This is a genomic window from Prevotella aurantiaca, from assembly GCF_015262605.1.
Classification (GTDB): domain Bacteria; phylum Bacteroidota; class Bacteroidia; order Bacteroidales; family Bacteroidaceae; genus Prevotella; species Prevotella aurantiaca.
The window spans coordinates 1-43397 of sequence record NZ_JABZSJ010000016.1 but is presented as its reverse complement, the minus strand read 5'-3'; the positions used below and the strand labels follow the sequence as shown (position 1 = coordinate 43397).

Below are 43397 nucleotides of genomic sequence, written 5' to 3'. Positions count from 1 at the left end.
CCATATTTCTGACTTATTATCTATAAAATATTGAGTAATAATCGGTTGTAAATACAGCGGTTGTAAAAAGATTTCTTTAATAGAAATTCCAGCATCGGTAACTTCAATATCTGCAAGTGCTTTTAATTATTGTACACGGTTGGAAAATATAAATGTGGCAGATGATAATCCATATTATAAATCGGTAGATGGAGTACTTTTCAACAAATCGATGATAGAAATTTTACGTTACCCACTGTATAAAAAAGGAGCTTATGAAATACCTCAGACAGTTATTGTTGTTGGCGAATATGCTTTTCATCTAAGTACAGGACTTACTGAAGTTGTTTTGCCATCTACTTTAAAGGATATAAAGAAATGTGGTTTCTTTAATTGTTCAAAACTTACAGAGTTGTATTTACCATCTAAAGTAGAAACAATTGGAAATAGTGCATTTGGTTCTTGTGCAAATCTCTCAAAAATAGTGATGTCTAATGGAATTATATCACTTGGCAATTGGTGTTTCGCAGGTTGTAAATCTTTAGAAAACATAGAATTACCAACTACACTTACAACTTTTGGAGAAGGAAGTTTTTCTGATTGTCCTAAACTAACAGCCATTTCAATTCCAGAAGGAACAACCATTATACCTGCTAGTTTTTGTGCAAACAATAAATTATTAGTTAGAGTCTCATTACCCTCTACTGTAACTAATATAGGCGACTATGCCTTTTATTCTTGTAAGGCAATGAGAAACTTATACTGTTATTCTGATAATCCACCAATATGTGGCATTTATCCTTTCTATGGTGTTGATAAATCGAAATGTACACTTTCTGTTCCAGAAACATCTATTGAGAAGTATAAAACAGATAATGTTTTTAAAGAGTTTACATCTTTCTGTGGTATACCAACGAACATAAATGTAACGACAGAGAAAACAAAACCAATAGCTATATATAAGCTTGATGGACAAATTGCACCAGCTAACTATTCTGGTATTGTTATAGAAGTGATGCCAAATGGTGTTATACGAAAAACCTTTATTAAATAAACAATTATAGGGAGATGTGTTATGAAACAATATAAGTTATTTGTATTTACAACAGTATATCTCTGTATTTTGCAGACTTCTTTGCTATCTGCGCAACAGCGTATTACTATGCAGAATGCAGTTAAAACAAAATTGCCAACAGTAATGTCTGTTAAAACAAATCGTAAAGTTCTGACCAAAACAGATACAGAAAATAATTCACGATATGTACAGAACTTCGACGATAAGGCAGCATTCGAAACATTTATGGTGGTTAATAAAAATAATGATGAGTGTACTTGGACTTATGATAGTCGTGTGAAAGCAGCGCGATATAACAATAGTAAAACACTTGCAGCTGACGATTGGCTTTTATCGCCTAATATCAAGCTCGATAATAAGCACGCTTATATGCTCAATTTTAAATATCGCGCAGGATTTTGGAGTTATACTGAAACTTTTGAAGTTGGGATAGGAACAGAAATTGATACAGAAAACTATAAAATAATAGTTCCACGTATAGAAACCGCAGTAGATTCATTTCAAAATAATGAAACAGAATTTACTGTAAAGGAAGATGGAGATTATAGAATAGGTGTACATGCTATGAGTAAAGCAGATCAATACTATTTATTTATTGATGATATTTCTATTTCAGAGAAAGCTCTTCTTGCAGCTCCTGCAGCAACTTCTATAATTGATATAAAGCCAGGACAACAAGGAACTTTAACTACAGATATTTCTTTTACAACTCCTACGAAAGCTTATGATGGTTCACGTATAGAATCGCTTACCAAAGTAGAAATATACAGGAACACAAAGCTTATAACTACATTCGAAAATCCTCGTCCAAATGTACAACTCCATTATACAGATAATTCTCCTACTCAAGGAATTAATCAATATTCAATAATTGCTTATAATAATGTAGGAAAAGGACTAGCTGCCGTAAAGGAAACTTTTGTAGGTATAGATATTCCTGCACCTCCAAAAGATATTATTCTAAAAGAATCTGATAATAGAATAACATTAGCCTGGAAAACTCCTACCGAAGGTGCACACAATGGATATTTCGATGCTTCAACGTTGAGTTATAATGTGTATACTAAAGAAGGTGTAATTTTGGAAAAGGGTATTAAGCATTCTGAATTTATTGATAAAAACATAGAATTAAAGGGGACACAAAAACTACTTTGTTATGGAGTTTCTGCAGTAACAGCAGGAGGAGAAAGTTTAATATCCCAATCTAATCCTATTGTTATTGGAGATTCTTATACAATACCATTCCATGAATCCTTTGCTATGGGGAAACCTACCGAGGAACATTTCTTTTGGGGTGAACAAAATGGAGAAAATGGATTTGTGTTTTCTACAACGCATAGTTATGATGATGAATATGGTTGCCTAGAATATTTACCAAAACGAAAGGGAGATAGTGCCTCCTTTAATACAGGTAAAATAGATGTACGTAATGTTAGAAATCCAGCTTTAATGTTTACATACTTTTGTTATCCCGGACATAAAATAAAGTTGAAAGTAATTGCAACATCTCCACAGAGAACCGATACTTTAGCTATTTATAATTATGCCGCTGTTGGTGAAACAAAGGAATGGAAGAAAAAAGTTCTTTTGTTGGATAAGTTTAAGAATGATGATTATGTAATATTAAAATTCTTAGCAGAAAGTTACAATACAGCTATACCTGTTTATATAGATGATATTAATGTTATTAATTATCTCGAATATAATGTAAAAGCCGAATTGAGATTAGTATCGGAGGCTAGGGTAGGGAAAGAAACAATGATAGGAGTAAAAGTAACTAATATGGGCAGTCAGCCAACAAAAGGAATGGTTGCTACTCTTTATGTCGAAGGAGAAAAATACGATGAACATGAATGTTTTGATTTACCTGTAAATCTCGGTAGTATGGAATTTTTCTATTACGAACCGAAGATTACTGATCCAGAAATGCTACATATATATGCTGTGGTAAGTTATTCTAACGATCAAGATTTAACTGATAATACCACGATAGTGGGTACGATGAAAGTGAAGTTTCCTAATTTTCCTCGAGTCGTTAATCTTAATGGGCAGCTCTTAAGTACAAATAAAGCACACCTATGGTGGACAAAACCAATAGAAGCCGAAGGAGGAAAAAAAGAAGAAGATTTTGAAAATTATGAACCTTGGTTAACAGATAAATATGGATTTTGGACTACTTTAGATGGTGATGAAGGAACAACGTATGGAATTAGAGGTTTAGAATTTGAACATAAAACGGAACCTATGGCTTTTATGGTGTTTAATCCAGAAGAACTGGGAGTGAATGTTGATGAGTATCCTCAATTTAAACCAGCAAGTGGCAAACAATTCCTGATAGCTATGTCAGCACAATCTTCATCTACACGAAAAGGACATAACGATGATTGGCTAATATCTCCAAAATTATCTGGAGAAGCACAAACTATTAGTTTCAAAGCTAAAAATATAGATATTCAATATCCTGAGAAATTTGAAATTCGTTATTCTGTAACAGACAAAGATACAGCACATTTTGTCCTTTTAACAACCATTGATAAGCCACTTAAGGATTGGACGCAATTCCAAATGGCTTTACCGAAAGGTACACGTTACTTTGCTATTCATTCAATAGCAACAGATAGTTATGCTTTGATGATAGATGATATAGAGTATGAAATGGCTCCAATTGATATTATTGCTTACAATATATATATGGATAAGAATAAAATAGGAAATACAGCTGGAACTTCAATGTTTGAACAAAACAATGTTCCTATTGGATTACATAGTTTTCAAGTATCAGCAGTATACGATGTAGGTGAATCTGCATTATCTAATGTAATTAATTTAGATATCCCCACAACTATTGTTAATAATATTCAGAAAAGCGATATTTCTATTGAAACTACGCATGGACAAATTTCAATAAAAGCAATACCTGGTAATTCTATATTTATTTATACACTAGAAGGACATATTTTCTATTCAGGATATATCTCTAAGACGGATAAAAAGATATCTATTCCGCAAGGTGTTTACATTATCCGAGTGGGTAAACAATTTAGTCAAAAGATTGTTGTTGATTGATTGTGATGTTGGTGATTATTAATTTTGAGTGGAAGTAGATTCTAAGTTATTTATTGACTATATTTACATTCTAATTGAATAGAAAATAATTCTAATTTCTTATCGTAAAAACATAATACTAATTAAATACAAAAAGCGGACTCCTAGGAGTCCGCTTCAATTTAATCAGTAACAATTATAAGTGTATTAGTCCAAAGTAATTACTTCGCTTGGACAAACACTTGCGCATGTGCCGCATTCTGTGCAAGCATCAGCATCAATTTTGTAGATGTCGCCTTCAGAGATTGCACCTACTGGACATTCATCAATACATGTACCACAAGCGATACAGTCGTTGCCAATTACATAAGCCATAATTATAAATCTTTTATTATATTAATAATGTTCTTGTATAGGATTGTTTTTCAATACCTACTTTTGTATGGTGCAAAGGTAAAAAATATTTTTCTAATACCTACAAATGATGATAAAAATTTGAAATATTTAGACTTTATACAAATAAAGATAACGAGTTTAGTGGATTAAAAAGTAAAGATGGAGGCTTTATTTTACAATAAGAAAAGGGAAAGGGCGTTATTACAATAGATATGAAACAACTTCTATACATTATATTATTATGGACAACGTCGGTCGTTAGCTTTGCGCAAGACCGCACAGTGCAGAATCGTCCCTATACAGACTTGCGCCCATTCCATTTCGGTGTTATGGTTGGAATGCACTTTCAAGACCTTGAAATACTGAATTCAGGGCCACAAATGGTAGATCTTGGCGATGGTAGTGGACCTGCACAGAAGGTTATTTCGGTAGATCAGGACCGCTGGGATGCTGGCTTTACGGTGGGTGTGTTAGGCGAATTGCGTCTTAATACAACGTTTCAGTTACGCGTTGCTCCTGCAATGTACTTTGGAACACGCCACCTTACGTTCAGAAATCTTACGGATTTAAATGCTAATGGGCAACCAACGGAGAAGACACAAGATTTAAAAACTGCTTATATCTCGTGTGCTTTCGACCTAATTGCAGCTGCTCCACGATTCAATAATTATCGTCCCTACCTAATGTTAGGTATCAATCCTATGTTAAATCTTTCGGGAAAGAGCAACGACTATTTGCGATTAAAGCGAGGCGATGCTTATTTAGAGTTGGGAGTAGGTTGTGATTTCTATCTTCCTTTCTTCAAGTTGCGACCTGAACTGAAGTTTATGTATGGATTATCGAACAGCTTAGATGCCAATCATATAAAGGATTTGCGCGATAAAAATACGCAGATGTATGCTAATTTTGCGAAAGAAACTCGTTCTAAAATGATTGCGCTAACATTCTATTTTGAGTAAGTTTATTAGTGGATATAAAGTAAAAGGAGTTAAGACGCTGTGTTGTCTTAACTCCTTTTTCTTTCCTATTTCTTCTTTTCTAAGTCTAAAACCATCTTTCCTACAAAGATAGCTGACTTTCCGTTTTGGTCGATACCCACTTTCTTGCCGTCCAAGTTCTTCACATAAACCAGCTCTTTTAAGAAAGAATGTGAGTGCCCGCCCAGTATTAAGTCGATTCCACGCGTACCTGCAACAAGTTCTTCGTCGCTAACTCCTTCTATGTTTATGCCTAAATGCGATATACATATAATAAGGTCGCACTTCTTTTTCTTTAGTTCATTAACACATTTCTGGGCACATTCTATCGGGTCAAGATACTTTAATGGACCATAATTAGCCGTTACAACTAACCCATCAAGCTGTGGAGACAAACCAAATACACCAATCTTCAGACCTTTACGCTTTAATATTGTGTAAGGTTTCACTATCTTTGCCAATTCTGTACCTGCAAAATCATAGTTCGCACATACTATCGGATAGTTCAAAGCCTTAAACATTCGTATCATATTATCAAGTCCAAAGTCGAACTCATGGTTACCTATTGTTCCCGCATCGTAGTGCATAAGATTCATTAGTCCTACTTCCACATCGCCTTTAAACATGGTAAAGTAAGGCGAGCCTTGGCAAAAGTCGCCACTATCGAATAGTAATAAGTTGGGATCTTTGGCTCTTTCCTCTTTCAACATAGCTATACGACGTTCAAAACCAGCCCGTCCTGCCCTCAACGTATCGGCAAGTGTTGTGTTGAAAGGCATTATCTGACTATGCGTATCATTTGTATGCAGAATGGTGAGCTGCTTCTTTTGTGCAAGTGCAATAACGCTAAACAAAAACAAGGTTATCAGTAAAATATTCTTTTTCATTGTTTCACTTCTTTTTTTATAGTACCACTTATCAACGTTACTTCACTATAACAGAAGGTCTATCACTTTCTTTACTAAAGTAAGAAATGCGGCCTTCTTTCGTGCTGTTAATGATTTTTCCTTCTGCTGTCATTGCTTTGAAGTAGTTCAAAATAACGAATCGAGAATTATTCGATGCTTCTTGAGGTGCATTGAGATCGGTTTTATCCTTAAAAGCCACCAGTTTGTCGTTGCCCTGTGCCAAATAGTCAATAGTAGCAATGCGATATTTGGCCTTTGGGTCAATCTGCTTTCCGTTCAGACTTGCATACTCAAGTTTGTCCCCACGGTCCAAAACTAATCTCACACCTTTACTAACACCTTCTCCACCAGTATGAGCAATTTGTCGAAAGAGCTCTAACACCTTATCGCCAGTAAGTGTTAGGAAACAGATTTTATTTTCAAATGGCGCAATATCATTCACATCTCCCACTGTAACATTGCCTTTGGGTAGTGCAGCACGAATGCCTCCCATGTTGTAAACTGCGAAATCTACTTTCTCGTTATATTCTTTTGCTGCCCATACCAGAATATCTGCGAGAAGATTAGATAAATCGCTTTCTGGTCGGTCAGCCGCCATATAGTGGTCAGAATGTGCCACTACTGGTCCCATAATACTATCTACTACATGCTTGTAGGGTGCTAAAAACGCTGCAGCCTTTTGGTCTTTAGCTTTGTCATAGCGGGAATCTATCAGTATTCTACTACGTTGTACGCCTGTAAGTTGGTATTTTCCTTGTTGTGCTGCACATGGTGTGTAAGTCAATAAAGCAGCCATACCACCTATTAAAAACATCTTTTTACTCATAATTTGTGCTTTTGTTCTCCCTGCAAAGATAGTAAAAACTTGTTAGTCAATGGTATTAGTACCTGTAGTTTTCGCTTGGTATAAGTGAAATATAGTTAAAGAAGATTTTAATAAAATATAGTTTTCGTCGTTAATCGGATAATTTATAGTAACTTTGCAGAGCTTTTCGGTATAACCGCTGGCCGTGGAAGAGTCATGAGCCATGTTGTATTGGAACGACAAACAATATTTAATTAAGAAAAAAATGGATTTAATTAAAATTGCTGAAGAAGCATTTGCAACCGGCAAACAGCACCCAGAATTCAGAGCTGGAGATACTGTTACAGTCGCTTACAAAATCGTCGAGGGTAATAAGCAACGTGTTCAGCTTTATCGTGGTGTAGTAATCAAGATTAGCGGTGAGGGCGAAAAGAAGCGTTTCACTGTTCGTAAGATGTCAGGCACTGTCGGTGTTGAGCGTATTTTCCCAATGGAGTCACCTAATATCGAATCTATCGAGGTGAACAAGCATGGTAAGGTACGTCGCGCTAAGCTTTACTACTTGCGCAATCTTACAGGTAAAGCTGCTCGTATTAAGGAAAGAAGAGTGGTTACTGCTAAGACTAACAAGTAATTCTCTCTTGAGAAATCCACAAATAAAAAAAGTTCAGAACTTTGTAGTTCTGAACTTTTTTTATTTTCATAATCGAAGCTTTCACTTTTTTCTTATTTCCTTTTCGTCCTTGTTTTCGTAGTTCAATTGCGCATCACCGTCGCCATGAATAGCAGCTTGCAAGTCCTTCCAGTTTTGGAAACCAGCAAATAATGCCAATCGATCTAGAGTTTTCTTCGATGGCTTTTCCTTTGTAATCATGTATCCCCATAGTTTTCGTAACGACTTCGACTCCAAGTTTATATGATACTGTTTCAACTTAGCTGAAACTTTTTCGTAGTCGGCTGTTAGGTTGATATGCTGCGGAAGTTTATGCTGAAACTCCACAAGAAAGTTTTTTAATGCTGTTCCCATGTATGTTATTCCAACATTATATTATATGTATGAACACAAGCTTGCAAACATAAAGTTAGACCAATGCTACACAATGCTATACTAAAAGTTGTTACAAAGCGCACAATGGCATAACACTTTTTTTTTATACCAGCTTATTAATTACTTCTTCACGTGAAGCAGGCAGGTAATCTATCACTGGAATTTCTGGCATAGTATAGCAACCTGCTACCAAACGCATAGTCGCACGCGCACAATTTACAAGAACCTGTGAGGTTAGAGCAGGATTATTGATGCTCATGTTAAATTCAAAATGCTGATTTTGAGTTTTGCCACTCACACCTTTTCGAATAAGATGAACTCCATGTCCCATATCGCGAACGTCGTCTACACTTGCTACTGCAAACACATGTGTTTCGTCATTAGCAAAATATGGGTCAGCTTTAATATTCCTTGTGACATCTTCAAGCTTTGCTCCATCTTCCAATTCAACGTAAACCATACGTCGGTGAATACCTTCTCCCAAGGGAATTGTTACAGAAAGCGCATTCTTAACACCTACTTTGCCACGCACACAAACGGAGTGTCCCATTGACATACCAGGTCCAAAGTTGGTATAAGAAAGACCTTTTGGTGCCAAACTTTCCATTAAAATGCGTACAACAGAGTCAGATCCTGGGTCCCAACCTGCTGCAATAACACTCACTTTACCCGCCTTTTTGCAGTTCTCCATTTGCTTTGTGCGGTACTCTAATATGCTTGTGTGTATATCGAACGAATCTACAGTATTGATGCCCATAGCTACAATACGTTCTGCATAGTCTGGACAGCTACGTGTTGGTGCTGCGAGTATAGCCACATCAACGTCCTTTAATTTTGCAATATCGTCTACAACTTCGTATGGAGTCAACTCCAAAGGTTTGTCTTTATCTCCTTGACGTCGTACGACACCTGCAATCTCAAAGTCTTTGGCAGCTTCTAGTGCTTCAATTGCATATTGACCAATGTTTCCATAACCCACAACTGCTGCTCTTATTTTCTTCATAACCTTTACCTTAAATGTTATTTTACCTATTTCTTACGACTTACAAAAGTACACCAAAAATATGATTTATTACAAACTATTTGTGGTTTTTTTTGCTAAAATTTTATCCCCTCTCAAATTTATAAAACAACTCGTATAACTTCTTTACATATAGAGAGTATGTAGCAAAAGGAAAATATTAAGTATTAAGATATAAAGATAAAAAGTAGTTACCAAGGCAAGTAAGCAGAAGCTTATCGAGTAAGGCTAAGCTTTAGACTGACACCAAAATCGTGAGTAGTTGTTGGGAAACTGCTTGAAGAAAGCAATGGCGCATTTACTTGTATGTCATAATAAATACTTGCTGTGATAAGACGGCTTAACGTATAATCGCCAATGAATGATGCTTTGAAAGCTGTATTTCCACTCGATGCTGCTGATGTAATTGATGCAATATCGCGGGTAATAGAAGCTTGTTTGCGATAGCTTAAATCTAACCTGAGATTTAAGTCGCGATTTATACCTCCATTATTTCTATTGTTCGTGCTTTGAGAATTGCTGTTCTGTTTATCTTGTTGATCGCCTTTTTTCTTAGTACTCTTTACCAATCTTGAGTTGCGACCACCAAATAGATTTACATTATTAATACGATAGCCAAAGCCAATAACCCAGTCTTTCGATATAGCTTCGTTTACCTGAACACTTGTCATAGAAAGCGACAGAACACGTGTTTGACGATATTCTAAACGAGCAGTAAGATTGTTTTCTAAGGTCACATCAATACCTAACAATGGAGCAAATGCTTCGTTTATACTTACTTGCGAAATATTATACATTGAACTTGGCATAGGCGCACCAGATGTAGCATCTTTCACAAATCCCAAACCATTCATATATTCTTGCCATGTGCTGAAGCTTTGATAAGAACCAATAGCAAAAATACTCTTATATGAATGATTGATATTTACACTCTTGAAAATGTTCTCGAAGATAGACAAACGTGAAAGTCCGCTGTATCGAATGGTCCAGTTAGGTAACAAACTCTTCAATTTAGGGAATATCTCCAGTCCGTTATTTCCTATGCTTGTATAAGTATTAAGGAAGGCAGGTATCATTACATCTGCACTATACTTATCTACTGTTCCTATGGCAGGATTAAATCTACCTCCTCCCATTGATGCTGGATATTCAGCCCCAATATAACGAGCCTCAACCTGGTTGCGATATCCATCAAGCGATTTAGCAAACTTCTCAAAAGTTGCACTATGATAACCATTATTAGCATTACCCAAGCCTTCAAAAGCAGAACCAATAGAGATAGTTGTCATTGTGAGTGTACCGCTTTGCGTGGTAGGAATTCCAACATACATATATTGAATGCTCTTTGAAACTGTTTCTGTACGACTAGCGTTGAGATCTATCTTAAAGTCGCGAATAGGTTCCAATGTTGCACGAAGCTGCAAGTCTTCTGTTTTGTTTGTTGTTGCTGGTGTAGCTATACTATCTGAAACTAGCAACCAACCATTATCTCTTGCCCGACCAATATAATCTTCATCAATAACTCCAAAGGCGAAATCAAGACCTGGTGCCAATATTCCACTTCTACGCATCTGTCCGAACGCATCACCAATAGTAGGCATAAATCCTGGCAAAGACATAGAGTATTGATCACGATAAGATATGCTGGCACTTCGTACCATCATCAAAGCTCGTGCAACACATTGTGCTGTTTTATACCAACCTTTATCGTCAAGCGGTTCTTTTGGCGTAACGGTAAGTTTTAAACGCATTATTGAGTCAGTCTTATTATACAATTTTACTCTATTATCGTCCATCTTTTTCCACTTTAGTTTTACAGAATGTCCATCTGCATCTTTCAGTGAAACAATAATACGTTTCGTTTTCTTCGAGTGCGAAACAACAATTGCAGTATCTGCAGGAAGGGTAACTTCTTGTTCGAAACTCTTTGAATTCTTAGGCAATGCCTTTTTCTTATCTTTATCGCCGTCTATCTTTTTCTTTGAGTCTTTTCCTAATTCCTTACTCAACTGATCAGCTAAGTTACCAGCGTCTACACGTCCCCTACTATCAAGTGTTCCACTTCTACTGATACTTGGACGCGACTTATTGAACCTCTCATTGGTTTTCTTCAAGAAAGGAATATGATTATATAGACGTTCTAAATTAAATGTCGTATTGATATTCAACGCTCGGTTGTTGGTTATCATATTTCCTAACGATGCACCATTTTCTAATCTTGTACCACGAACCCACGTATAAGTAGAATTGTAAGTAGCATCAGAATTTATCCAATCGAATATAGGCAGCATATTAAGCGGCAACTGATACGAAAGTGTAAAACTCTGCTGATAATCTAATGGTGTACCAAAATTCTTCAAACTTGTCCATACAGAATCTTTCCATGCTTCATATCGGTCAGCATAAAGATCTTTATTGATAGGTGTGTAAGGCTCTTCTATTTCAGCATGCGTAGCACTTTGGAAATTCATGTGCAAATTGCGTGTCAAATCCCATCGCACAGCAAAATCGCGATTCCATAAGAATTGTTCGCTAAAGGTTAACGGCAACATATTCATAGTTGTCGATTCCATATCGCGTTGTTGCAATTCGTAATAGTTACGGGTTATTTCTGTATTGAAAGCTATATTCTGTGGCAACCAGTTCAGTTCAAAGCGTTTGAGAACATCGAACCATTTAGACTTGCCTTTTATTAGTCGTTTGAAAGGTAACACCGACTTATAAACTGGTGTCCAGTTATAATTCATTGCACCACGCCAATTATCTTCATTCTCATAAACAGTAGTTTCACCTGTCGTACGTGAATGTGAATGACTATAAGAGAATGAGAAGTTAGCAGGATCGTAAGGCATAGGATGACGTTTATTCTGTATACCTACACGCACATTTGACAACGAGAAGTTAGTCGTTGTACGCTTTGTAATCGCAATAGATTCTATTGAATCGCGCTCATGTTCATTAGCAGCACCATCAAGAGCTGCATCTAATTGCATATCCGTATCAAGCGGATTATACTTTGGACGTCTCTCGCTCTTTGTAACACTATAATATAAAGGTGCAGATACTTTAGCCTTATCCGGGAAGAACTTACCCAATTCGAGACTGGTAGTAACTGTAACATCGGTATTTGTTTCTTTCTTTCGTGCATTTACACCTTCTTCAAGACCACCAAAGCCATCAGTACTATGACTAGCATTAACATCTACCGTACCAAAATCTGATAATTGAATATTAAGCTGACCACGTGCAGCCCAACCACCTTCGTTATTGAATTCGAGTAAGCGCATTTCATTCACCCATATTTCACCACTCTTTTCGCTACTTGAAAGGTTACGTACACCAATTATCATTGTCTTAATCTCGCCCAATGTTGGATTACCCATCACACTGACACGATTCGCTGGACGCTTCTCATCGTATATTGAAAACTCACGATTATAACTTGCTGTTCCATTACCACGTCCTGCATTACGCTTTTTCTTAACATCGGTAAATACAGAAATAGGCACATCAAGCATATTGTCTATTGGCCAAACTTCTTCACAGTCTTTTCGAGAATACTTATCGTATTGCTTTTCAGGAGTAAGCTTCAATGGTATTTCGTATTCGTAATAGTTGTTCTTATAGTCAGAACCCAAACGAACAAACACGGCCAACTGATTATCGGTAAGATTAGAAACATTTGGCTTAAGTGCATTTGCATGCACAAACATTTGCAAACGTTTGTATTGACGAATATCAAGTGTAGTATTTTTATAAACAGCTTTCGATTCCTTGTAACCTAAATTATGTACCGTCATAGCTAAAGCCTGCTCGTTACTCTGTACAAGTTGTGGTTGCGAAGGATCTTGTTCTCGCGAAATTCCAGGTGGCAGCACGTAGTTTACAGGTGTCTTATCATTATTTTCCTCTATGCTAACCGCACCAACTGACATTGTTCCTGAAGTAGAAGCAGAGTTAGTAAGATTTTGCTGATACTGACGCCACGTTCCGCGTACAAGGTCAAATGTAGCAAAGCGCATTACAATAGGCTTTTCAAAATTAGTAAGGAACATACGCATAAAACGAATACTCGTAAAGTCGTTAATTCCACCTACACGTTTCTGATATTCTCGCACAGGAATGCGGAACTGATACCACGTAACAGGTGCGCTTCCGCCTTTGCGCAGCGGTGCAACAGTTTCTCTCTTATCAACGATATAGTTTTGTCCTACCACCAAGTCTTCTGGTCGAATGCTTATCTTATACTGATAATACTTTTCGTATTCGTTGAGCGTATAATCTTGATTTATATCTTCAACATCTGGTCCAGCCTTGTATGATGTGTCGTAACGTTCGTTTCTGTTATCATTATCTGGCGAGTTTCCTTGCGGATTATTTATATATTTATAACGTTGGAGAATAGGTGCTTGTATTCTATCCCAATCTGAACCACGGAAATAGCGATAATTATCGTTAGCAGGGTCTGCCCATATAGAATCGAACACAGCTTGGTTTGTATTACTTCGAGCGTATGTCAAGAAATCTTGATAAGAAGCAAAATTACGTTCTTCTTCGTCATTAAGTCCATTAAGACCAACATCCTGTAAAGCGCGGCTACCTTTTGTTGTAGCAAAAGCGTATGTTACTGTAGTTTGTGTAGGTATTCTGCCCCACTGAGTAGTTGTCCATGCTTGACTCCCATCTACTGGCATACCACTTTCATAGAATTTCTTACCATCGCGCAAGATATCTTCCGAAACTTCTCCAAGATTTATGTAAAAGTCTCCACCATAGAGATTAGCATCTGATTGCTTATTAGAATAAATGAATGGGTCGAGCAACCAAAACTCAATATACTCAATATTGGCCATCTCGAAATCATTTGTATCAAGCTTACGCATCATACCACCCCATTTCTTACGCGGATTTGGTAAATGTCCGTTAATATCAAGTGTCGGACTGAAGTTATAAGGACCACGTTCAGTTGGATAATAAGCAAGATTAAGAACCGATAAAGTAGATGATGATCCATTATAGCTGCTTTGCTCACGATTAGGGAACAACTCGCGTGTATAAACTTCACGAACATAGAAATTCGACAATTGTTCAAGGTCGCTCTTTATATGGGCTGGTGTTAGCGAACTGCTGATACGTGTAAACAATGGGTCAATATTGTACCATGCTAATAAACTACGATTAAAACCACTTCGCAAAGTTGTCTTATCCGTAGATTCAGGGAAGTCAGAAGGTACACTTGAGATAACCCAATTGGTAGGTTGACTTACATCGATTGTATTTTTTGTATCTTCAAAATCATCTAAGTACGATGCCCTATCTTGTGTTCCATTACTCTGACCAGCTATTAACTGTGCAAATTCAGCTGAGAAAGAAATTTGAGAAGGTTGTGTAAGATGCAAGAAAGGAATCTTGTCAAGCATATTTGTGAGCCATTGACTTTCCTTTTTCCAGCTCATATTGAGTCCCCATATTGTATTATTGAGAGGCTCCGTACCCATATTAACTTTTGTGGTAAGTGCTTGTTCCGACAAGTGCATAAAGGTACCTCCAATCATAAAGTTTTTCGAGAAATCGTATTCCCAATTCAAACCCACCATTGTTTTACGCTGTTGCCCATAATCACTTTGACTTTCCAGCGATACATTTATTGATGTTCCTGCATCTATAATGCTTTGATTCAATATCGTAACTTCACCTGCATTGTAATCAACGCTATAATCAGAACCTTCTGTCAGTCTTACGCCACCAGCCGTAACTACTACCGAACCTTGTGGAACATTATATGCTCCCAAAGAAATAACGTTGGCACTTGTTCCTCTATATTGTCCTACCAGCAAATATTTGTCTTTTTCAGCAATTTGTTTCGCTACTGTCTTTGTTGAGTCATACAATTCCGTAAAGGCATATTTACTAGCCGTTGCAGCTGAAACTCCTTTTGAAACCAAATAGTTATACATATATTCGCCAAAAGGTTCTGCTACAGGGAAGAATACACGACCATTAGAAATGGTATAGCCTTCTACATAGTCGAAATATCCATTTGCATGTGGATTATTGTTATTGTCTAAACGGTCGGCTCCTAATATTCTTATGATAGGTTGATTTTTAACTTGCGGTTCAGGAATATAAGAAAGATAAACACCTGCTGTATCGCTTTGGTATTTAACATCTAAACGGAACTTATCGCGCTCAACTGATGAAGCAAGATAATATACGTTCTTCATCATTAAGCCCCAGTTAGCCTGCTTTGGGTTATTACTGGTATTCTTCAACGATCTTACAAACAGAGCTTCGGATACATCGGTACGGTCGCTTGAAAATTCTCCTACTTGATAAGTTATACCACCAGAAGTATATTCATAAGCTATTGCCAACACTTGGTCGGTTTGTAATCCTGTACGCAAAGAAACATATCCCAATGCTTGATTAACAGTATATTCAGAACTATTAAGCAAACGCGCATTCGATAATTTTTCGTAATCTACACCACCAATAAGTCCTAAGCCATCAAGAACTGTAGATACCTGATCTATATTTCTTGCCTGTGGATGTCCTTGCGCTATTGTGCTATACTCTGTATTTGCATTATTTGATGGAACATTGCCTGTTCCAGCTCCCCATAAATCTGTTCGGCTAACTTTGCTATTTTCTCCCAAATCGCTCAATGCAACAATGTTGCGGGTATTGGTAGTTACACCCGTTTTATTGGTAACCCATATTTCTACACGATTTATAGTGATTCCTGTAGTTAGGTTGGGCAAAGTTTTCATAGCATCATCGTAGCGCGAACGGAATGAATGAGACAAGAAAAAGTGTCGATTTTCTTCATAATCTGCTGCATCAAATTCGAATGGAGTAAGTTGTTTTCCACCACTTGAACTTACACTTTTGTTAGAAGATTTTTTCTGCGACAAAACAGTTTGCAGTTTTAACTTACCAAACTGCATATCGGTTCTGATACCAAAAAGCGATGACGAGCCCTGCACTAATGAATTATTTGATGGGAACGAAACGTTACCACCTTCTACGAGTTTTATAATTTCGTCTTCTTTACCCTCATAACGCAACTTAAAGTTCTGTGCATCGAAATCGAATGTAGCATCAGTATTGTAGTTAAGGTTCATATTTACCTTATCACCCACCTTACCATTTACATTCAAGTTTATTTTTTCATCGAAATTCATCGTTGTCATCTTACGATTTCTGATGGGCAACGATGGATTATCTATGCCTTTAAGTGTTGCGCCAAAGCGCAATTCGGCTGTACCTTGTGTTCTAACACGTACACCGCCAGGACCAAATATTTTTTCTGCAGGTCCGAGTGCAAAGTGCATATCAGTAAAGTCAAACTTTTCTTTTCCTTTTTTTTCTAAAATTTCCTTATTCTTTTGACGATAGTATTCGGCAAAGCTTCGTTTCTCACTCCACGCTTTATATTCTTCTGGAGTCATCATAATAGGTGTGGTAATGTAAGTATCGCCAATTTTATTACCTATTATGTACATATTTAGTGTATCGTTGTATTCTACACTCTGTTTCAAGTTTTCAGGACGTGCAAGGTCGTAAGGATTTTGTTGTAAATCGCTATAAGTAACAGGTGTAGTACGTTGCACTTTCCAACGTGGATGCAACAACGAGTCGGGAATATCTTCATTTTCCAATTCAACATCCAATACTTTTACTTTCTTCGTAGTGTCAGCTGGCGCTATCATTGCTTGGAATGTGTTCATAAAAGGCAACACATTAGCAAGCGAACGCCCCCATGCTAACAGACTAATACCTGCAAGCAACAGAAGAAGGGGTATTATGTATTTTCTTTGTTTCATTGATGAAAACTTTGCTCAATATTTTTTCTTTCGTAAATCCTTTTAACAACGAAAAAAGAGAGCAGAATGGTTTGTCTATTTTATTTGTTTCAATGCTAACTTTACAACTTGTTCTACTGGTAAATCGGGCTGTTCTGTTAAAATGGCTACCACAATCTTAGCTGATGGAACAGGTGAAAAGCCTAACATGGTGAGCGCTCCTACAGCTTCGTCTTTTACAGCGTTGTTTACATTCGCAGTAGTTGGCTGACTACTAACGCGTAATTCTTCGGCTATTCCACTTTGCAATATCTTGTCTTTCAAGTCAACTATAATGCGCTGTGCAGTTTTCAGTCCGATACCTTTTACCGACTTAAGCATTTTGTCATCACCATTGGCGATTACATTGCACAATTCTGCAGGTGTAAGCGACGACAATATCATGCGCGCAGTATTTGCACCCACTCCAGAAACCGTAATAAGTAGTCGGTAGAGCGAACGTTCTTGTTTTGTTGCAAAGCCATAAAGTGTATAGTTGTCGTCGCGTCCACCTGTCATAATGGCTTCGTACACAAATAGTTTTACACTTTTTTTGCCTTGTATAGCACTATAAGTATTCAGCGAAATATTCAGTCCATAGCCTACGCCATGTGCTTCTACAACTGCCATTGCAGGCGAAAGGTCTGTTAGTTCACCCTTTATATATTCTATCATAAAAACTTTCCTTAGCCTTCCCTGCCTAAACAGGGTTTTGTATATACATTTTATAAACGACATACCCTGTAATTTATTGCATTCGGGACAGAAAAAGCTGTATTTTGCTTACCTATTTACTCTTTCAAACACTTATTTCATAGCAACATTTTTATAAGTTTACTTATTATCGGATTAGATAAATTCATAAAGCATAACTTACAGAAACTCATGAAATATTTTTGAAATAATTATAAAAATTGGCGGTAAAATATGAATTTATTCCTATATTTGCAGAACATATATGTAAAATAAAAATAGGTAATATGAAGAAATACTTTAAAATCAGTATATTATTGATGGGTTTTTTATTTACCCAATCAACATTTGTATCTGCACAATGCCCAATAAAAGAACAAATTATGGGTAGCGGAGAGGAAGAAGAAAGTGCATCGCAAGCAAATCAAACAATTATAATTTACTACGATAGGGCTAAAGGTAGCAAAGCTTTAATGAACGCTATCGAGAAGAAAGATTGCACAATTGTTTATGAATATAAGAAAATAAATGGAGTGGCTATCAAAATACCAAAAGGTTGGGACGTTGATAAAGCCGTAGCTTACTTCAAAAAAGTAAAAGGCGTTAAAGACGTGAGCAAAGATGGTGTAAATCATTTGCAATAAAAAACTATTCGCCACACATAAATAATAGTGGCTTTATAGAAGAATTATTTTAAACTGAAAAAACATAATTACAAAATAAAAATTTATAATTACAATTTCAAAATTTATAATTATAATTTTTTATTTTGTAATTATAAATTTTGAGATTATTTATTTCTAATCACCTTTATTTTTAAAACGCCGTTTAAATTCGCCCTTTGGCATCTTATATTTCAAATATCCTATGACATTTTCAGAATAAACACTATCCATATATTTCCTATCGTAATCCTTGTCATAATCTCTGATGGACTCGTCTACACCAATATATCTTAAAATAGGTACAGGATTTTCTTTTGTTCCATATTTTGGGTTGTTCATTTCGTCCTTATTTACCATCAAAGTAACTTTCATTCCATAAGGCCAATACATTTCATTCATACCTATAAAACACATGATGCTGAAATATTTCTTGTATTCTACGGAATAAAATGGAATATAGTATGCTTCCGGATTAGAAAAAAAATTGTTATCTATCTTTTTAATGAAAGTTTCGCTTGTTTTTATATCTTCGTCTTGATTCTTTAGATAATATTTGGATTTTTCTTCAGGCATAGTAACAATTATATTATAAGATTTTTTTATATAATCTTTATAATACAGAACTGCGTCATCGTTGTATTTATTTGAATAATAAAAAACATTGACAAGGAATATCAGCAGAGGAAAACATACAACACATCCTATAATTTGGCCTAAAGTTACCATAGGAAAAAAATTGGAGCTTTTTTTCATAATTAATTTGTTAGAATATTAGTTCTTTTCGTTTGCTTTTTATTCTCTTATCTATACTATAGCTATACTACAACATTTGTTTTTGATATGACCACAAAAAAATTCACACCAATTGTCAAAAATAGGGTACAAATATAAATAAAATAGAATATAACGGCAAATAAAATATAAGAAAAATAAAGGTATTGGTTGTATCCTTTCTATTATGGGCAAACAGCTTTCAATTCACAAATAACAATATTGAAAAGAGAATAAAAGCATACGTAAACAGCGGTCTGAAAAACACAAGGTTTGTCTTTGTTTTCTGACTTTTTCTATGAGTATCAAAGTATATAATTACAACCATATCAATGCTTCATTCTATCTATAAAAATGAAAACTCTATTCATTTTAGGGAAATTCCCCTCCCTTAGTAGGGATTTTATTTTCAGAAGGCCCTTTATTCGAACTAACTTTGCATCGCAAAACAAAACGAAGATATGAAGAAGATAATTGTATTAGGAATGACTACAACTTTGCTACTTAGCAGTTGCAGTTCCTTTATGGGCGGAACCTATATTGGTGGCTCATTAGGCAGCGTCTTAGGAAGTGCTGTCGGAGGGATTGCTGGCGGTGCAAGAGGGTCAGACATTGGTACAATTATTGGAATGGTAGGCGGTGCAGCTGCGGGAGCAGCAATAGATGCTCAAGCAAATAAAAAAACAAAAGATATTATTCATGAACGCTACGAGCAATTACAGGAAAATCGGGATATTGAACAACAAGACTATTTATCAGAAACAACAGACGAAAGTGGATTTGATAGCACTAATTCAGGAGACGACAGACTATATGGTTTTCAAATGGAACCTTCCGAATATCCTGCCGATACCAGTGTAAAACCTCTTCAGTTTAGCAACGAAGCAAACATAGAAAGACTTACACTAACAACAAAAGAAACACCACAGATTGAAGTTAGTAACTTAGTTTTCACGGATAACAACGGCAATAATATATTGTCGCGTGGCGAAGAAGGACAAATTGCTTTTGAAATACACAATAAGGGCACTCAAGCAATAGGCAATTTATATCCAACAATAACTGAAGCCGCAAACTCAAATCACTTTAAAATAAGCCCATCATCACGTATTGACGTGATGATGCCTGGCGAAGTAGTGAGATATACAGCTACTATAAAGGCTGACAAACGAATAAAATCAGGAGTATACAACTTTTCCATCGCAATACTTAAAGACAATAGAAGTATATCTAAAGTGATGGAACTACGCCTGAGTACACAAAAATAAACTGACTCAATATCTAAATTTCTAAGACTCAATTTCTATGTAAAAAAGGAAAAGAAACAAAAGATGTCTGAAAATGCAAAAATGAAGAAGATTCAAAAACTATTAATTAACTAATTACTCAAATTGGACGCACCGTTGATGGTGCGTCCTTTTATTTCTTCAAAAGGAAAGAATATATCATTTTTTTTGCTATATTTGCATGTTCGATATTTTACTTGCTTGTTAAGCAGTGCAAAAGCAAGTGAACTATATAACACAATAAAGCGTCGTGGAAAAGTTGTTCCTTTTGCACTCGTCTCTCTTAACATAATTTGTGCTGCGAATTTTATGAAAATGAAAAAGAAAGTTTTATTATTTTGTTTGTTGTTATCATGGATTGGTGTTTCCGCACAGAAACCCATGGAAGGAGTGTGGACGGGTAAGTTAAATCTTGGCTCACAATCATTGACCTTTGTATTGCATGTAAGCTGCAATGAAAAGGGAAATATAGAATGTTCGTTTGATAGTCCTGATCAAGGAGCAATGGGAATAGCCTTAAACACAGACTATTGCTCGTCTGATTCTATCAGTGTTAGTTATGCAGATTTGGCACTTAAATATCAAGGAAAACTGAAAGATGACGAGATTATTGGCACTTTGATACAAGGGTTATCATTTCCGTTAACCTTGAAACGTGGAGAAGAAAAGCTGAATCGTCCACAGAATCCTATAGGTCCATATCCATATAGGACGAAAGAAGTCATGTTCAAGAATAAAACTGACAATGCAACACTTGTCGGAACACTCTCATATCCTATTGATTATAAGAAGAGAAAAACACCTGTAGTGCTAATGATTACAGGTAGTGGACAGGAAAATCGAGACGAAGAAGTATTCAATCATAAACCTTTTCTCGTTATAGCAGATTATTTGGCACGTCATGGAATAGCCTCTTTGCGTTATGATGATCGTGGATTTGGCAAGTCAACTGGTGATATAAAGCATGCTACGACTGCTGATTTTGCACGAGACGCAGCCAGTGGCATTAATTTCTTACGCAGATCAAAGCAGTTTGGCAAGGTTGGTGTACTTGGACATAGTGAAGGAGCTTCAATTGCTTTCATGCTTGGTTCAAAAGAGATTACAGATTTTGTTATTAGCATGGCTGGTATTGGAGTTCGAGGCGATACGGCTTTGACTGCACAAACGAACAAAATACTCGAGCTTTCTGGACAATCAATGCGTATCTCAACACAGCAATATCGTATGAATGCTGCAAAGGAGAAGTCTTCTTGGTTAAATTTCTTTATTGATTATGATCCATCTGAAGATATCGCTAAGACGATTTGCCCAGTTATGGCTATTAATGGAAATCATGATGTTCAAGTAATCTCATCATTAAACCTTACAGGAATTAGGGCTCATCTGAAGAACAACCCCAAAAACTTCATTAAGGAATATCCTACTCTTAACCATCTCTTTCAACATAGCACAACGGGAAACATTTCGGAATATAGAATGATTGAAGAAACTATTTCGCCTGAGGTTTTGGAAGATATCGTTCGTTTTATTAAGCAATAGATATCCCAAAAACCATGTATATCAAACTTATTGAGCAAATATGACCTATAAGTTGAGACTTGTTGGCTTTATTTACTTTATTGAGGGCCACGATAAAAGAGAAAATAAAAAAGCTTCAACAAGGATTGAAGCAAAAAAATATATGTAGGAATTCATCTTGAATCCCTACTTGATTGCAACAAAGTATATTATTATGCATTGATAAATAGGTATTGGCTTATTCGAACAAACTGCTAATACCTTTTTTAATATTCGTAAAGAAATTTGTCCAACTCTTAGAGTTTGTTTTCTGCTGCGTTGTTTTATTATTATCAACAGGCTTCTGAGGCGTTTTCGTATTGGTATTCGTATTAGTCTTTGCAGGCGTAGTTACATTTTGTTTATTTTTCTTTGGGTGTAACGATGTATTTACCTTTCTCTCTATCTTTTTCGGTTTATCTTCTTTCCCTTGAGCCTCCCATTCTGGTATAAATTCATAACAAACACCAGCAAAGCCATATTCAATTTCTGGTACCTGCAAAGCATTTTGTTCTGTTGCGTATGGAATTTCAGTATCTTTCTTCAACACCTCAACCTTAACATAGGCTACTCCACTGGCAATCATACCAAGTTCACGAGCTGCAGCATACGATAAATCTATAATTCTACCATGCGCATAAGGGCCACGGTCGGTAACGCGTACTTCTACTTCTTTACCATTTTGGGGATTTGTTACCTTTAATCGAGTTCCAAAAGGCAATGTTTTGTGGGCACAAGTAAAAGCATTACGGTCGTAACGTTCTCCATTACTCATTTTTCGCCCATGCAAACTATTACTATAATAAGAGGCTTTACCATCCGACTGTGCTAAACATTCTGTCGAAACGGTAAAGCCTATTATTGTTGTTACAAAAAGGAGATTTCCGATTTTATCCATAAATATAAGTTTAAATTCGTTCTCCCCTTCCGTAAATATCTATTTCCCTTTTCCCACAAATAATAATGTGGGAAAGGGGAAAGGAGAAGACTTCTATTAAATTATGCCTTGTTCAAGCATAGCCTGAGCTACCTTCATGAAGCCGGCAATATTTGCACCCTTAACGTAGTCTACTGTGCCGTCTGGTTTTTCACCAAACTTCACGCATTGCTCGTGGATGCTTTCCATAATCCATTGTAACTTTTCATTTACTTCAGCAGGTGCCCAGTTCAAGTGAGCTGCATTCTGTGTCATTTCAAGACCAGAAGTTGCAACACCACCAGCATTTACAGCCTTACCAGGAGCGAAGAGGATACCATTGTTTTGGAAGTAGTGAATAGCTCCAGGTTGGCAACCCATATTAGAAACTTCACAGCAGCACCAGCAACCATTAGCAACCAATTCTTTAGCGTCTTCTTCGCTAAGTTCATTTTGGAATGCACATGGAAGAGCGATATCTACAGGAACACTCCAAGCTTTTTTACCTGCAGTAAATTTAGCTTTACCTGGGAACTTAGTAGCCATATCTTCTACCTTGTTGCGGTTAGAGTTACGCATTTCAAGCATGTAGTCAATCATTTCAGGTGTAATACCTTCTGGTATTTCGCAAACACCATCAGGACCAGAAATAGCAACAACCTTACCACCAAGTTCAGTAGCCTTTGTTGCAGCACCCCAAGCTACATTACCAAAGCCAGAGAGAGAAACTTTCTTACCCTTAATATCTTTACCAGCCTTTTTCAAAAGGTGCATTGTGAAATAGAGTGCACCAAAGCCAGTTGCTTCAGGACGGAAGAAAGAACCACCCCATGTTAAGCCTTTACCAGTGAGCACACCTGTGTGATATTGGCGTGTAAGTTTTTGATACATACCATACATGTAACCAATTTCACGACCACCAACACCTACGTCGCCTGCAGGAATATCCTGATCTGGGCCGATATTGTGACGGAGTTCAAGCATGAAAGCTTGGCAGAATCGCATAATTTCAGCATCTGACTTACCAACTGGATCGAAGTCTGAACCACCTTTACCACCACCCATTGGCAAAGTCGTAAGAGCGTTCTTGAATGTTTGTTCGAAACCGAGGAACTTCAACATTGAAGGTGTAACTGCTTTGTGGAAACGCAAACCGCCTTTGTAAGGACCGATAGCACTATTGAATTGTACACGATAGCCAATGTTTGTTTGAACTTTACCACTATCGTCAATCCATGTTACACGGAACGTAAAGATACGTTCTGGCTCAACCATTCTTTCGATAATCTGAGCTTTTTCAAACTCAGGATGTTGGTTGTAAACTTCCTCGATTGATTCGAGAACTTCTTCTACTGCCTGCAAGTACTCAGACTCTCCTGGGTGCTTTTGCTCCAGGCTCTGCATAATTTTTTTGACTTCCATAGTAATTTTGATAAAACGTTTATGTTAGTATTTTTTAATTTTCAAATCTATCCGCAAATGTATTGATTTTATATTAGAGTGCCAAATAAAAACCTGTCTTTTTTCTTGTCTACTAACAAATTTTAAAGTCTTAAAGCTTTTAATTGTTTTAAAAACAAGGCAAAACAAATAGTTCATACTTGCTTTTTGTAACTTTAAGGAATAGTTGCGGGAGATATTATAACGTTTTGTAGTTTTCCCTTATCTATCCTTAGCATTTGCTTATTTGACATATATTTCCCTTTTTAACTTATAATTCCAATTCAAAGATGAAATTATTGCAGATAAAATTATTTTGCCTATCTTTGCGATATGAATGAGAATTTAATTACATTATATAAGGATAAAATTATAGCATTGACACGAAGCATTAACAGTTTACGTGCAAAAAGTCGTGCTTTTATTATAGCCGAAATATTATCGTTTGTAGTTTCTATTGGTTTTATTGTTCTTTTCACTGTTCTCGATAAAGCTTCGTGGACGTTAGGAGCAGCTTTATGTGTATTATTTCTATATTTCTATATTCGGAATTTAGACACAAAGAACGATAGGAAAATTGCTGATGCAACTGCATTAAAACAGGTTTACGAAAAAGAAATTGCCTATCAAAAAGGCGACTATACCAATTTTGATGCGGGCGAACGCTACCTTCAACCCGCCCACCCTTTCACTTTCGACCTTGATATTTTCGGAAAAGGTTCTTTATTCCAACGTATCAATCGCACCATTTCTTCTGGAGGAAGCGATTATTTAGCTGAAAGTCTTTCTGGGAAATGGGAATCTTTATCTACGGCAGAACTTTTAAACCAAATTGAGCAACGTGCAGAAGCTGTTGACGAACTTGCAAAGAATGAGCCTTTTTTATCGCAATTCAAGGCGCAAGGAGTAGAAAAGCTAATAGATACAGATGCTGTAAGGGAAGCTTTTGGAAGTATTCACGCACTACAAATACCTTCCTACTTTGCCAGTCCTACTTTCCGAATTCTTATTTACACCATTCTTGTGGGTTTTTATCTCAGCATTTTTTTATCCATTGGCAATTTTGTAACTTCGTTTCTTCCACTTTGGTGGGCAATTTTCAACTTTTTTCTCGCTACTTTCTTCAGTAACAAGTATATAAAATTAGTAAACGAAGTTATTTCTAAACTGAAATACCAAGTGCGTGGCTACGTAAAAATGGCATCTCTGATAGATGAACAATCATTTTCTGCTACAGAATTGTGCGAACTAAAAAACAATTTATCAGGCGCCATGGCATCATTCGAACAATTGGAGCGTATTCTGCAAAAGATTGATAATAGAAGCAATGAAATAGGTATTGTACTTTTCAATTGTTTTGGTCTATTGGATATAACTATCGTTCGGCATTTTTTGCGTTGGCAACGTACTTACGAACCAATTACCGACCAATGGATTACTGCATCAAGCATATTCGATGCACTTGTTTCAATGGCTACTTTCCGCCTCAATGAAGATAAAGCACAAAAAGCTACTATAATCGGTGACAACAAAGTGAGTTATAAAGCACGTAGCATTTACCACCCTTTCTTAGGAGAAAAGGCTGTACGCAACAACTTTGATATCCAAAACCACGAATACTATATTATAACTGGTGCAAATATGGCAGGAAAGAGTACATTCTTGCGAACATTGGGCGTGAACTATATTCTCGCTATGAACGGACTACCTGTATTTGCTGAAGAAATGTGCGTTTCAGTATTCCGTCTTTTCACCAATATGCGTACAACTGACGACCTTACTCATGGTATTAGTTATTTTAATGCCGAACTACTTCGCCTAAAACAACTGATCGCAAGTTTAGACCCAAATATTCCAAGCCTAATAATTCTCGATGAGATATTAAAAGGTACAAACTCATTGGATAAACTCAACGGTTCGCGCTTATTCTTAGAGTATATTTCCGAACGAAATGTTACAGGCGTAATTGCGACACACGACTTAGAATTATCTAAACTCGAAAATGAGAAACCACAACGCTTCCACAATTACTCGTTCGAAATAGAACTTGGCACCAATGTTACCTATACATATAAAATAGGAAGAGGCGTTGCACAAAACCAAAATGCAACTTTCTTGCTGAAGCAGATACTTGTTTAATATATATCTGCAAGAAGGTTTCAACTTTTCAAAAAAATATAATTACAAAATTCAGAAATTATAATTATAAATTTTAAAAACGTAATTATGTTTTTGAAATTTATAATTATAATTTTTCAACCTACTTTTTAATACCTAACTTACGCTGCAAACAAAAGGCTCTAATCCACACATATTATATAGTCCTCCCTTAAAAACAATATTTCAGCATAAAGCTTGTCAATACAAATTTATGCTGAAATATTGTTTTTAAGGGAGGACTAAATATCTTCAAGATTTATAATGTAAAGGTACAAAAACTTGCAGATATAAGCAAATAATTTACAGGATAATATACAATGAATCAGGAGAATATTAGGTTTATAAGGGAGGATTAAATAGGGTTGAGCTATATCAAACAACTATTATAAAATGAGAAAGAAATAGGTGGAACGATGAATTTTATCTATTATTTCTTTTAATAAGGAAATAAATTATACCTTTGTGGCGTTATAATGAGATTTTGGATAGCTAAGGAAAAGATGTAAACTAAATCTTTCTTGTATTCATAAACTAATAAAATCAGAATAATATGACAAAAGAAAAGTTTTTCACTGCAATGGGATGGGTTGGTATGGTGACATCTATTTTAATGTATGTTTTCTACATACCACAGATAGAAAGTAACCTCGCAGGCAACAAGGGTACTTTTATTCAACCATTTATGGCAGGTGTTAACTGCACCTTATGGGTTGCTTACGGATTGTTTAAGGAGAAGCGTGATTGGCCATTAGCAATTGCTAACACACCGGGCATCATCTTTGGTTTTGTAGCAGCTTTCACTGCGTCGTAAGTCAAAACAATATAAAATGTGCGTCCTCTTCATTCTTTCGGGTGAAGAGGATTTTTGTTTTGTGACAGATAATCAGTAGAAATACATTGTCGTTTGGGAAACATTTACGGTTCATCCGACATTTCGAGTGATACGGCAGTCATGCAGTGCATAGAGTCTTAGTGTAAAGTACCTCTCATCCCTGAATCCATACGCATTTCGTTTCATTACTTTAATCTTGTTATTGATGCCTTCGACTTTTCCTGTTGATAGATGGCAATCGTACCATGCAAGGATTCCTTTCTTATAGGTTTTCACAGTAACAGCCATTTTCTGTAGTTGGGCTATCTTACTTTGTTCAGCCTGCCTTATCCAGTCATCAAGCACTTTTTCTGCCATATCTTTCGTGGATTGCGACCATATCTGACGCAGTTGTTCCTTCAAATAGTATGCTTTTGACAATGGCTCATTCATAGCTAAAGCATTCTCAAGCCTTGTTTTGTGCTGTTTTTTGCCTTACTCCAAAAGAAAACAGCGAGAAAAGAAATTGCCGACATCGTCGGTATTAGTCAGTCAACACTCTCACGTGAAATCAAACGCAACAGCACGCCTTCGGGAAAGTATATCTGGACGAAGGCGCATGATATGGCTATGCAGCGCAGAAAGAGCACGGTAACTAACGCCAAACTCTCCGACGAATTAGTTTGGAGAATTAAAGAATATATTACCAACGACCAGTGGTCTCCAAGACAAATATCAGGGTATCTGCGCATAAATGAGGGCATAGAGGTATCCCACCAGTCCATCTATAACATCATCCACAATGACACAACAGGGAAACTTGCAGAGCACACAAGGCATAAGATGAAATACAGGTATCGTCCCAAAGGCGGACATCTTCCAATAAAGGACAGGGTGAGTATCCATGAAAGAAGTAAAGAAGTTGACGGGAAGAGATTTGGAGATTTTGAGATGGATTTGATCGTCGACCCTGCCCAGCACGCCATACTCACAATAGTGGAGAAATCCACCAATATGTTGTTTATGCAGAAACTGCCATTTGGAAAACAGTCAAAGCCTCTGGTAAAGGTGGTTAGGAAACTACTGCTGCCTTACAAGGACAGCCTGAAGACGATTACAACAGATAACGGACCTGAATTTGCAGCACATAAGGACATCACAAAATACTTAGGAGTGCCCGTGTACTTCGCTGATCCATATTGTTCATGGCAAAAGGGAGCTGTTGAGAATATAAACAAATTAATCAGGCAGTATATACCTAAAAAGGATTCGTTTGATAACTATACGGACAAGAGAATTATGTCCATACAAAAGAAATTGAACGAAAGACCAAGAGAAAAATTAAACTTTTCTAATCCAAAGTGCGAGTTCTTTAAACACGTTTTGTAATTTTGCACTTGCTGGTTGACTCTGCGGGTTCATTGATTTTTTAATCGTTTAGTATGTTTTTGCCGAAATTATGTCTAACTTTCAAAAAAAACATTTATCTTTGCGAATTGTTCTTCTTTACTATACAACAAAGATTATAAGAATGAAAAAGGCATATAAGATACTTTGAGCAAGGTTTCGACATATGACATCATAGTTTTCAAGGTATAGAGCGTCGAGTAGACGCGCTAGACGTACTTTTCTTACTAAGCTGTATTCGTACAGTACCGATAGGTTAATAAGTCGGTTGTAAGTAGTTTACCTGTGACTAAAAACGATTAAACAACTTCTCCCTATTTTCTTTCCAGAGGGAGAGAAGAGGAGTTTCGAATGAAGAAAAACTGCCCGTTGCAACTTTTTATTTAGCATTTTCTATTAATTATTGCATTCGAGCTAAACTCTGATTTCGCAATTTTAATCTTCTCTGAGAGATTACGGAGAAATACAAAACCATCTATAAACAATTTTAAAGCACTTCTTGTCCCATTCCTCCTCCCCTCAGAAGGAAGTAGAGATAGGAAATTTTACATTATGAGAAAAACTATTCTTCTTGCCATTGCAGCACTTACTGCAAATGTACAGGCAATCTATTCACAGGAAACTGGCACTATTGCACCTAAGCCAGCATATACTTGTGATTTTGAAAACACGGCAACAACTGATTTTACCGACCAAGTTATTACTATCAATGGTAAGCGTTGGAGACTTCATAATGCCCGTATTACCGACTCGTCTATCAATGGTATTCCACAAGGAAAGCGTGCTGCTGAAATTCTTTCAGGCACACCTAACAACGAACCTGCTTGTCTTGAACTTCTTGACACTGTTCATGGCGGTTCTGTAGCATTTTGTTTTGGTCATTCTGGAATGGATCGAACCATAAGCCGCAGTAGTGAAGCGTGGTTAATTGAAGTTACTAACGACGATGGAAAGAATTGGATGTCAAAACCGCTCATTTTCGATGATACTGATGTAACTCCAATGTCGTCTTTCGATTCTCCTTATGCAGGAGAGCCATTCCGCTTCAGAATCCGCTTTACTGATAAACTTGGATACGGCAGCAACTGGCGTATCTTAATTGATAATATATATGTAACAAAAGGAGAAAATATAGAAGTGCCTTGGTATATACAGCCTGGACGATTCTTCGATGGCTTCGAAACATCACAAGATAATATCACTTTCAATCCATTAATGAGTGGTTCGACTTTCTTCTTTGGTGAAAAAGGAAGTCCATACGCAGATACTTATATACAAACACGTATCGATGAGAATGAGCCTACCAACTATTACATTATGCCAGAGGGTATTCAGTTTACAGCTAAAAATCTAACAGAAGGTAAACATAGCTTCAATGTTAAGTTTATGCGTGCTGCTGATGACCAGCCTTGGACAGGACCACTACAAACAAACTTCGATTTTTACGTACGTCCAGTTAGTGGTACAATGAAAGGAGTTGCAGCATTACGACGTGCAGAAGTTGGCAAATTCTATGATTTAGTTCCAAATGGTAACGATAGTATTTTTGTAAACTGGATTAAGAAGACCCGTGCTCAGAAGTGGCTCTTTGACGGTAAAGCAGGAATATTGGTAGATGATCCAAACTATCTTGATTATTCTCCAACACTTTCACCAAACGATCAAGTTGTAAAAAAAATGCGCGGTCAGCTTATTATGCTCGACAATAATCTTGTATTCCGTCTTGATAGCAAACCAGAAATAGAAGATGTAGCTAACTCTAACTTCCATTTCCGCAACTACGTTTGTGATAATTTAAGTATCATTAGCAACAATCCTGAAAGCTATATGGCCTATCCGCTAGCGCTTACAGGTGTGAAACTTGTTCAGCCATTCAATAAAATTGACCATACTCCTAATGGACGCATTGAGATAGTGGACTTGAAAGGTAATAGTTTCATACTTCAGAACATCTATCCCGACAATTTCCAAACCTCTCAAATCCTTCAAGCTGATACACAACACTTCATTATTTATGGTATGGTAGGAAAGTCATATATAGATGGAAAACCTTGTTTCTTCCCGCTCAGTGTACAGCCTGACTATAAAGCAGATGCTGCTGGAGTTTCGAATACTATTTCAGATGCGCCTTCATTGTCAGTAAACCATACTTCTGGCAACCTCATAATGAAAAGTTCTGTAGCATGTACAATAGACATAACCGACCTCAATGGTAGTTTAGTTACCCGTTTGGAACTTAAGGCTAGTACTGCAACAACTGTTTCGCTTGGCCATGGTCTATTCATGGCTACTGCTCGTTTTGCTGATGGCAGCAAATCTACAGTTAAGTTTGTAAACTAATTCGTTTTATTTTTTACAAATATAACCTATTTAGTCGTCCCTTAAAAACAATATTTCAGCATAAAGCTTGTATTGACAAGCTCTATGCTGATTCTTTTTATAAGGTCCAAAAGAACTCTCATAGCTCTTTTGAAGTTATATGCTGCTGCAGCTGATAATACATTGGTAGCATCTCCTTTGACACTGCGGATAGTTACTCGCTTGCCACCTATGGGAAGTCCAACAAAGTCCCGCAGACGATACCCGTTCTTCACAACAGAGCGAGCCCCACAACAAGGGCAACATCTTATTCGCTCTTTTGTTTGTACATACAAAATAATTCTATTACCTTTGTATTCTTCACAAGTGCATTCGTGGGTGTAAAGACCCCAAGCATGATATAGGAAACTGCTGTTCATCTTTGTACATTTGGTTGTGTTTATTCAAATATACAATATTTACAGCGGTTTCTTTTTTATTTTATCTGTTTTATCACTCCAAATTCCTGAAGAACCTGATGAAAGACCTCTTCTGCCCCTTCCACGAACAAAAACAACGTATGGAAATGGGCGAAAGCTACGTGGTGGCTGTATTTATCGACGAAGAAAGCTACCGCATTGCGGTCTCGGCTAAGGTGGAACATTTCTTTGCCAACGACTTTCCGCCTTATCAACAAGGTGACGAAGTTGACCTTTTAGTGTGGCAATCCACCGACCTTGGTTTCAAAATGATTATTGATAACGCCTATCCCAAACTGGCTTATCGCTCACAAGTATTCCGTCCGCTGCATGTTGGCGACCGTCTTCGCGGGTATATCATGGGCGTAAGACCAGATGGTAAGATTGACATTAGCTTGCAACCGCTGGGCAGAAAATAAACAACCGACTTTGCCGAACAGTTGTTGCAATACCTTAAAGACAACAAGGGTTATTGCAATCTTGGCGACAAAAGTGAAGCCGAAGACATCAAACGCCGCTTTACTGTGAGCAAAAGGGTGTTAAAAAAAGCGGTGGGCGACTTGTATAAACACCGACTGATAACCATTAAAAAAAACGGTTTAAGGCTTGTGAACAAGTAAATCACAAGCCCCAAACCAAGCGCTTAACCTCGGTTAGGCGCTTTTTTTATGCCACGATTAGACTTACGCAAGCACATATATCCTACAATTCCACCCATGATGGATGCTGCAAAAATGCCTATCTTAGACTGTATGGCATGTTCGGGCGATGTAAAAGCAAGCATCGTTACAAACATAGACATGGTGAAACCTATGCCTGCAAGAAAACCCAACCCAATAATGCTGCGCCAAGTTATGCCACGCGAACGCTTACCAATACCCAAACGCTCGCATATCCACACAGCAAAGACTATTCCCACTGGCTTACCAACAAGCAAACCGGTCATAACTCCAATGGCAACTCCATTGGAAAACAACATGCCAAAATCTAAATCAACAAACGAAACGCCAGTATTGGCAAGCGCAAAGATGGGCATCACCACAAATGCAACAAAGGGATGAAGCCCATGTTCGAGCCGTTGAAGTGGCGGAGTGGCCTTTGCCGACTCGACTTGTACGCGTGCCAATATCTCCACTTGTTCGGGTTCGAGGGTTCGCACATCATTGGACGCAGCGTTTTCAAACTGTCGCGTAAGCTTCTTAATGCGTGCTAGGAATGCTGCTTCGGGTATACGAGCATCGGCAGGTATAACCATAGCCGCCAAAACTGCTGATATTGTGGCATGAATACCCGATGTGAGGAAGGCCACCCACACTCCGCCAATACCCAAAACGCCATAAAACCACACGCTTTTTACACCCAAACGATTGCCCACTAGCATCACTGCAAGCACTACAAAGCCTATGGCTAAGCTGGCAAATGAAATTTCGGTGGTATAGAAAAGTGCGATAATAACCACCGAACCAAGGTCGTCGACAATGGCTAACGTGGTGAGAAACACCTTCGCCGACACAGGAACGCGATTGCCCAAGAGCTGAAGCACGGCCAAAGCAAAGGCTATATCCGTGGCCATGGGTATGCCCCAACCATGCGTTGTGGGAGTTGCAGCATTGAAAATAAGATAAATAACCGCAGGAAAGAGCATGCCACACAGGGCTGACACTACTGGAAGTGTAATCTTACGAAGGTCGCGTAGCTCGCCACCAATAAACTCGCGCTTGAGTTCCAGCCCCACAACAAAGAAGAACATCGACATCAATCCATCGTTAATCCAATGTTCTAAACTAAAATCCAAATAGTTTTGACCATTGATAGAGAAACCAAAATGATGCTCAAGAAAATGTGTATAAGTGTCGCGCAAGGGCGAATTGGCTAACACTAAGGCCAATAACACAAAGATGCCCAGCACAATACCGCTTGAATGCTCGCGGTGCAAAAACTGTAAAGTGGGTATAACGAGTCGGTTTTCTAATTCTTTTTGATACTGTTGTCTCATCTATTGCTTATAATATATATCCTTAATTCCGCAGCATAAATTCTTGTGAAAACTCCAAGTGCCTGAGAAACAAAGTTCTCAAAACACTTGGATATGTCAGAAATTTCACCTATCTTGGTGCTGCAAACATAACAAGTAAGCAAAAATCTGACATGACAAAGGTAGCAATTAAAAACGAGAATATCACTTCTTTCGGTGGAATTTATCATATTATGGACGTTTTCTCAAAGTTGGGCTTTGAAAAACTTACCGAATCTGTATTGGGCAAACGTGGAAGTAGCGGCAAAGCATTCTGTTATGGAAGTATTTTTGGCTCTCTCTTCTTCAGTTACCTTTGTGGTGGAGAATGCCTTGAGGACATTAATGCGCTTATAGGGAAGTTCAAGCAGAGACCTGATATGCTGTTACCCGGTGCCGACACTGTGAGGCGCGGACTAAAGGAGCTTACCGAGAAAAATATTGTCTATAAGAGCAAGACCTCCGACAAGTCGTATAGTTTCAACACAGCAGAAAAGTTGAATACCTTACTTTTACGGATGATACGGAGGATGGGGCTTATAAAGGTAGGCAGTCATGTTGACTTAGACTTTGACCACCAGTTTATTCCAGCCCACAAGTTCGATGCAAAGTATTCTTACAAGCAGGATTTTGGCTATTTCCCTGGTTGGGCTTCCATTGGGGGAATCATAGTCGGAGGTGAGAATCGTGACGGAAACACCAATGTGAGATTCCATCAAGAAGACACGCTCCGTCGCATTATGGACCGTGTAACCTCAGAACTTGGTGTGGTAATAGAGCGTTTCCGTGCTGATTGCGGATCGTTCTCAAAGGAAATCATCCAAACCGTAGAGCAGCGCTGCAACACGTTCTATATACGTGCAGCCAACTGCGACAGCCGATGTGAGGACTTCCGCCAGCTGAAAGAATGGAAGAGTGTTGAGGTTGGTTATGAGAGATGCGATGTCACCTCCGTCAGCATAGACAACTTAATAGAAGGAAAGTCATACAGGCTTGTCGTACAGCGTAGTCCTTTGAAAGACAAGGATGGCAAGCAACAGACAGATATCTTCGGAGTAATATACACATACCGCTGTATCCTTACCAACAACTGGACATCTACTGAGAAAGACATCATTACATTTTATAATGAGCGTGGAGCAAGCGAAAAGAACTTCGACATACAGAACAATGACTTCGGATGGTCACATCTGCCCTTTTCCTTTATGGCTGAGAACATGGTTTTCATGATGGTTACCGCCATGCTGAAGAACTTCTATCTCTATCTCGTCCGTCATATCAGCGAGAAGGTCAAGCCATTGAAAAAGACAAGCAGGCTGAAAGCCTTTATCCTACATTTTGTCAGCGTGCCAGCAAAATGGGTGCGCACTGGAAGGCAGAACGTTCTGAACCTATATACAAATAAAACCTACTACGCTGAAGTCTTCATTGAATAAATAGAATTCTTTGTGGTTATCATACTTCCCCATTGGTTTGGATGGGGGATTTTATGCTTAGAAAAGACCCAAGAAACACCGAAGCACCTCATATCAACATATAGAGCCCCAAAAAGACATCTCAACATATAAAATTTCCTCACAAGAAAAAATACTGCGGAATTAAGGTTAAATATCAAATTTCGTTTCCGATCTACGAAATCAGACCTTTTAAAATGTAGAAGTAAAAAAGGAAAAGAGAAAGAAATTGTGCTAAAAAGACATTTCATAACTTTAGCTATTAAACTAAAGGAAAACTCGAAATATTTTTTTATCATCTTACATACTTAACGTAATTTCATAAAATAGCGAATATTTTGGTAATAGCGCCAACGTTTTAATACCATTCTGCACACTTATTAATAGAACGTTATACATATCGTAAGTGCTTGAAAAAGAACCAAATATTTATCCTTTATTTTTTCTTTATAAAATATTTTGTCATTCCAATAATTATATAGACCTTTACACCGAAATTATAGCAACAGCTAACTATAAATAAGAAACAAAGGAATAATTCTATGGAAGAACAAATCGAAGTGAAAGAGCTTGAACACGTTGTAGTGTTGTTCTCTGGAGACTCGGGTGATGGAATGCAGTTAGCAGGTAACATTTTCTCAAATGTATCTGCCACTGTCGGTAATGGTATCTCTACATTCCCAGATTATCCAGCCGACATTCGCGCCCCGCAAGGTTCGCTAACTGGTGTTAGTGGATTTAGAGTGCACATTGGTGCAGGTAAAGTTTATACACCAGGTGACAAATGTGATGTATTGGTAGCAATGAATGCAGCTGCCCTTAAAACTCAGTACAAAAATTGTAAACCACAAGGAACTGTTATTATCGACACAGATTCTTTTAGCTCACGCGACTTGAAGAAAGCAGACTTTAAGAGCGATGATTACCTAAAAGAAATGGGAATTGATCCAGACTGTGTTGTTGCTTGTCCTATTACAAAGATGGTTAAGGACTGTCTTGCTGACACAGGAATGGATAACAGAGCTATGTTGAAGTGCCGCAATATGTTTGCACTAGGCTTAGTTTGTTGGTTGTTCAACCGCGACATCGAATTAGTAAACAACTTCTTGACAGATAAATTCAAGAAGAAGCCAGCTATAGCTGAAGCTAACATCAAAGTTGTTGCTGCAGGTTACAATTACGGACACAACATACATGCATCGGTTCCTAATACCTATCGTATTGAAACAAAAGAAAAGATACCAGGCCGATACATGGATATCACTGGTAATAAAGCTACAGCTTATGGTTTGATGGCCGCTGCAGAAAAAGCTGGTCTAACCCTCTTTTTGGGTTCTTATCCTATCACTCCTGCAACTGATATTCTTCACGAGTTGGCAAAACACAAGTCAATGGGCGTTGTTACAGTACAATGTGAAGACGAAATTTCTGGTGCGGCATCTGCAATCGGTGCATCTTTCGCAGGAGCATTGGCTGCTACCTCTACATCAGGTCCAGGTATCTGTTTGAAAAGTGAAGCTTTGAATCTTGCCGTTATAGACGAGTTACCACTTGTTATCATTGACGTTCAACGTGGTGGTCCATCTACAGGTCTTCCAACAAAGAGTGAACAAACCGACCTTTTACAAGTTCTCTACGGCCGAAATGGAGAAAGTCCTATGCCGGTTATTGCAGCAACAAGCCCGACTGACTGCTTTGATGCAGCATTCGCAGCTTGTAAGATGGCGCTCGAACACATGACTCCTGTTATATTGCTTACAGATGCTTTCATTGCCAACGGCTCTTCTGCATGGAAACTTCCTAAACTCGAAGACCTTCCTGAAATACGTCCTCACTACGCTACCGACGCTCAACGTTATAAATACACTCCATATAAGCGCGAAGAGTTCAGCAACGTTCGTTATTGGGCTGTTCCTGGAATGGAAGGTTATGAACATATTCTTGGTGGACTTGAGAAAGATGGTAAGACTGGTGCAATCTCAACTGATGCTGATAACCACGACCTTATGGACAACTTGCGTTTCAACAAAGTTGCACGCATACCAGTACCAGACTTGCAAGTACAAGGTGACAAAGATGATGCAGACTTGCTCATCGTAGGTTTCGGTAGTACATACGGACACTTGTATTCAGCAATGCAAGAACTTCGTTCAAAGGGTTATAAGATAGCACTTGCACAGTTTAAGTATGTAAACCCATTGCCAAAGAATACTGCCCAAGTATTATCTCGTTACAAGAAAGTAGTTGTAGCAGAGCAGAACCTTGGTCAGCTCGCAGCTTTGCTTCGTATCCGCATAAATAACTTCGCCCCATATCAGTATAACCAAGTGAAGGGTCAGCCATTCGTTGTTCAAGAACTTGTACAAGGTTTCGAACGTTTATTAACACTTCCTGCACCAAAGGACGAATGCGGTACATTCTATTCAAGAATCTTACAATAATTTAAGGAGGAAAACAAGATGACTCAGTATACAGACAAAGATTATAAGAAAGGTCAGCCAAGATGGTGCCCTGGTTGTGGCGACCATTTCTTCTTGGCGAGTTTACATAAAGCAATGGCAGAGTTAGGAGTTCCTCCATACGAAACTGCCGTTATCTCAGGTATTGGTTGCTCAAGCCGATTGCCTTACTATGTCAACACTTTTGCCATGCAAACTATTCATGGTCGTGCTGCTGCTATTGCAACGGGACTGAAGGTTGCAAATCCAAAACTTACAGTTTGGCAAGTTTCTGGTGATGGTGATGGTTTGGCTATTGGTGGTAATCACTTTATTCATGCCTTAAGAAGAAACATTGATATTAACATTATTCTTCTCAACAACCGAATTTATGGTTTAACAAAAGGTCAATATTCACCAACCAGCCCTCGTGGTTTCGTTTCTAAATCAAGTCCCTACGGAACAGTGGAAGATCCTTTTCGTCCTGCCGAACTCTGCTTCGGCGCACGTGGAAAATTCTTTGCTCGTGCCGTAGCTACCGATACTATTGAAACAATTGCCATATTAAAAGCTGCAAAACAGCACAAAGGAGCTGCAGTTTGCGAAATTCTTCAAAACTGTGTAATCTTCAATGAAGGTTGTCATGATGCAGTTTACAATAAAGAAAGTCGCAAGGCAAATGCTATCTATGTAAAGCATGGCGAACCATTAGTATTCGGTGTAGATAACGAATTTGGTTTAGTACAAGAAGGTTTTGGATTGAAGGTTGTGAAGATAGGTGAAGATGGATATACCATCAACGATATCCTTGTTCACGATGCACACTGTGTAGACGATACTTTACAGTTGAAGTTAGCAATGATGGATACTAAGGACGGATTCCCAGTTGCATTGGGAATTATTCGCGATGTTGATGCTCCTACCTACGATGAATCTGTTTGGCAACAAATAGAAGAGGTAAAAGCAAAGAAAGAATACCACAACTTCACAGAGTTACTAGAAACTAACGACATTTGGGAAGTAAAGTAAATCATCTTTGAAAAAGTTATATTAAAAACAAAAGAGGGTGTCCTTGACATCAAGACACACCCTCTTTTGGGTTTAATCTAAGATTATACAATCAAAACATTGTTAATTTGAAGCGTTGAATATAAATTTAAACTTTTACTCTTTCTGTAGCTGAAAGTAATTTCGTAAATTTGTTGCGTAAAGAAACAAGTTTTTCTGTATTTAAAAAGACAAAGTAGGACTTCTTTCTTGTATTAGCAATCTACCTCATAAGACTGCTTTTAACGCAAGACGTTTCACTTCAGAATGTTTGAAAAAACAATTAAAATAACATATAGTATTAACTAATTATATTTGCTATGAAAGTTCATGAATACCAGGCAAAAGAGTTTTTTGCAAGTTATGGAATTCCAGTACAGCGCGGTATTGTTTGCCGTACACCAGAAGAAGCTGTAAAGGCATACGAAGAGCTGGGTGTAGAACTGGCTGTTGTTAAGGCACAGGTACACACAGGTGGTCGTGGTAAAGCTGGTGGTGTAAAGTTGGGCAAGACAGCCGAAGAAATTCGCACACATGCAACCAATATCCTCGGTATGGATATTAAAGGTTTCATCGTAGACCGCGTGCTTGTTTGTGCAGCACTTGACATCAAGTCTGAGTTCTACGTTAGTATCCTTCCTGATCGTAATTCTAAGTCAGCAATCTTCATGGTTAGCCGTGAAGGTGGTATGGATATCGAAGCTGTAGCAAGAGAAACACCAGAAAAAATTGCTAAAATTGCTATCGATCCAGCAGTTGGATTATACGATTATAAAGCTCGTCAAATTGCTTTCAAACTTTTCGACGATAAGAAATACGTTAATCAAGCTGTGCCATTGTTCAAGAATTTGTATCGTCTCTTCGTAGAGAAAGATGCTTCTTTAACAGAAATCAACCCACTCGTTATTACCGGAGACGACGAACTCTCTGCTGTAGATGCAAAGATGACCTTTGATAATAATGCTCTCTTCCGTCATCCTGACGTGTTTGAACTTTTCGAACCAACAGAAGACGAAAAGAAAGAGCAAGAAGCAAAAGACAAAGGTTTCAGCTACGTTAATCTCGGTGGTGAAATTGGTTGCATGGTAAATGGTGCAGGTCTTGCTATGGCTACTATGGATATGATTAAACTCTATGGTGGCAATCCTGCAAACTTCCTTGATATTGGTGGTAGTTCTAACCCAACAAAGATTGTTGAGGCTATGAAACTTCTCCTTTCAGATAAGCACGTGAAGGTTGTTCTTATCAATATCTTCGGTGGTATCACACGTTGCGACGACGTTGCTCAAGGACTTATCGAAGCCTTTAAACTCATAGAAACCGATATGCCTATCGTTATTCGTCTTACAGGAACTAACGAAGCTGAAGGCCGTGAGTTGCTAAGAGGTACTAAGTTCCACGTTGCTACAACTATGAGTGAAGCTGGCCACATGGCAGTAGATCTCTGCAAATAATTTATTTCGTTTTTAAACATAGAAAAAAATGAGTATTTTAATTAACAAAGATACACGCCTTATCGTTCAAGGCATTACAGGTCGTGATGGTAGTTTCCACGCTACTAAGATGAAAGAATATGGTACTAACGTTGTAGGTGGTACATCACCAGGTAAAGCTGGCCAAGAAGTTGCTGGTATTCCTGTATTCAACACTGTTCGTGATGCAGTTGAAGCAACCAATGCTAATACATCAGTTATCTTCGTTCCTGCAGCTTTTGCAAAAGATGCTATGCTCGAAGCTGCTGATGCAGGTATTAAATTGATTATTTGTATTACAGAAGGTGTACCTACACTTGATGTTGTTGAGGCTTATCGCTATATTCAAATTAAAGGTGCGCAGCTTATCGGTCCTAACTGTCCAGGTTTGATTTCTCCAGGAGAAAGCATGGTTGGTATTATGCCAACTAACATTTTCAAGAAGGGACATACAGGCGTTATTAGCCGTTCTGGTACTTTGACTTACCAAGTTGTTGCTTCACTTACTGCAGAAGGTATGGGACAGTCTTCAGCTATTGGTGTAGGTGGTGACCCAATTGTAGGTCTTTACTTCCAAGACTTGCTCGAAATGTTCCAAAACGACCCAGAAACTGATAGTATTGCTATTATTGGTGAAATCGGTGGTGATGCAGAAGAGCGTGCAGCTGAATACATTAAGAAATATGTAACAAAACCAGTTGTAGCTTTCATCTCTGGTCGCGAAGCTCCTAAGGGAAAACAAATGGGACACGCTGGTGCTATTATTTCTAGCGGTTCTGGTACTGCTGCAGAAAAAGTAGCTGCTTTCGAAGCTGCTGGTATTCCTGTAGCTCGTGAAACTCAGGAAATTCCTGTACTTTTGAAACAAAAGTTAGGTAAGTAATTGTAGATAGTTAGACTTCAATTCTATCATTTATATATAAGAGGGTATGCCAAGTTTTTAATTGGTTATACCCTCTTTTTGTTTCCCACATACTGTTTCTTTTTATTATTTGCCATATTCTAATACGGCGAAAAATATTGTTCAACAAAAATAAATCCCTTTTTCTTATTACTATACTTCATGCCAATAAGAAAGAAGGAATAGTGAAACCCATGTATTTAATGTTACGCATTTTTGTTATTATAAACTTTGAAGTTTATAATAATAAACATCAAAGTTTATAATTATAATTTTAAAAATTGTAATTATATTTTTTTGATAGCGAATATTTATAGTATAAGAAATGGCTGTTATTGACTATCTCGTGTGATGCGAAAAGACCACTTAGGCAGATAATAGTCCTCTTTTCTCCCATAAGAAAAGCGTGTTAAAAACAATAAAATTAAAAGATTTGCTTGTTAGTTCAAATTATAATACCTATTTTTGTAAGATAGCAAAGTGGTGATAACAGATACATTCAATTCATTGAATCATAATAAATTTTTAACAATATGAAAATCAGGACAAAAATTTTACTTACTTTAGTAGCCGGCTTATGGGGCAGTATGTTAAGTGTGGTCAACGCATCGAAGATTCAAAATTCATTGCAAGATGAAGCAGAAAAAGCAACATGCCTTGTTGTTCAATTGCAGACAGAGGGCGAAAGCGTTTTCTTCTTAGGAAAAAATCCTAAGTTAATGTATTTTGCTGATAGCTTGGCAGTAGTTTATGATAACCAGCAATTAAACTTTGCATTAAAGGATATAAAGAACTATCATTTTGATGAACGTGTTCCAGCAGGAATAGGACAAGTAGAAGGACAAGCTATACAACAAGGATACACGAGTTTCTCAGAAAGTCTTGTTGTCTTCACAAATTATCCAGCAGGCAATCGTATCAATGTATTTACAGTTAGTGGACGTAAAGTTGCCGCTGTTGTTGTAGACGGAAGTGGTAATGCACAACTTGATATGAGCAATCAACCAGCCGGAGTTTATATTATTAACACCGGAAAGAGTGCCTTTAAGTGGCTAAAGAAGTAATAAAAGGATAGAGTCTTTCGGTAGCTTAAAAAGTTGTCGAAAGACAAACTTTCCAACCTTTGAATATCTTTTGACGGAATTAACCTATCAGTAAAAATAAGCTGTTGGGAACTTATTTTAAGGAATATAGAATCATCACACTTTCCGTCATACCCATAATCACATAGAACGCTATTTTACAAAGTTGACGAAGAGGTAGAGTCGTCAAGAAAAATACTAAAAGCATATTGGTCGTTTCTGCCTAAAGCATTGGCAGGATTAGTGCGATGACCAACTTTCAATATCTAAGCAACATTAACACAATCCTTTCTGTAGAATTAAGTACGCACTAATTTAGTTTCACTGACAGGAACCAAAATATCCGAACTATGAAAAAGAGATTTTTACTCTGTACGATGGCTGTTTTTGCTCTCGCAGCTAATGTTTGTGCTCAATCTTGGAACATGGTAATAACGCACAATGACGGCACGTTTGATACGATTGCTGTTGAAAAAGTGAAAGATGTAACGTTTTTTAAAAAGACTTCTGGAACTATAGACCCTAAGGAATTAGGCATTGAGTTCGTGAAAATACCTGCTGGTTCTTTCTTAATGGGAAGTCCTGAAAACGAACCTCAACGCGAATCGGGTGAGGTGCAGCATAAAGTTACATTGAGCAAGGATTTCTATATGAGCAAATACCCAATTACTTTTACACAATACGATAAATTCTGCGAAGCAACTGGTAGACCGAAACCAAGCGATTACTCTTGGGGACGTAATAATCGTCCGGTAATTGATGTAAGTTGGGAGGATGCTATGGCTTTCTGTGCATGGATAGGCTGTCGTTTACCAACTGAAGCTGAATGGGAATATGCTTGTAAGGCAGGAACAACTACTCCGTTTAATACAGGAAAGAACTTAACAACGGATGATGCCAATTACGATGGAGGATATCCTTATAACGATTATGAACAAGGAACCTACCGCCAGCGTACGATGCCTGTAGGAACAGTAGGTAAACCTAACGCTTGGGGACTTTATGATATGCATGGAAATGTGCAAGAATGGTGCTATGATTGGTATGACGAATATTCGAAAACTGAACAAATAGACCCAAAAGGTCCAGAAAATGGCACATATCGTATATTGAGAGGTGGTAGCTGGACAAGTCGTGCTAAGCAATGTCGTAGTGCTTATCGTGGTGGAAGCGAATATAATAGTCGCTTAGACGATGCCGGTTTTCGTATAGTATTAATAAAGTAAACTATAGAATGATATCTGAGGCAACAATACTATAAGACAAATAAAAGATAAAAAATACTGAATATGCGGAGTAACAAAGAGAATTTGTTACTCCGCATTGTTGTATATAAAAATCATAGTGAATAGATAGTCCTCCCTTAAAAACCTAATATTCTCCTGATTCATAGTATATTATCCTG

General features: G+C 37.5%; 29 protein-coding genes and 5 pseudogenes. 20 read left to right on the top strand and 14 right to left on the bottom strand.

The window, feature by feature from the left end; all coding sequences use genetic code 11:
• Nucleotides 1-37: 37 nt before the first annotated feature.
• The 3 genes and pseudogenes from HXN26_RS10895 to HXN26_RS04520 all read left to right on the top strand — a co-directional run.
• A pseudogene (locus tag HXN26_RS10895) lies at nucleotides 38-208 on the top strand (leucine-rich repeat protein); the annotation flags it as partial.
• Between the two features lie 3 nt (nucleotides 209-211).
• Complete coding sequence (locus tag HXN26_RS04525) at nucleotides 212-1033, top strand: leucine-rich repeat domain-containing protein (RefSeq protein WP_273159044.1); 822 nt, start codon at nucleotides 212-214, stop codon at nucleotides 1031-1033.
• A gap of 21 nt (nucleotides 1034-1054) precedes the next feature.
• A complete protein-coding gene (locus HXN26_RS04520; RefSeq protein ID WP_273159042.1) occupies nucleotides 1055-4120 on the top strand; it encodes a choice-of-anchor J domain-containing protein in 3066 nt (1021 codons plus the stop codon).
• A gap of 186 nt (nucleotides 4121-4306) precedes the next feature.
• Here HXN26_RS04520 and HXN26_RS04515 read toward each other — a convergent pair whose 3' ends face one another.
• Entirely contained in the window at nucleotides 4307-4474 is a 168-nt protein-coding gene (locus tag HXN26_RS04515) for a DUF362 domain-containing protein (RefSeq protein ID WP_025000482.1), read from the bottom strand.
• Between the two features lie 233 nt (nucleotides 4475-4707).
• On the opposite strand from HXN26_RS04515, the gene porT reads away from it, so the two are divergent.
• Nucleotides 4708-5454 (top strand): type IX secretion/gliding motility protein PorT/SprT, encoded by a 747-nt coding sequence (gene porT / locus HXN26_RS04510; protein WP_273159039.1) that lies wholly within the window; start codon nucleotides 4708-4710, stop codon nucleotides 5452-5454.
• Between the two features lie 65 nt (nucleotides 5455-5519).
• Here the strand turns inward: porT and HXN26_RS04505 are convergent, their stop codons facing one another.
• Together HXN26_RS04505 and HXN26_RS04500 are read right to left on the bottom strand one after the other, a co-directional pair.
• The gene (locus HXN26_RS04505; RefSeq protein ID WP_025000484.1) at nucleotides 5520-6359 is read right to left on the bottom strand and encodes a bifunctional metallophosphatase/5'-nucleotidase; all 840 of its coding nucleotides are present in this window, start codon (nucleotides 6357-6359) and stop codon (nucleotides 5520-5522) included.
• Between the two features lie 37 nt (nucleotides 6360-6396).
• Nucleotides 6397-7206, bottom strand: coding sequence for a 5'-nucleotidase C-terminal domain-containing protein (locus tag HXN26_RS04500; protein WP_273159037.1), 810 nt, complete (start codon nucleotides 7204-7206; stop codon nucleotides 6397-6399).
• Nucleotides 7207-7450: 244 nt separating this feature from the next.
• Here HXN26_RS04500 and rplS point away from each other — a divergent pair, with 244 nt between their 5' ends.
• On the top strand, nucleotides 7451-7819 hold the full coding sequence (gene rplS / locus HXN26_RS04495) for a 50S ribosomal protein L19 (RefSeq protein ID WP_025000485.1): 369 nt from the start codon (nucleotides 7451-7453) through the stop codon (nucleotides 7817-7819).
• Between the two features lie 81 nt (nucleotides 7820-7900).
• Here rplS and HXN26_RS04490 read toward each other — a convergent pair whose 3' ends face one another.
• From HXN26_RS04490 to ruvA, 4 genes are all read right to left on the bottom strand, one after another.
• On the bottom strand, nucleotides 7901-8212 hold the full coding sequence (locus HXN26_RS04490) for a hypothetical protein (protein WP_273159033.1): 312 nt from the start codon (nucleotides 8210-8212) through the stop codon (nucleotides 7901-7903).
• Nucleotides 8213-8336: 124 nt separating this feature from the next.
• A complete protein-coding gene (locus HXN26_RS04485) occupies nucleotides 8337-9236 on the bottom strand; it encodes a diaminopimelate dehydrogenase (protein ID WP_273159031.1) in 900 nt (299 codons plus the stop codon).
• Between the two features lie 233 nt (nucleotides 9237-9469).
• Nucleotides 9470-17080, bottom strand: a complete 7611-nt coding sequence (sov, locus tag HXN26_RS04480; RefSeq protein WP_273159028.1) for a T9SS outer membrane translocon Sov/SprA — start codon at nucleotides 17078-17080, stop codon at nucleotides 9470-9472.
• Nucleotides 17081-17155: 75 nt separating this feature from the next.
• Nucleotides 17156-17773, bottom strand: coding sequence for a Holliday junction branch migration protein RuvA (gene ruvA, locus HXN26_RS04475; RefSeq protein ID WP_025000489.1), 618 nt, complete (start codon nucleotides 17771-17773; stop codon nucleotides 17156-17158).
• A 305-nt stretch (nucleotides 17774-18078) separates the two neighbouring features.
• Between ruvA and HXN26_RS04470 the strand changes: the two genes are divergently transcribed.
• Nucleotides 18079-18435 (top strand): S8 family serine peptidase, encoded by a 357-nt coding sequence (locus HXN26_RS04470; protein WP_025000490.1) that lies wholly within the window; start codon nucleotides 18079-18081, stop codon nucleotides 18433-18435.
• 156 nt (nucleotides 18436-18591) lie between these two features.
• Here HXN26_RS04470 and HXN26_RS04465 read toward each other — a convergent pair whose 3' ends face one another.
• Nucleotides 18592-19209 carry a DUF8188 family protein gene (locus HXN26_RS04465; protein ID WP_273159023.1) on the bottom strand — a complete coding sequence of 206 codons (618 nt, stop codon included), beginning with the start codon at nucleotides 19207-19209 and terminating at the stop codon, nucleotides 18592-18594.
• Between the two features lie 479 nt (nucleotides 19210-19688).
• Between HXN26_RS04465 and HXN26_RS04460 the strand changes: the two genes are divergently transcribed.
• Together HXN26_RS04460 and HXN26_RS04455 are read left to right on the top strand one after the other, a co-directional pair.
• Nucleotides 19689-20495 (top strand): hypothetical protein, encoded by an 807-nt coding sequence (locus HXN26_RS04460; protein WP_273159022.1) that lies wholly within the window; start codon nucleotides 19689-19691, stop codon nucleotides 20493-20495.
• A 333-nt stretch (nucleotides 20496-20828) separates the two neighbouring features.
• The gene (locus HXN26_RS04455; protein WP_273159020.1) at nucleotides 20829-22055 is read left to right on the top strand and encodes an alpha/beta hydrolase family protein; all 1227 of its coding nucleotides are present in this window, start codon (nucleotides 20829-20831) and stop codon (nucleotides 22053-22055) included.
• A 217-nt stretch (nucleotides 22056-22272) separates the two neighbouring features.
• On the opposite strand, the gene HXN26_RS04450 is transcribed toward HXN26_RS04455, so the two are convergent.
• Complete coding sequence (locus tag HXN26_RS04450; RefSeq protein ID WP_273159018.1) at nucleotides 22273-22971, bottom strand: septal ring lytic transglycosylase RlpA family protein; 699 nt, start codon at nucleotides 22969-22971, stop codon at nucleotides 22273-22275.
• Nucleotides 22972-23067: 96 nt separating this feature from the next.
• Entirely contained in the window at nucleotides 23068-24411 is a 1344-nt protein-coding gene (gdhA, locus tag HXN26_RS04445) for an NADP-specific glutamate dehydrogenase (RefSeq protein WP_273159017.1), read from the bottom strand.
• Between the two features lie 351 nt (nucleotides 24412-24762).
• Here gdhA and HXN26_RS04440 point away from each other — a divergent pair, with 351 nt between their 5' ends.
• Together HXN26_RS04440 and HXN26_RS04435 are read left to right on the top strand one after the other, a co-directional pair.
• Nucleotides 24763-26568: a MutS-related protein gene (locus HXN26_RS04440; protein WP_273159015.1), complete on the top strand. Its 1806-nt coding sequence runs from the start codon at nucleotides 24763-24765 to the stop codon at nucleotides 26566-26568.
• Nucleotides 26569-27139: 571 nt separating this feature from the next.
• A complete protein-coding gene (locus tag HXN26_RS04435) occupies nucleotides 27140-27400 on the top strand; it encodes a hypothetical protein (RefSeq protein ID WP_273159014.1) in 261 nt (86 codons plus the stop codon).
• A gap of 111 nt (nucleotides 27401-27511) precedes the next feature.
• Here the strand turns inward: HXN26_RS04435 and HXN26_RS04430 are convergent.
• Nucleotides 27512-27883: pseudogene (locus tag HXN26_RS04430) on the bottom strand (ISL3 family transposase); the annotation flags it as partial.
• Between HXN26_RS04430 and HXN26_RS04425 the strand changes: the two are divergent.
• Together HXN26_RS04425 and HXN26_RS04420 are read left to right on the top strand one after the other, a co-directional pair.
• Nucleotides 27863-28789, top strand: a complete 927-nt coding sequence (locus HXN26_RS04425; RefSeq protein ID WP_273159046.1) for an IS30 family transposase — start codon at nucleotides 27863-27865, stop codon at nucleotides 28787-28789. The pseudogene HXN26_RS04430 and the gene HXN26_RS04425 sit on opposite strands and share 21 nt — an antisense overlap.
• A 570-nt stretch (nucleotides 28790-29359) precedes the next feature.
• Nucleotides 29360-31147, top strand: coding sequence for a hypothetical protein (locus HXN26_RS04420; protein ID WP_273159013.1), 1788 nt, complete (start codon nucleotides 29360-29362; stop codon nucleotides 31145-31147).
• A 41-nt stretch (nucleotides 31148-31188) separates the two neighbouring features.
• Here HXN26_RS04420 and HXN26_RS04415 read toward each other — a convergent pair.
• Both HXN26_RS04415 and HXN26_RS04410 read right to left on the bottom strand, forming a co-directional pair.
• Nucleotides 31189-31335, bottom strand: a pseudogene (locus HXN26_RS04415) (IS5/IS1182 family transposase); the annotation flags it as partial.
• 42 nt (nucleotides 31336-31377) lie between these two features.
• Nucleotides 31378-31545, bottom strand: a pseudogene (locus HXN26_RS04410) (ISL3 family transposase); the annotation flags it as partial.
• A gap of 95 nt (nucleotides 31546-31640) precedes the next feature.
• On the opposite strand from HXN26_RS04410, the pseudogene HXN26_RS04405 reads away from it, so the two are divergent.
• Nucleotides 31641-32204, top strand: a pseudogene (locus HXN26_RS04405) (S1 RNA-binding domain-containing protein); the annotation flags it as partial.
• Nucleotides 32205-32227: 23 nt separating this feature from the next.
• Here HXN26_RS04405 and nhaA read toward each other — a convergent pair.
• A complete protein-coding gene (nhaA, locus tag HXN26_RS04400) occupies nucleotides 32228-33580 on the bottom strand; it encodes a Na+/H+ antiporter NhaA (protein WP_273159011.1) in 1353 nt (450 codons plus the stop codon).
• 152 nt (nucleotides 33581-33732) lie between these two features.
• On the opposite strand from nhaA, the gene HXN26_RS04395 reads away from it, so the two are divergent.
• From HXN26_RS04395 to HXN26_RS04365, 7 genes are all read left to right on the top strand, one after another.
• A complete protein-coding gene (locus tag HXN26_RS04395; RefSeq protein WP_273159009.1) occupies nucleotides 33733-35034 on the top strand; it encodes an IS1380 family transposase in 1302 nt (433 codons plus the stop codon).
• Between the two features lie 560 nt (nucleotides 35035-35594).
• A complete protein-coding gene (locus HXN26_RS04390; RefSeq protein WP_273159006.1) occupies nucleotides 35595-37493 on the top strand; it encodes a 2-oxoacid:acceptor oxidoreductase subunit alpha in 1899 nt (632 codons plus the stop codon).
• Between the two features lie 18 nt (nucleotides 37494-37511).
• Complete coding sequence (locus HXN26_RS04385; RefSeq protein ID WP_273159004.1) at nucleotides 37512-38519, top strand: 2-oxoacid:ferredoxin oxidoreductase subunit beta; 1008 nt, start codon at nucleotides 37512-37514, stop codon at nucleotides 38517-38519.
• Nucleotides 38520-38857: 338 nt separating this feature from the next.
• Entirely contained in the window at nucleotides 38858-39991 is a 1134-nt protein-coding gene (sucC, locus tag HXN26_RS04380) for an ADP-forming succinate--CoA ligase subunit beta (RefSeq protein WP_273159002.1), read from the top strand.
• Nucleotides 39992-40019: 28 nt separating this feature from the next.
• Nucleotides 40020-40892 (top strand): succinate--CoA ligase subunit alpha, encoded by an 873-nt coding sequence (sucD, locus tag HXN26_RS04375; RefSeq protein ID WP_273159000.1) that lies wholly within the window; start codon nucleotides 40020-40022, stop codon nucleotides 40890-40892.
• A 551-nt stretch (nucleotides 40893-41443) separates the two neighbouring features.
• On the top strand, nucleotides 41444-41974 hold the full coding sequence (locus HXN26_RS04370; protein ID WP_273158998.1) for a T9SS type A sorting domain-containing protein: 531 nt from the start codon (nucleotides 41444-41446) through the stop codon (nucleotides 41972-41974).
• Between the two features lie 368 nt (nucleotides 41975-42342).
• Nucleotides 42343-43218 (top strand): formylglycine-generating enzyme family protein, encoded by an 876-nt coding sequence (locus tag HXN26_RS04365; RefSeq protein ID WP_025001197.1) that lies wholly within the window; start codon nucleotides 42343-42345, stop codon nucleotides 43216-43218.
• The last annotated feature ends 179 nt before the right edge of the window (nucleotides 43219-43397 follow it).

Coding starts and splice junctions, on each gene's coding strand:
- HXN26_RS04525 (WP_273159044.1), top strand. CDS start 212: ATGATAGAAATTTTACGTTACCCACTGTATAAAAAAGGAGCTTATGAA.
- HXN26_RS04520 (WP_273159042.1), top strand. CDS start 1,055: ATGAAACAATATAAGTTATTTGTATTTACAACAGTATATCTCTGTATT.
- HXN26_RS04515 (WP_025000482.1), bottom strand. CDS start 4,474: ATGGCTTATGTAATTGGCAACGACTGTATCGCTTGTGGTACATGTATT.
- porT (WP_273159039.1), top strand. CDS start 4,708: ATGAAACAACTTCTATACATTATATTATTATGGACAACGTCGGTCGTT.
- HXN26_RS04505 (WP_025000484.1), bottom strand. CDS start 6,359: ATGAAAAAGAATATTTTACTGATAACCTTGTTTTTGTTTAGCGTTATT.
- HXN26_RS04500 (WP_273159037.1), bottom strand. CDS start 7,206: ATGAGTAAAAAGATGTTTTTAATAGGTGGTATGGCTGCTTTATTGACT.
- rplS (WP_025000485.1), top strand. CDS start 7,451: ATGGATTTAATTAAAATTGCTGAAGAAGCATTTGCAACCGGCAAACAG.
- HXN26_RS04490 (WP_273159033.1), bottom strand. CDS start 8,212: ATGGGAACAGCATTAAAAAACTTTCTTGTGGAGTTTCAGCATAAACTT.
- HXN26_RS04485 (WP_273159031.1), bottom strand. CDS start 9,236: ATGAAGAAAATAAGAGCAGCAGTTGTGGGTTATGGAAACATTGGTCAA.
- sov (WP_273159028.1), bottom strand. CDS start 17,080: ATGAAACAAAGAAAATACATAATACCCCTTCTTCTGTTGCTTGCAGGT.
- ruvA (WP_025000489.1), bottom strand. CDS start 17,773: ATGATAGAATATATAAAGGGTGAACTAACAGACCTTTCGCCTGCAATG.
- HXN26_RS04470 (WP_025000490.1), top strand. CDS start 18,079: ATGAAGAAATACTTTAAAATCAGTATATTATTGATGGGTTTTTTATTT.
- HXN26_RS04465 (WP_273159023.1), bottom strand. CDS start 19,209: ATGAAAAAAAGCTCCAATTTTTTTCCTATGGTAACTTTAGGCCAAATT.
- HXN26_RS04460 (WP_273159022.1), top strand. CDS start 19,689: ATGAAGAAGATAATTGTATTAGGAATGACTACAACTTTGCTACTTAGC.
- HXN26_RS04455 (WP_273159020.1), top strand. CDS start 20,829: ATGAAAAAGAAAGTTTTATTATTTTGTTTGTTGTTATCATGGATTGGT.
- HXN26_RS04450 (WP_273159018.1), bottom strand. CDS start 22,971: ATGGATAAAATCGGAAATCTCCTTTTTGTAACAACAATAATAGGCTTT.
- gdhA (WP_273159017.1), bottom strand. CDS start 24,411: ATGGAAGTCAAAAAAATTATGCAGAGCCTGGAGCAAAAGCACCCAGGA.
- HXN26_RS04440 (WP_273159015.1), top strand. CDS start 24,763: ATGAATGAGAATTTAATTACATTATATAAGGATAAAATTATAGCATTG.
- HXN26_RS04435 (WP_273159014.1), top strand. CDS start 27,140: ATGACAAAAGAAAAGTTTTTCACTGCAATGGGATGGGTTGGTATGGTG.
- HXN26_RS04420 (WP_273159013.1), top strand. CDS start 29,360: ATGAGAAAAACTATTCTTCTTGCCATTGCAGCACTTACTGCAAATGTA.
- nhaA (WP_273159011.1), bottom strand. CDS start 33,580: ATGAGACAACAGTATCAAAAAGAATTAGAAAACCGACTCGTTATACCC.
- HXN26_RS04395 (WP_273159009.1), top strand. CDS start 33,733: ATGACAAAGGTAGCAATTAAAAACGAGAATATCACTTCTTTCGGTGGA.
- HXN26_RS04390 (WP_273159006.1), top strand. CDS start 35,595: ATGGAAGAACAAATCGAAGTGAAAGAGCTTGAACACGTTGTAGTGTTG.
- HXN26_RS04385 (WP_273159004.1), top strand. CDS start 37,512: ATGACTCAGTATACAGACAAAGATTATAAGAAAGGTCAGCCAAGATGG.
- sucC (WP_273159002.1), top strand. CDS start 38,858: ATGAAAGTTCATGAATACCAGGCAAAAGAGTTTTTTGCAAGTTATGGA.
- sucD (WP_273159000.1), top strand. CDS start 40,020: ATGAGTATTTTAATTAACAAAGATACACGCCTTATCGTTCAAGGCATT.
- HXN26_RS04370 (WP_273158998.1), top strand. CDS start 41,444: ATGAAAATCAGGACAAAAATTTTACTTACTTTAGTAGCCGGCTTATGG.
- HXN26_RS04365 (WP_025001197.1), top strand. CDS start 42,343: ATGAAAAAGAGATTTTTACTCTGTACGATGGCTGTTTTTGCTCTCGCA.